Origin of the sequence: Acinetobacter sp. WCHAc060033 (genome assembly GCF_004209125.1) — a bacterium.
In the GTDB taxonomy this organism is placed as follows: Bacteria; Pseudomonadota; Gammaproteobacteria; order Pseudomonadales; family Moraxellaceae; genus Acinetobacter; species Acinetobacter wuhouensis.
The window spans coordinates 57,319-114,989 of sequence record NZ_SGSW01000004.1 but is presented as its reverse complement, the minus strand read 5'-3'; the positions used below and the strand labels follow the sequence as shown (position 1 = coordinate 114,989).

The 57,671-nt window shown below is 38.6% G+C and carries 49 protein-coding genes and 2 pseudogenes (2 of these 51 only partly in view); 27 read left to right on the top strand and 24 right to left on the bottom strand.

Features of this window, described 5'->3' with window-relative positions; all coding sequences use genetic code 11:
• From EXE10_RS02825 to EXE10_RS02815, 3 genes are all read right to left on the bottom strand, one after another.
• A protein-coding gene (locus EXE10_RS02825; RefSeq protein ID WP_416346094.1) for a hypothetical protein crosses the window boundary here: on the bottom strand, positions 1 to 564 show its 5' portion. It extends 570 nt beyond the left edge of the window; the window shows 564 of its 1,134 coding nt (coding positions 1–564); its start codon is at positions 562 to 564; the stop codon falls past the left edge of the window.
• A gap of 229 nt (positions 565 to 793) precedes the next feature.
• Entirely contained in the window at positions 794 to 2,992 is a 2,199-nt protein-coding gene (locus tag EXE10_RS02820; RefSeq protein ID WP_165382978.1) for a phosphocholine-specific phospholipase C, read from the bottom strand.
• Between the two features lie 806 nt (positions 2,993 to 3,798).
• Positions 3,799 to 4,500 carry a DsbA family oxidoreductase gene (locus EXE10_RS02815; protein ID WP_130112278.1) on the bottom strand — a complete coding sequence of 234 codons (702 nt, stop codon included), beginning with the start codon at positions 4,498 to 4,500 and terminating at the stop codon, positions 3,799 to 3,801.
• Positions 4,501 to 4,694: 194 nt separating this feature from the next.
• Here EXE10_RS02815 and EXE10_RS02810 point away from each other — a divergent pair, with 194 nt between their 5' ends.
• The 4 genes from EXE10_RS02810 to EXE10_RS02795 all read left to right on the top strand — a co-directional run bounded on the left by EXE10_RS02810 (position 4,695) and on the right by EXE10_RS02795 (position 8,245).
• The gene (locus EXE10_RS02810) at positions 4,695 to 5,456 is read left to right on the top strand and encodes a hypothetical protein (protein ID WP_130112277.1); all 762 of its coding nucleotides are present in this window, start codon (positions 4,695 to 4,697) and stop codon (positions 5,454 to 5,456) included.
• Between the two features lie 201 nt (positions 5,457 to 5,657).
• On the top strand, positions 5,658 to 6,179 hold the full coding sequence (locus EXE10_RS02805; RefSeq protein WP_130112276.1) for a hypothetical protein: 522 nt from the start codon (positions 5,658 to 5,660) through the stop codon (positions 6,177 to 6,179).
• Between the two features lie 435 nt (positions 6,180 to 6,614).
• A complete protein-coding gene (locus EXE10_RS02800) occupies positions 6,615 to 7,133 on the top strand; it encodes a Panacea domain-containing protein (RefSeq protein WP_130112275.1) in 519 nt (172 codons plus the stop codon).
• On the top strand, positions 7,130 to 8,245 hold the full coding sequence (locus tag EXE10_RS02795) for a hypothetical protein (RefSeq protein WP_130112274.1): 1,116 nt from the start codon (positions 7,130 to 7,132) through the stop codon (positions 8,243 to 8,245). The genes EXE10_RS02800 and EXE10_RS02795 overlap by 4 nt, the downstream gene beginning before the upstream one ends.
• Before the next feature lie 42 nt (positions 8,246 to 8,287).
• On the opposite strand, the gene fadA is transcribed toward EXE10_RS02795, so the two are convergent.
• Together fadA and fadB are read right to left on the bottom strand one after the other, a co-directional pair.
• Positions 8,288 to 9,460, bottom strand: a complete 1,173-nt coding sequence (fadA, locus tag EXE10_RS02790; RefSeq protein WP_087512598.1) for an acetyl-CoA C-acyltransferase FadA — start codon at positions 9,458 to 9,460, stop codon at positions 8,288 to 8,290.
• 12 nt (positions 9,461 to 9,472) lie between these two features.
• Positions 9,473 to 11,626, bottom strand: a complete 2,154-nt coding sequence (gene fadB, locus EXE10_RS02785; protein ID WP_130112273.1) for a fatty acid oxidation complex subunit alpha FadB — start codon at positions 11,624 to 11,626, stop codon at positions 9,473 to 9,475.
• 513 nt (positions 11,627 to 12,139) lie between these two features.
• Here fadB and lpxO point away from each other — a divergent pair.
• Together lpxO and EXE10_RS02775 are read left to right on the top strand one after the other, a co-directional pair.
• Complete coding sequence (lpxO, locus tag EXE10_RS02780; RefSeq protein ID WP_068973889.1) at positions 12,140 to 13,084, top strand: lipid A hydroxylase LpxO; 945 nt, start codon at positions 12,140 to 12,142, stop codon at positions 13,082 to 13,084.
• Between the two features lie 147 nt (positions 13,085 to 13,231).
• Positions 13,232 to 13,648, top strand: a complete 417-nt coding sequence (locus tag EXE10_RS02775) for a PH domain-containing protein (protein WP_130112272.1) — start codon at positions 13,232 to 13,234, stop codon at positions 13,646 to 13,648.
• Positions 13,649 to 13,684: 36 nt separating this feature from the next.
• On the opposite strand, the gene EXE10_RS02770 is transcribed toward EXE10_RS02775, so the two are convergent.
• Positions 13,685 to 14,728: an AAA family ATPase gene (locus EXE10_RS02770; protein WP_130112271.1), complete on the bottom strand. Its 1,044-nt coding sequence runs from the start codon at positions 14,726 to 14,728 to the stop codon at positions 13,685 to 13,687.
• A 195-nt stretch (positions 14,729 to 14,923) separates the two neighbouring features.
• Here EXE10_RS02770 and uvrC point away from each other — a divergent pair, with 195 nt between their 5' ends.
• The 4 genes from uvrC (at position 14,924) to EXE10_RS02750 (ending at position 19,769) form a co-directional block, all read left to right on the top strand.
• Positions 14,924 to 16,723 carry an excinuclease ABC subunit UvrC gene (uvrC, locus tag EXE10_RS02765; protein WP_130112270.1) on the top strand — a complete coding sequence of 600 codons (1,800 nt, stop codon included), beginning with the start codon at positions 14,924 to 14,926 and terminating at the stop codon, positions 16,721 to 16,723.
• Between the two features lie 159 nt (positions 16,724 to 16,882).
• Positions 16,883 to 17,677: a thioesterase family protein gene (locus EXE10_RS02760; RefSeq protein ID WP_130112269.1), complete on the top strand. Its 795-nt coding sequence runs from the start codon at positions 16,883 to 16,885 to the stop codon at positions 17,675 to 17,677.
• 135 nt (positions 17,678 to 17,812) lie between these two features.
• Positions 17,813 to 18,400, top strand: a complete 588-nt coding sequence (gene pgsA, locus EXE10_RS02755) for a CDP-diacylglycerol--glycerol-3-phosphate 3-phosphatidyltransferase (RefSeq protein ID WP_130112295.1) — start codon at positions 17,813 to 17,815, stop codon at positions 18,398 to 18,400.
• Between the two features lie 208 nt (positions 18,401 to 18,608).
• Positions 18,609 to 19,769: a hypothetical protein gene (locus EXE10_RS02750; protein WP_068973883.1), complete on the top strand. Its 1,161-nt coding sequence runs from the start codon at positions 18,609 to 18,611 to the stop codon at positions 19,767 to 19,769.
• A 70-nt stretch (positions 19,770 to 19,839) separates the two neighbouring features.
• Here EXE10_RS02750 and EXE10_RS02745 read toward each other — a convergent pair whose 3' ends face one another.
• The 4 genes from EXE10_RS02745 to EXE10_RS02730 all read right to left on the bottom strand — a co-directional run bounded on the left by EXE10_RS02745 (position 19,840) and on the right by EXE10_RS02730 (position 22,783).
• Positions 19,840 to 20,058: a hypothetical protein gene (locus EXE10_RS02745; RefSeq protein WP_068973882.1), complete on the bottom strand. Its 219-nt coding sequence runs from the start codon at positions 20,056 to 20,058 to the stop codon at positions 19,840 to 19,842.
• Positions 20,059 to 20,253: 195 nt separating this feature from the next.
• Positions 20,254 to 20,877, bottom strand: coding sequence for a hypothetical protein (locus EXE10_RS02740; RefSeq protein WP_130112294.1), 624 nt, complete (start codon positions 20,875 to 20,877; stop codon positions 20,254 to 20,256).
• Positions 20,878 to 20,919: 42 nt separating this feature from the next.
• Positions 20,920 to 21,327, bottom strand: coding sequence for a DNA polymerase III subunit chi (locus EXE10_RS02735; RefSeq protein ID WP_087552256.1), 408 nt, complete (start codon positions 21,325 to 21,327; stop codon positions 20,920 to 20,922).
• Positions 21,320 to 22,783, bottom strand: a complete 1,464-nt coding sequence (locus EXE10_RS02730; RefSeq protein WP_130112268.1) for a leucyl aminopeptidase — start codon at positions 22,781 to 22,783, stop codon at positions 21,320 to 21,322. The genes EXE10_RS02735 and EXE10_RS02730 overlap by 8 nt, the downstream gene beginning before the upstream one ends.
• A 143-nt stretch (positions 22,784 to 22,926) precedes the next feature.
• Between EXE10_RS02730 and lptF the strand changes: the two genes are divergently transcribed.
• The 4 genes from lptF to EXE10_RS02710 all read left to right on the top strand — a co-directional run bounded on the left by lptF (position 22,927) and on the right by EXE10_RS02710 (position 28,000).
• Positions 22,927 to 24,027: an LPS export ABC transporter permease LptF gene (lptF, locus tag EXE10_RS02725; RefSeq protein ID WP_130112267.1), complete on the top strand. Its 1,101-nt coding sequence runs from the start codon at positions 22,927 to 22,929 to the stop codon at positions 24,025 to 24,027.
• The gene (lptG, locus tag EXE10_RS02720; protein ID WP_087552258.1) at positions 24,027 to 25,097 is read left to right on the top strand and encodes an LPS export ABC transporter permease LptG; all 1,071 of its coding nucleotides are present in this window, start codon (positions 24,027 to 24,029) and stop codon (positions 25,095 to 25,097) included. The genes lptF and lptG overlap by 1 nt, the downstream gene beginning before the upstream one ends.
• A gap of 160 nt (positions 25,098 to 25,257) precedes the next feature.
• Entirely contained in the window at positions 25,258 to 26,805 is a 1,548-nt protein-coding gene (gene gpmI, locus EXE10_RS02715) for a 2,3-bisphosphoglycerate-independent phosphoglycerate mutase (RefSeq protein ID WP_130112266.1), read from the top strand.
• 25 nt (positions 26,806 to 26,830) lie between these two features.
• Complete coding sequence (locus tag EXE10_RS02710) at positions 26,831 to 28,000, top strand: S41 family peptidase (protein WP_087552260.1); 1,170 nt, start codon at positions 26,831 to 26,833, stop codon at positions 27,998 to 28,000.
• A gap of 59 nt (positions 28,001 to 28,059) precedes the next feature.
• Here EXE10_RS02710 and EXE10_RS02705 read toward each other — a convergent pair whose 3' ends face one another.
• Genes EXE10_RS02705 through EXE10_RS02695 form a run of 3 tightly spaced genes read right to left on the bottom strand, consistent with a single transcriptional unit; the run spans position 28,060 to position 31,747 of the window.
• A complete protein-coding gene (locus EXE10_RS02705) occupies positions 28,060 to 29,478 on the bottom strand; it encodes a sigma-54-dependent transcriptional regulator (protein WP_087552261.1) in 1,419 nt (472 codons plus the stop codon).
• A gap of 27 nt (positions 29,479 to 29,505) precedes the next feature.
• Complete coding sequence (locus EXE10_RS02700) at positions 29,506 to 31,074, bottom strand: sensor histidine kinase (RefSeq protein WP_087552262.1); 1,569 nt, start codon at positions 31,072 to 31,074, stop codon at positions 29,506 to 29,508.
• 37 nt (positions 31,075 to 31,111) lie between these two features.
• Positions 31,112 to 31,747 carry a response regulator gene (locus EXE10_RS02695; protein WP_068973873.1) on the bottom strand — a complete coding sequence of 212 codons (636 nt, stop codon included), beginning with the start codon at positions 31,745 to 31,747 and terminating at the stop codon, positions 31,112 to 31,114.
• Positions 31,748 to 31,980: 233 nt separating this feature from the next.
• On the opposite strand from EXE10_RS02695, the gene pbpG reads away from it, so the two are divergent.
• A complete protein-coding gene (gene pbpG / locus EXE10_RS02690) occupies positions 31,981 to 33,036 on the top strand; it encodes a D-alanyl-D-alanine endopeptidase PBP7/8 (RefSeq protein WP_068973872.1) in 1,056 nt (351 codons plus the stop codon).
• Between the two features lie 340 nt (positions 33,037 to 33,376).
• Here pbpG and thrC read toward each other — a convergent pair whose 3' ends face one another.
• The 4 genes from thrC to xerD all read right to left on the bottom strand — a co-directional run bounded on the left by thrC (position 33,377) and on the right by xerD (position 37,904).
• The gene (thrC, locus tag EXE10_RS02685) at positions 33,377 to 34,516 is read right to left on the bottom strand and encodes a threonine synthase (protein WP_130112265.1); all 1,140 of its coding nucleotides are present in this window, start codon (positions 34,514 to 34,516) and stop codon (positions 33,377 to 33,379) included.
• Between the two features lie 58 nt (positions 34,517 to 34,574).
• Positions 34,575 to 35,879: a homoserine dehydrogenase gene (locus tag EXE10_RS02680; RefSeq protein ID WP_130112264.1), complete on the bottom strand. Its 1,305-nt coding sequence runs from the start codon at positions 35,877 to 35,879 to the stop codon at positions 34,575 to 34,577.
• 146 nt (positions 35,880 to 36,025) lie between these two features.
• A complete protein-coding gene (locus EXE10_RS02675) occupies positions 36,026 to 36,838 on the bottom strand; it encodes a DsbC family protein (protein WP_130112263.1) in 813 nt (270 codons plus the stop codon).
• Between the two features lie 148 nt (positions 36,839 to 36,986).
• Positions 36,987 to 37,904 (bottom strand): site-specific tyrosine recombinase XerD, encoded by a 918-nt coding sequence (gene xerD / locus EXE10_RS02670; protein ID WP_130112262.1) that lies wholly within the window; start codon positions 37,902 to 37,904, stop codon positions 36,987 to 36,989.
• Between the two features lie 167 nt (positions 37,905 to 38,071).
• Between xerD and EXE10_RS02665 the strand changes: the two genes are divergently transcribed.
• The 3 genes from EXE10_RS02665 to EXE10_RS02655 are packed head-to-tail and all read left to right on the top strand — an operon-like array spanning position 38,072 to position 40,502.
• Positions 38,072 to 38,341 (top strand): FeoA family protein, encoded by a 270-nt coding sequence (locus EXE10_RS02665; RefSeq protein ID WP_162994989.1) that lies wholly within the window; start codon positions 38,072 to 38,074, stop codon positions 38,339 to 38,341.
• Entirely contained in the window at positions 38,338 to 40,200 is a 1,863-nt protein-coding gene (gene feoB / locus EXE10_RS02660; protein WP_130112261.1) for a ferrous iron transporter B, read from the top strand. The genes EXE10_RS02665 and feoB overlap by 4 nt, the downstream gene beginning before the upstream one ends.
• Positions 40,201 to 40,250: 50 nt before the next feature.
• Positions 40,251 to 40,502 (top strand): DUF6587 family protein, encoded by a 252-nt coding sequence (locus tag EXE10_RS02655; protein WP_068973866.1) that lies wholly within the window; start codon positions 40,251 to 40,253, stop codon positions 40,500 to 40,502.
• A gap of 316 nt (positions 40,503 to 40,818) precedes the next feature.
• Here EXE10_RS02655 and EXE10_RS02650 read toward each other — a convergent pair whose 3' ends face one another.
• The gene (locus EXE10_RS02650; RefSeq protein ID WP_130112260.1) at positions 40,819 to 42,621 is read right to left on the bottom strand and encodes an ABC transporter ATP-binding protein; all 1,803 of its coding nucleotides are present in this window, start codon (positions 42,619 to 42,621) and stop codon (positions 40,819 to 40,821) included.
• Positions 42,622 to 42,833: 212 nt separating this feature from the next.
• Here EXE10_RS02650 and EXE10_RS02645 point away from each other — a divergent pair.
• Positions 42,834 to 43,463 (top strand): annotated as a pseudogene (locus tag EXE10_RS02645) (alpha-ketoglutarate-dependent dioxygenase AlkB family protein).
• Positions 43,464 to 43,580: 117 nt separating this feature from the next.
• Here EXE10_RS02645 and EXE10_RS02640 read toward each other — a convergent pair.
• A pseudogene (locus EXE10_RS02640) lies at positions 43,581 to 44,171 on the bottom strand (NAD(P)H-dependent oxidoreductase); the annotation flags it as partial.
• A 314-nt stretch (positions 44,172 to 44,485) separates the two neighbouring features.
• On the bottom strand, positions 44,486 to 45,274 hold the full coding sequence (locus tag EXE10_RS02635) for an IclR family transcriptional regulator (protein ID WP_068973861.1): 789 nt from the start codon (positions 45,272 to 45,274) through the stop codon (positions 44,486 to 44,488).
• Between the two features lie 592 nt (positions 45,275 to 45,866).
• On the opposite strand from EXE10_RS02635, the gene EXE10_RS02630 reads away from it, so the two are divergent.
• The 3 genes from EXE10_RS02630 (at position 45,867) to EXE10_RS02620 (ending at position 49,247) form a co-directional block, all read left to right on the top strand.
• Positions 45,867 to 47,966, top strand: coding sequence for an FUSC family protein (locus EXE10_RS02630; protein WP_087552268.1), 2,100 nt, complete (start codon positions 45,867 to 45,869; stop codon positions 47,964 to 47,966).
• Between the two features lie 2 nt (positions 47,967 to 47,968).
• The gene (locus EXE10_RS02625; RefSeq protein WP_130112258.1) at positions 47,969 to 48,175 is read left to right on the top strand and encodes a DUF1656 domain-containing protein; all 207 of its coding nucleotides are present in this window, start codon (positions 47,969 to 47,971) and stop codon (positions 48,173 to 48,175) included.
• 61 nt (positions 48,176 to 48,236) lie between these two features.
• The gene (locus EXE10_RS02620) at positions 48,237 to 49,247 is read left to right on the top strand and encodes an HlyD family secretion protein (RefSeq protein WP_087552270.1); all 1,011 of its coding nucleotides are present in this window, start codon (positions 48,237 to 48,239) and stop codon (positions 49,245 to 49,247) included.
• A gap of 55 nt (positions 49,248 to 49,302) precedes the next feature.
• On the opposite strand, the gene EXE10_RS02615 is transcribed toward EXE10_RS02620, so the two are convergent.
• From EXE10_RS02615 to EXE10_RS02605, 3 genes are read right to left on the bottom strand one after another with little or no spacing between them, the layout of a single operon-like run.
• A complete protein-coding gene (locus EXE10_RS02615; RefSeq protein ID WP_087552271.1) occupies positions 49,303 to 50,016 on the bottom strand; it encodes an SDR family NAD(P)-dependent oxidoreductase in 714 nt (237 codons plus the stop codon).
• Positions 50,017 to 50,030: 14 nt separating this feature from the next.
• Entirely contained in the window at positions 50,031 to 50,504 is a 474-nt protein-coding gene (gene ruvX / locus EXE10_RS02610; protein ID WP_087552272.1) for a Holliday junction resolvase RuvX, read from the bottom strand.
• Positions 50,497 to 51,051: a YqgE/AlgH family protein gene (locus EXE10_RS02605; protein ID WP_068973855.1), complete on the bottom strand. Its 555-nt coding sequence runs from the start codon at positions 51,049 to 51,051 to the stop codon at positions 50,497 to 50,499. Before EXE10_RS02605 ends, ruvX begins: the two co-directional genes overlap by 8 nt.
• Before the next feature lie 430 nt (positions 51,052 to 51,481).
• Between EXE10_RS02605 and EXE10_RS02600 the strand changes: the two genes are divergently transcribed.
• Genes EXE10_RS02600 through EXE10_RS02585 form a run of 4 tightly spaced genes read left to right on the top strand, consistent with a single transcriptional unit; the run spans position 51,482 to position 54,867 of the window.
• Positions 51,482 to 52,783, top strand: coding sequence for a COG3014 family protein (locus EXE10_RS02600; RefSeq protein ID WP_228255409.1), 1,302 nt, complete (start codon positions 51,482 to 51,484; stop codon positions 52,781 to 52,783).
• A gap of 23 nt (positions 52,784 to 52,806) precedes the next feature.
• Complete coding sequence (locus tag EXE10_RS02595) at positions 52,807 to 53,211, top strand: DUF1425 domain-containing protein (protein WP_087552274.1); 405 nt, start codon at positions 52,807 to 52,809, stop codon at positions 53,209 to 53,211.
• Positions 53,212 to 53,223: 12 nt separating this feature from the next.
• Positions 53,224 to 53,820, top strand: a complete 597-nt coding sequence (gene lpoB, locus EXE10_RS02590) for a penicillin-binding protein activator LpoB (RefSeq protein ID WP_068973852.1) — start codon at positions 53,224 to 53,226, stop codon at positions 53,818 to 53,820.
• Between the two features lie 51 nt (positions 53,821 to 53,871).
• A complete protein-coding gene (locus EXE10_RS02585; RefSeq protein ID WP_228256769.1) occupies positions 53,872 to 54,867 on the top strand; it encodes a CsgG/HfaB family protein in 996 nt (331 codons plus the stop codon).
• Positions 54,868 to 54,978: 111 nt separating this feature from the next.
• On the opposite strand, the gene recN is transcribed toward EXE10_RS02585, so the two are convergent.
• Positions 54,979 to 56,640, bottom strand: coding sequence for a DNA repair protein RecN (gene recN / locus EXE10_RS02580; protein WP_130112257.1), 1,662 nt, complete (start codon positions 56,638 to 56,640; stop codon positions 54,979 to 54,981).
• A gap of 113 nt (positions 56,641 to 56,753) precedes the next feature.
• Between recN and EXE10_RS02575 the strand changes: the two genes are divergently transcribed.
• Positions 56,754 to 57,671 carry the 5' portion of a tetratricopeptide repeat protein gene (locus EXE10_RS02575; protein WP_130112256.1) on the top strand. It continues 393 nt past the right edge of the window, so 918 of the gene's 1,311 nt are visible here — the first part of the coding sequence; it begins with the start codon at positions 56,754 to 56,756; its stop codon lies off the right edge, out of view.

Here is a 57,671-nt window from a genome sequence, read left to right as displayed (position 1 = left end):
TGATTTATCGGGATTACGATCTGTCCCGCTTCCTGTAATTGCAATATTGTTTTCGATTTCATCGTCTAAAGAATCGTCACCGAATACCACACTGAGACGATTTTCTAAGGTCGGTAATTTAATTTTTCCTCGAATACGAGGACTAAAGTCATAGTTATCGTGCTTATTCCATCGGTTATCGAGTAATACTCTCAACGAAGCTGTAGCAGGCTTAGTTGGATCGGTTTCACCAAACCAACTGTCCATTTTATTGGCTGTGCGATCGACCCAGTTTCGAACACTCTTTTGTTTTTGGTCTGCCCATGTTTGATTTTCAGTTTCAGATGTTGGAGGCACGATAGCCAGATTTGATTGTTCTGGGAGAAAAGTAGGTGTTGAATCTACGAGCTGAGGAATATATTCCCAGATATTAAAATAGGGGTTTTTCGTTACAGTTGTAGACGTTTCTTGAAATTCGTCATTAGAATCAATTATTTCTGATTCTGCATAAGTTTGACCAAAGAGGCTACTGGTAATAATACTGAATGCAAAAATTGAAAGCTTAAACTTGATAGAATTCATCATTCATCAATAACCTATTTTTCTGTTTGGTATATAAAACTAATACTACATTCTAATAAAAAAATCAGCTTGATTTAAAGAAGTATTTTGTCAAAACAAATTGAAATCTTATGTAGAAATAGGTGTAGGTGATTGATAATGAAGTATACATCTCAGTATTCTGAAGCAAGCAACCGAATACTGAGATTGCTTGCTTTTAAAAGTGTGTCTAAAGGTTAAAAGCTGACAGACCTTAATTTAAAATATAGCCAAAAGCAGGATCACTTACACCATGCTGACCTGTTTCAACTCGCCCTGCAAAGCGACGATAAAAATTCATTGCTTCTTTGCAAGTGACTTCAAAATCATACCAATGCCCTGAGTCTTTCAATGACCATGACAGGATTTCTTCAGCATTTGGTTTGATTATTACAGTTTTAGCCTGTTGTGAGAAATAGGCTTTGTCTTTGACTGTTAGGGTGCAGTTTTGTGAACCTGTATTGTGCAATTTTAAATAGACATCCCCTTTTTCTAAATCATAGCAAACTTGGATTTCAGGCAGTATTTTTGCAGTCGTTAATTCTTGGAAATTACCTTTAAAATAGCGTAAGAATCCATTATGACTCAGTACCCAAAGATCATACTGATGATTGTTTAGTGACCAAATATCCTCAAGCTGTTTATTTGCTTCAACCACATAACGACGAGGAAATTGATCTAAGGCAAGTTTATCATAGACATGGAATACAGCCCCTTGCGTACCTGCATTGGCAAATTTAAGTGTTATATCGTTGGCTGAAGTTACAGCGCTGTTATGCAGTACATAAGGCAAAGCACGTGAAGGGCGACTTCCTGTTTCTTGTTTTGGTAGTTGTTGATTTGATGGTACTGGAATTTGCAATAAAGCACCTTGAGCGATTGCAATCGCATCAGCTTCTGCCTGTGTTTTCTTGCCATTTAAAACAGGTAACTCCAATTTATTAGGATTTTTAAAATCAAAAGCAGAGGTCAAATCTCCACAAATAGCGCGTCGGAAAGCGCTGATATTGGGTTCTTGAACATTGAAGCGTTTTTCTAAGAACTGAATCACTGATGTATGGTCAAAACTTTGAGAATTGACCCAGCCACCACGACTCCACGGTGAAATGATATACATCGGAACACGAATCCCAGGCCCAAAAGGTTGTCCATCACCGATAGACTTCCCATCTTTACGTGCTTCTAGTTTTGGCTGTTTGCTGAATCCTTCTGGGAATGGATAATTGCAATATTCATAAGCCATGTCTGCATCACTAAGGGTAGTTTTACCATAAGTTTTGCCGGTGTTGTGCTCATAATAAGGCGGGCATGGTGGCGCGACATGATCAAAATAACCATCATTTTCATCATAGTTAATGATCAGTACCGTTTTACTCCATACATCTGGATTTGAGGTTAATGCATCCAATAACTCTTGGACATACCAGCCACCTTGTACTGGTGATGACGGTGATGGATGTTCAGAATAAAGCGCTGTAGGCACGACCCATGAAACTTCAGGAAGTTGATTGTTCAATACATCCTTTTTAAGCGTATCAAATAGTCCTTGATTGGGGAGTGTATTGGCAATTCCTTTAAATAATGGATTATTCACATCATCAATCGCAGGGTCATAGGCAGGGCTGATGACTTTGCTGTCGCTAGAAACTTGACGTTCTTTAGGCGCTTTTTCGTTGGCTGCACGAAATTGGCGGAATGTGATGAGCTGATTACAACCAAAATTATCTGGCATATTTTGATAGACTCGCCATTTCACACCTGCTGCTTCTAAACGCTCGGCATAGGTTGTCCAAGTCAGCCCGACTGAAGAAGGGCCGATTGAACTCTGCTCATTATTCAGCATATTTACACCAGCAGGCTTAGGACCATTGCTTCCCGTGTAATAAAACAAGCGATTGGAATGTGTTCCTGTATGCATGGCACAATGGTTGTTATCACAGACTGTAAATGCTTCAGCGAGTGCATGTTGGAAAGTCAATTCTTTGGGTGAATAATAAGACATTGAATGGTCTTTTTTGATTTTTGGCCAACTGTCCATGCGACCACCATCCCATGCATCTTGAGAATCGATCCATGTATGCGGTGTGCTATTGAGACGTTGTGCATTGCCTTTAGCACTGTCTAATTCATACGGTAGTACTTCTTTGCCCAAGGCATTGAGCTGTTGCCAAACTGTACGATTATTGGCAAGTGGAATGGTAAAGCGATCACCAAATCCACGATAGCCTTTACGTGTACCATAATAACTATCAAAAGAGCGGTTTTCTAACATCAGCATGACCACATGTTTGACATCTTGGATCGTACCAGTTTGATTGTTGGCATCAATCGCTAAAGCTTTTTGAATCGAGTTTGGAAAGGCTGCCATCGCGCCTAAGCCCGTCAAACCTTGTAAAAAGTGACGTCGATTCATTTTTATTGTTTTCATGTTTTAATTTTCCTCGAATTATTTCTATTAAGGTGCACAATTCAGTTTAGGTGTATTGGGCTTGTTTTCTGATGAATCATCATCATTACAAGCACTGAGTCCAAAACTCATCATAATAAAAAATCCTAAGAGGATAATTTGGCGTGTTTTTTTTATAAAAGGAGGGCTGTTCATTGACAATTTGCTTCCATGAAGTTGAGTCAAGAACATAGGAAAGGCGAGTTGCAAAGATGTGACTGTGCTTTGACAGATTCATGAATTTCAAAACATCTTGAAATGTAAAAAAGCTAAGTTGTTTATTTTTAAAATAAAGAAATAGGTTGTGAAATTTTTATAAAAATATAGGAGAAATGTGATCACGTCATGCACAGATTGTGGATAACTTCGATCTTATCCACTCGGAATTTTTTAACAAATCAACAAAAAATCCTCCAAAATGGAGGATTCATTGTCTTAGAAACTAAGAAAATACAAACAACGTGGGATATACATCAAAAAATAAAAAGAAAACTACAGCGCGATAAATTTGTAAAAATACAATTTCTAAAAATATATTAATAGATCAAAAAAAGCTTGAACAGTTCTATTTACGCAACGCTCTATTGCAAAAATGACACAAAATAAATGAAAAAATGTCAGTAAAAATAAGTAAAAGAAATATAAAAAATTCTTTTAAAAATTGAGACCCAAACTTTTAAGTTGAATCTCAATAAAATTGTAATTGATCAAATTAGGTAAAATTCTTGCGAGCATTTCACCTGTTCGTGATTTGATTATTGTGTCATTCAGATTTATTTATTCGGCACTTCGCAAGATTCATCATTACACGTTGGAGCATCTGGTTGCTCAACTTCAACATCATTGGCTGATTCAAGGGCTTTTTGCATCACTTGAACAAAAACCTCACGTGGTTGCGCACCTGCCAAAGCCACACGTTGATCAAATACAAAGAATGGAACGCCAGTCACTTTGAGTTGATCATGCGCCACTTCTTCATCAAACTTCACAAAATCAGCAAATTCTTCAGAATTAAGTACATCATCCACTTCAACAGGATTTAAACCAATACGTGCAGCAACATCTTCAATTGTTTCACGTTCACCAATCGGTAAACCTTGCGTCATATAGCTATAGAAAAATGCTTCTTTGGCTTCTGAACCTAAACCTTTGCTTTGTGCAAGGTGAATAATACGATGCGCGTTAAAGGTATTGCCAGAATTGGCATTTTCCCAATTAAACTCAATGCCTTCTTCTTTTGCCATCGCTGCGATATTACGTTGCATTTCTTCAACTTCAGCAATGGTACGACCATATTTTTGTGCTAAACGTTCAGAGTTAGACACTTCTTGGCGTACAGGTGCTTCTGGATCAAGTTCAAAGCTGTGCCAATGTACTTCGAGTTCAACACCGACTTGTTCAGCAGCAGCTTCAAAACGTTTTTTACCGATATAGCAAAAAGGGCACACCACATCTGACCAAATATCTACACGCATGGGAAATCTCTAAAATCGAATAATGAACAATGATGGGGTTGTTGGAGAGAAATTTAAAGGGACTTTTTGAATAGAAAATGGATTTACTGTTGTGGAGTCATAGGTATTTATCGCTAATATGGATAAATAACATACAGTTTTTTATAATTTCATATATATTTTGAGATATGAACGATGATATGTGGAGTGAGAGAATGCGACGAACGTTGCTGATTGTGATAAGCCTTGTTTTGGTGATTCTCTTAGCCATCGGTGGCTTTCTTTACTATGACCATACTTCGATTAAAAATGAGGAAGCCAATCGCCAAGCATTCGATTTTGTGATGACAGAAAAAATGCGTCAACTTTCTGAGCAAGCTCAAGATCGCTCTAAATCGGTTCAGATTGATATTCAGGATGCACGTTTAAAAGGTGACTATAAAACGCTATCTGAGTTTTTATTGGCTTATTGGGTACGGAATGTCGATACTCGAAATGCTTATTTAAATCAATTGGCTGCTGCCAAATGGGATCAGTTTTTAGATGTAAATCGACTTGATCTAGATCGAAAGCAAAATTATGCAGAAACTACGCAAATGTTGAGCACGGTACGTCAAGCCATGCAACAGTATCAGCAAAATAATACACAAAATAAACAACAGGCATTGCAACAATTAAAGCAATTGGATTTGCGCAAAGATCTAAAACAACCTTTGTTGGATAAATTACAGCAAAATGCAAAAGTTGATCCTGAAAATGCTTTGATTTTAAATGAATTACAGATTTTAGCCAAAGCTGAAAAAATGTTTGAACTGTTAAAAACTCATGAATGGAAAAAGCAGGGCAATCAAATTCTGTTTAAAGAAGATGTACAAGTGAAACAGTTTAATCAGCTTTATCAGGATGTGTTAAAGCTCAATAGCCAAATCAACTCCAAGAAAGAGCAAAATGCGGAGGTTTTGGCAGATGAGTTATAAACTTTTAAATAAATAGGCTTTTTATGGTAAACATCTATGTATTTATCATCATTTGATAAATTAATGCTATGGGATTTACCGTTTATCTAAGTTTTGATGAATCAAAACGTGGTTTGCTGTAGCCTATTTTATACCCAATTTATTTTTACTCGATCATATTGTTATCCATGATATGACGATCCATTTTTACAGGTGAAATGTATGAACTTTATCAAAGCTTCGATACTTGTAACTACACTGAGTTCTATTTTTTTAACCAGTGTTCAAGCTGAAGAAGTCACAACTTTGCCAACCATTAAAGTGATGGCAGATGCTGAGTTGCGTGATGAAGAAGTCAAAATGGCACCTTTGCAAGAAGATAAAAATGTCCGTAAAGCTTTGCAGAAAAAAATAATTAAAAGTGAGCAAGATATTCAAAATTATGTGATTGGTGATAATGCCAATATAGTGAATGTTCAACCGAAAGCACCGCAGATAGATATGAGCGGTTTAAGCCCAATGATGCAGGAATATGTTTTGGCAGTTGCAACTGGATTACAGTCTTCTGACCCGACGTCTGGTTTGATGACAATGTTGCAACCTGTTTCGATGGGGCTTACACGTGATCAAGCGATTGAGGCTGTTAAAAATGGTTCGTTTAAATTGAATATAGATACAGATCGTTTGAATTTGATGATGGGTGATAATAAGTGGCAAAATAATTTGCCGACGAATAAGCGTTAAGCTGAATATGATGTTGAAAAGCCAATCAGATGATTGGCTTTTTTGTTGTATATTAATGCTTTCACTTAGTTTTTTATTATTATTCAGGGGGGATTTAAGAGTTTTTATGAAAGCTAATACATAGTAAAGTATAAAAAACATCTTAGTTCTATATTTAGAATATAATGTTAGAAAGTTGATTAAAAAGAATTTTTCAATATTATTGGTGCAAAAGTAAGTGAACCGTTGTAAAGTTAGAATTCTAAAATTTTTTAGTAATTTACAATGTTAAAACGAATTTGAAAACATACACTTTATTTTAAGCATTTAGAAATTTAAGAGACATTACTTGTCGTTTACTTTAAGAAGTTTGTATACAAGCTAATTTATATGATGATAATAGAGTTAATAAAATATTTTAAATTTTTTTGTTAAGAAACGAAGGAGGTCTATCTGATGAAAGCTTTAGATATGGCAAATTACATAGTATGGTATGCAAACTCAGAGCATACAGATTCGGATCTGACAAATCTCAAACTACAGAAAATTTTGTACTATGTAACCACAACATTATTCAAAAAAAATATTTTAGATAATTCTTTTAATGAAGTTATTGGGAAATGGAAATTAGGACCAGTATTTCCATCTGTTTATCATGAGTTCAAAAATTTTGGTGGAAGACCTATTACCTCGACAATACCAACTATTAAATACATAAACAATCCTCATGATGAATCAGATTTTGATTTTGAAATTGAGGAGTTTGACGGTGCTTATTTTGAAGTATGTCATGAACTTGAATGCTCAATTGCGCGAAAAGTTGTAGATGCTTTAATTCAAAAAGATGCTTTTGAATTGGTTAATATGACTCATAAAGAACCTGCTTGGTTTAATTATGAATCATTAATTAAAGAAGGCGATCGCACTCTAGAATACAATACGTCTGAACTTAAGGATGCTAGAAATATCATATGAGTTTAGAAAATTGTATTAAAGTTCATTTAGACCCCTCTGTAACTTTTGAAGATAATAAAGCTATTATTTTATTAGTTGCTGATTTTCTAAAATTAGTTGCTGCTTACATTGTTACAGATTCAGGGGAAACTTTTTATGATATCCCTTATGGGAGAATCACTGAGGTTGTATTTATTAATGATAGCCGAGTTAATAAAAGTGAGCTTAATGACCTTCAAGGTGCTGTAGAGAAAAAAATCAGAGAATATATCCTTAAAAAAGGAGTACCTGATGATATTTGCCATATTTTTGATTCATTCGAGCTAGAAGATAGAGATAATCAACTTCCTATACTTTGTATTAAGCATATTATTGGCTGCTATAGAAAGTTAGTAAGCCATATTGAACTGGCTCATATTCAAAAAATTTTCATATTAGAAAATGTACGAGTTGCAGAAGAGAAAGCCTATGCTATAAGTGAAAATCTTAATCAAGCAAATGAAACCATTACTGAAATGGTAGCTAATGTTGAATCTGCATATAACTTAGCAGAATCAGGTAGTCGAGATGCTCAACTAGCATTAAATGCTGCATTAGAAGCAAAAAATGAAGTTGAAAAAACAGCACATTTAGCATCGGATGGTAGTCGACGGGCACAAGAAGCTATTTCTTCTGCAGAAGAAATTAAAGTTGCTGTTGAAGATAATAATAAATTTGCTCAACAAGCATTAGATGAGGCTAAACAAGTAAAACAAGAGACAAATGACCTAACTATCCAATTCATAACAATTTTAGGTATTTTTGCAACTATCATTATTACTGTTTTTGGTGGGATTAGTGTTGTTAAGGCTGCTTCAGAGTTATTATCCTCAGGAAGGACTAGTATTATTCTAGTAAGTTTTACAGTTGGGGTATTAATGTGTTCTTTAATATCTTTAGTGATTCTTCTAACTAGCTGGATTAATAGTGTACAAAGTAAAGATTATAAGAAATTAGATGAGATTAGATGGGGCATACTGACAGGATTTTTCTTTATTACATTTTTCTTAGGTCTCCATATTCTTACAAGCGATAAATTTGATATTCAAGAAAAACCTGATACGTCTAAACAAAATACCATTAACTCTAATTAAAAAACCCCGCACTAAGCGGGGTTCTTTTCACGTATTTAAAACTTAAACACGTTCGATAATTGTTGCGATACCTTGACCAAGACCGATACACATGGTCGCAAGACCGATTTGCGTATCCTGCTGTTCCATAACGTTTAACAGAGTAGTCGTGATACGCGCACCAGAACAACCCAATGGGTGACCCAATGCAATCGCACCACCGTTCAAGTTAATGATGTCTTGCTTGTCATAGATGTTCAAACCTTTCATTACAGAAAGACCTTGAGCAGCAAACGCTTCATTTAACTCGATGGTTTGGATATCATTCATACTCAAACCAGCACGTTTAAGCGCTTTTTGAGTTGCAGGAACTGGACCATAACCCATGATCGCTGCATCACAGCCTGCAATCGCCATAGAGCGGATGACAGCACGAGGCTTAAGACCAAGCGCTTGAGCACGTTCAGCAGACATGAGCAACATTGCAGATGCACCATCAGACAAAGCTGAAGAAGTCGCAGCAGTTACTGTACCGCCTTTCGGATCAAATACAGGACGTAACGCTTTGAACGCTTCAAGGTTAGCATCGGCACGGATCACTTCATCGATATCGCAAAGTTGTTTGAAGCCATTTGCATCATGACCTTCAACACCAACGATTTCATTTTTGAAACGACCTTCCTGAGTTGCAGCCCATGCACGACGGTGAGATTCAACACCGAACGCATCTTGTTCATCACGAGAGATACCATTCATACGACCTAACATTTCAGCGGTTAAGCCCATCATGTTAGACGCTTTTGCATAGTGCTTAGATGCTTCAGGGTTTAGGTCGATGCCGTGCATCATACCGACGTGACCCATGTGCTCAACACCACCGATGATGAAAATATCACCTTGGTTGGTTGCAATTTGTGCCGCAGCAGTGTGGATCGACTGCATAGACGAACCGCAAAGACGGTTAACCGTTTGACCACCAACAGTTTTAGGAAGATCAGCTAACAGCACGATGTTACGAGCAATGTTCATACCTTGCTCTAAAGTCTGGTTCACACAGCCCCAGATCACATCTTCAACTTCATTGACATCAAACTGGTTACGAGCAACTAAAGCACGAACCAATTCAGCAGATAAGCTGTCAGCACGTACATTGCGGAACATACCGTTTTTGGTTTTACCCATTGCAGAACGTACGCCATCAACGATGACAACGTCACGCGGATTTAAAGTAGCCATTCACGTCGCTCCTTAACCGTAGAATTTTTTGTTGTTAGCAGCCATGTCACGCAACATTTGTGGCGCTTCATAAGCCTTACCTAAGTGTGCATATTTGTCACAAAGTGCAACGTATTCAGCAACACCTGTCTGGTCGATGTAACGGCATGGACCACCACGGAATGGAGGGAAACCTACACCCATGATCATTGCCATATCTGCTTCAGACGCAGTAGAAACGATGTTGTCTTCTAAGCAACGAACAGTTTCGTTACAGAACGTCAGCATCATACGGTCAATGATTTCCTGAGCATCAAACTCGTGCTTTTCAGTCGTTGCCATAGATGCAACAAGCTCGTATGCAGCTGGATCAACCACTTTGGCTTTTTTACCTTTACGATCAAGTTCATACTTGTAGAAACCAACGTCATTTTTCTGACCAAGACGTTTGTTTTCGTACATGATTTCGATCGCGCCTTTATAATCAGGCTTCATACGGTCAGGGAAACCTTCCGCCATCACTTCTGCGCCGTGTACACCTGTGTCGATACCAACAACGTCGATCAGGTATGCAGGACCCATAGGCCAGCCGAATTTTTCCATTACTTTATCAACTTGCTGGAAGTCAGCACCGTCTTTAAGTAACAGGTCAAATGCACCGAAGTAAGGGAACAATACACGGTTTACAAGGAAACCTGGGCAGTCATTTACAACGATTGGTGTTTTACCCATTTTCTGAGCAAGAACTACAGTCGTTGCAATCGCTTCTTCAGAAGTTTTTTCACCACGGATCACTTCTACCAATGGCATCATGTGAACTGGGTTAAAGAAGTGCATACCGACGAAGTTTTCAGGACGCTCTAATGCATTTGCAAGACGTGTGATTGAAATCGTAGACGTGTTTGATGCAATGATCGTATTCTCACGAACTTTTGCTTCAGTATCACGTAATACAGCTTCTTTGATTTTTGGATTTTCAGTCACAGCTTCAATCACGATGTCGACTTCTTTGAATTCGTCATAGCTTAAAGTTGGACGGATGCGAGCAAGGGTTTCACCCATTTTCGCAGGAGTCATGCGTTTGCGTTCAACCTGTTTGGTTAACAAGCCATTTGCTTCAGACATACCCAAAGCAAGTTGTGGATTACCAATATCTTTCATGATGATTGGTGTGCCTTTGCTTGCCGCCTGGTAAGCAATACCGCCACCCATGATACCCGCACCTAAAACAGCTGCTTGGTTAACAGGGTGCGCACCTTTTTCATGTTTCTTAGATGCTTTTTTCACAACCTGGTCATTGATGAATAAACCGATCAATGCACCTGCTTGTGGGGTAATCGCAGCTTTAGCAAATGCTTCAGCTTCAATTTTCAACGCAGCATCACGACCTTGGCTAACACCCGCTTGAAGTGAATCAAGAAGAAGTTTTGGCGCAGGGTATTGAGCAGGGTTTGCTTTGGCAAGAACCACGCCTTTAGACGAGTTAAACGCCATCATCTGTTCAAGCATGTCTAACTTAACAGGCTCTAATTTTTCCTGACGTTTTGCTTTCCAGTTCAGACGACCCGAGATTGCCTGTTTAACAAGGTCAATCGCAGCGTCCTGTAATTTGTCTGCAGCAACAACCGCATCTACAGCACCATCTTTCAGTGCAGCAGCAGGTTTTTTGTTTGCAGAAGTAGCAATCCACTCAACTGCATTGTCGATACCGATCACACGGCTTAAACGGACTGTACCACCGAAGCCAGGGATGATGCCCAGTTTAACTTCTGGCAGACCAACTGTTGCAGCTTCTGACATGACACGGTAGTCACACACCAAGCACATTTCAAAACCGCCGCCCAGCGCAATACCATTGATCGCTGCAACTTTAGGAACTTCTAAATCTTCAAATGAGTTGAAAATTTCATGAACAGGCATTGCCCATTCTACAATTGCGCTTTCGCCTTGTTTGAAATTGTCACCGAATTCAGTGATGTCTGCACCAACGATGAATGTTGATTTACCAGATGTAACGATTAAGCCTTTCACTTCGCTGTTATTTTTTACAGCTTCAATGGCAGCTTTAAAGTCTTCAATCGTTGCACGGTTGAATTTGTTAACCGACTCACCTTGTAAGTCAAAGCGGAATTCTGCGATTCCGTCCGAAAGCATTTGGACGGTAATGGCATTGCCAGCGTGGATCATGCCCTGATCTCCTTTTTTGGAGGACTTCTAAGTTGATGTTCTGAAGTGTGTGTGCAATTCCCGCACACATTTCGACTTCTCTAATCTTACGATAACTATATCTAAAAAGAACCTAACAAGTTGTATCAAGCCGTGACGCAAGGGTCATCAATTTTTTTGTTGCAAAAACTTGTTCTGGATTAAACAGTATGTGCATGAAATTCTAGAAATGAAGCAAAGCAAATGTTTAATTTAAGTTTTTTCATAAAATAAAGGAAATATTTAGGTTATTAAAAAGCATTTTAAGTATGAATAAAAAATAAGTTTTTAGTCATTTTGGTCAATTGATTGTATCAATCCAAAAGAACACAGCATTTTCAAGTGAGTTTTATATAAGGTGATTTCTTTTTACGATTGGCATTTTACGTACTATTTTTGTTAAGATTTACCATTGATAGTCTCATTGATTGAGATTTTCATTGCATTAGCAATCCTTTATTGCTCGATTACCCTTACTAATGAAATGAGTGCTGTATGATTAAATGGATCATATTGGCGATTTTTGTGATGTCTGCATTGTATATCCAAAATCGCGGTAAAGTGCGTCATTCGTTTTATCGTCAGTTCTTTGACCATTCTACGATACTCGCACCCATCAATTTCTTGATGTACATGTTTTCTAAAGTGCCGAATCAACCCTATATTGACACTCAACATTTTAAAGACTTAAAAGTGTTGGATGAAAACTGGGAAATGATTCGTGATGAAGCGAAAGCACTTTATGCCAAAGGTGGGATTAAAGCATCTAGTAGCTATGATGATCTGGGCTTTAACTCGTTTTTTAAAACAGGCTGGAAGCGTTTTTATCTGAAATGGTATGACTCAGCGCATCCTTCAGCGGCAGAACTTTGCCCAAAAACCACTGAATTGTTAAAAACATTACCGACCATTAAAGCTGCGATGTTTACTGAGCTTGCACCTGATAGTCGTTTAGTCCGTCACAGAGACCCTTATGCAGGTTCATTGCGTTATCACTTGGGTTTATTAACGCCAAATGATGATCGTTGTTTTATTGATGTGGATGGTCAGCGTTATTCATGGCGTGATGGTGAAAGTGTGGTATTTGATGAAACTTATATTCACTATGCTGAAAATACCACAGACCAAAACCGTATTATTTTCTTTGCCGATGTAGAACGACCATTAAAAGCTAAATTTATGGAACGTTTTAATCATTGGTTCGGTCGAAAGGTCATGACTGCGGCAAGTTCTCCGAATGAAGCAGGTGACCAAACTGGCGGTTTAAATAAGGTTTTTGGTTATGTTTACCAATTCCGTATTAAAGCCAAAGCATTGAAGCAGAAGAATCGTCAACTGTACTACTTCTTGAAGTGGTTCATCATGTTAGGTCTATTCTTCTTGATTTTTATTCGACCTTATATGTCACAAATCATGGCATTCTTTCAAAAGTTGTTTTGATTGTATTGAAATATCTAAACGCTCGAAAGGGCGTTTTTTTATGCCTTGAATTTGTGTATTCACACTAAGGAAAAATAAAGCAATAAATCCATGAAATAATTATGGGTTTTGGTTAGAATCATGTGAAATATACATGGGTTGATAGAGATGCAAACATTTCGAAGCAAAATTGATTGGTGGGTTTTTGGCTTTATTGTTGCGATGTCTGGTTTGCTCATTCAGCTTCTAGTCACCATGTATGCCAAAGGAACAATGCAGGAATATCCTGAGCATACTACCGTGTATATTTTGACTGTGATTTTGCTTTGGTTGCCGTTGTTGACGACACGTTATGTGATTAAAGATCGGACTTTAACGATTCATACTCTTATCTTTAAATGGGTGATTCAATTGGATGATATTCAAAAAGTCAGCCCAACAGATCATTTGGATGTATCGCCTGCATTGTCTTTGAAGCGGTTTAAAATAGAATATTTGAAAGATGGAAAGTCTAAACAAATATTGGTTTCACCGAGAAATCCACAAAAATTTTATGAGCTAGTAAATACGAATTATTCTAAATGATCAGTGAGAAAAAGTATTTCCTGAGTTTCCAAGCTTTTATAAAACGTGAAATTCAGCATTGTGGTAATCAATCCTGATGTCATTATTTTCAGGATGATTTAAAAAATAAATGGCTAAAACTGGCTCAAGTTCAGTCCTGATTTTCCGTGCTAAATGCCGTGCGCCAAAACGAATATCATGATCTTGATAAAAATAGGCTTTGGCAGCATTTGTTAAATGAACAGTTCGTTTTTGATGTAGTAAACGCTGATTAAGCTTTTCCAGTTCGATCTCAACCAATCGTGGTAAAGCATCTGATTGTACTGCTTGATAATGCAAAGTTCGATCAATCCGATTGAGAAATTCAGGATCAAATTTACGATACATGACTTTTTCAATAATGGTCTGTGTTGGTATGCGTTTGAGGCAGATGTCCTGTATTTTTTTTGGTAAAAACTGTATTTTCTCCAAATATTGCTGTGCTGCCTGTGCACCAATATTACTGGTCATAAAGATCATACAGTTTCTAAAATCTATGGTTTTTGTCCCTGCGGTTAAGGTCAGCTTTCCTGTTTCTAGAATATTCATCAAGCCACGAATTACTTCGGTAGAAGCTTTTTCTAACTCATCAAAAAGTACAATGCCTGGACGGGTATGTGAACCAGCAATTGCAGTTTCATCAAAGAGGCTATGACCTTCTTTTGAACCGACATAGCCAGGCGGTGCGCCTGTGATGGCTGCTGTATAATGCTCTTGTGCCAAAGTATTCATATCAATGCGACAAAAGGCATCGGCTTGTCCATAAATGGCTTCCGCAATTAATCGTACAGTTTCAGTTTTCCCTACACCAGTTGGGCCAAGCATCAGCGTGACCGAAAGCGGTTTATCGGGTGGAGAAAAATCAGCTTTAACCACATGCAACATTTTCGATATTTCATCTAATGCTTTTTCTTGCCCAATAATATGTTTACGCAAATGCTGCATCACTGTTTTAGGTTCAAAATGAAAACGTGATTTTCCTAGACTCCGATCTTTCTCAGATCTGCCATGCGTGGAAGTGGAAGGCTTTACGATATGGATTGCTGCATTTTCAATGCTCATTCAAATTGAACCTAACTTGATCAATGAATAAATTTATCACTTGAGCATAGCAAAAATTAAAGGGCTGACTAATAGCTTTTAGCAATGGGATAATCGGTGAACTCTTTGTTTCTACACGCTTAGTAAATAAATTGCTTGAAATTGGAATAAAAAGCATCACATCATGGGATGGAGTTGAAAAGAATTAGGGCAATAGTGAACGAAAACGCACGTGAAAATATCGAAAAGATTTTAGCCAATATGACTACATTGCCGGGTGTCTATCGCATGCTCGGTAAAGAGGGGGAATTGCTCTATGTTGGAAAAGCCAAAAATCTAAAAAATCGTGTGTCGAGTTATTTTGTTAAAACCATTGAACATCCTAAAACGCAGGCTTTGGTCGCTCGAATTTATGATATTGAAACTTTAGTTGTTCGTTCTGAAACTGAAGCCCTATTACTTGAACAAAACCTGATTAAACTGCATCGTCCGCCCTATAACATCATGCTGCGCGATGATAAATCCTATGTTTATATTTTCGTGTCAGCAGATAAACCTTATCCACGAATTGCATCGGGACGGGGTAAAGGTAAACATCAAGTCGGCAAGTTTTTTGGTCCTTATCCGAGTGCTTATAATGCACGAGATACGCTTTTAGTTTTGCAAAAATTATTTAATGTCCGTCAATGCGAAAATAGCTATTTTTCACAACGCAAACGCCCATGTCTGCAGTACCAAATCAAACGCTGTACTGCGCCATGTGTCGGTCTGATTTCACCTGAAGCCTATAACGAAGATGTACAAAACTCGATTCGCTTTTTAAATGGTGATACCAAAGAATTGAATCAAGAATTGATTCAAAAGATGGAACAGGCTGCTGAAAATTTAGAATTTGAAAAGGCGGTATTCTATCGTGATCGTATGGCTTTATTGCGTGATGTGCAGGCGCAACAGGCAATTTATAAAATTAAAGGCGAAGCCGATATTCTCGCGATTGCTTACCAAGCTGGGGTGACCTGTGTACAGATCATGCATGTACGCAACGGTAAAATGCTCGGTGGAAAAAGTTATTTTCCTGACATGTTAGGCGATGATTTGGGGCAAATGTTATCCGACTTTATGGCGAATTTCTATTTCCAAGTTGCAGATGAAGTGCCAAGTGAATTGATTGTGAATGTTGAAGTTTCTGATCGTAAAGAGTTGGAAGAAGCACTACATCAACAGTTCGAGAAGAAAATTCAAATCAAACATAGTGTCCGAGAAACCCGTGCGGAATGGCTCGAACTTGCAGAAATGAATGTTCAGCATGCGATTAAAGGTAAGTTAGCCAATCATTTAGAACTGAATGAGCGTTTTCATCAGCTTGAAGAATTCTGTGGTCGCCCAATCGACAGTATCGAATGCTTTGATATTTCCCATACGATGGGCGAAGCAACGATTGCTTCATGTGTGGTGTTTGATACAGGTGGCGCACGCAAGCGTGATTATCGACAATTCTCGATTGAAGATATTACTGGTGGAGATGACTATGCAGCGATGCGTCAAGCTTTGACTCGTCGCTATAAAAAAGCCATGTTGCCTGATTTATTACTCATTGATGGTGGTAAAGGGCAATTACACATGGCAATGGAAGTGATGCAAGAGTTGGGACTCGATGCCTTTATGGTCGGTGTATCGAAAGGTGAGGGACGTAAGCCTGGCTTAGAAACATTACATTTTACCGATGGTACAAAAATCCAGTTGCCTGAGGACAATAAAGCTTTGCATTTGATCCAACAAGTACGTGATGAAGCGCATCGTTTTGCTATTACGAAGCATCGTGCAAAACGTGATAAACGCCGTGGTGGTTCGGTTTTGGAGGCAATTCCAGGACTTGGGCCAAAGCGTCGTCGTGATTTACTCACCCATTTCGGGGGGATTCAAGGTGTACTCAAAGCTTCTGAACATGATTTGAAATTGGTACCTGGTTTGGGAGATGTCATGGCAAGAACCATTTATAAGGTTTTGCATGAATAATCCTTTTAATTACTAAATTAAGCCTATTGGTAAAACAGTCATACTTGTCGACCATAAGTCGCATTCGCCTAAATGCTCACTGACGCACCAGTCATTGATCATTTCCTTATCTTCAAAAATATGAAAAAGTAGTTTCAGAATATAAAATCAGGATTGATCATGTCATTGGAACAATTATTTCAACAAATTGAGCGACAGCAATGGATTGATATTCCACAAGGTTGGCTACAAGGACGGACGATTTTTGGTGGTCTAGTTGCAGGCATGTTGATTTACAAAGCAACCACGACGATCAATGATTCAGAGAAAAAACTGTTGAGCTGTAGTGTGACTTTTGTTGGGCCTGTAGACGAAGCACAGGTCAAATTGACGGCTGAAATTTTACGTGAAGGTAAGTCGGTCACGACGATTGAAGTACGACTTTGGCAAAATGATGCCGTACAAAGTATTTTGATTGCGAGTTTTGGCAGTCAACGTGAGTCGAAAATTAATGTTCCATTGGGAGTTCAACCCGTTGAGTTTCCACCAGTAGATCAACTGAATATTGTTCCAAAATATCTGCCATTTCCTGAATGTGTGAAAAATTTCCAATTGGCATGGACGGATGGACATTATCCAATGTCAGGCAGTAAAGAGCCTGACTTTAAGGGCTGTTGTCGCTTTGATCCAGAAGTGCATGCTAATCGTGAGATGAATTTGGCTGATTTAGTCACTTTAATGGATGTTTGGCCACCAGGTGTATTACCAATGTTTCGTAAACCTGCACCTGCAAGTTCATTAACATGGCATTTAACCTTTATTCATCCATTACAAAGTCAGCTTAATGATTGGTTTAAATATCACGTGATTACTGATTTTGCAGAACATGGTTATTCAGCTGAACACGCTTACTTGTGGGATGCGCAAAATCGTTTGATTGCAATCGCTCGGCAGACTGTGACTGTCTTTGCTTAGCAGGCTTTGCTTAACTGAGAGTTTGTATAGTCGACAGTTTCATGTGAATCGTATAAAGTAATAGCGAAATAGAGCATACTCTAAATTATCATTTGCCTGTTATTCGGGTAAATAGGGGACTCAGTGGCGGTATCTATGACTACAGGTCGTATCCTGAATATTCCAAATATCTTGACGCTCGCTCGTATTGCGTTAATTCCTGTGTTTTTAGCTGTTGCATATTGGCCACCTGCGATTGGTGTGGGTGGACATGAGGGGAGTATGACGCGTCATATTATCCTGACTGCGATTTTTGTCATTGCGGCGGTGACAGACTGGTTTGATGGTTATCTTGCGAGAACCTTGAATCAAACCTCTGCATTTGGGCGTTTTTTAGATCCAGTCGCAGATAAACTGATGGTTGCAGCTGCACTCATTGTACTGGTGCAATGGCAGCCGACGATTACGATGGCATTTGCTGCGATTGTGATTATTTCCCGTGAAATTACGGTATCTGCTTTACGTGAGTGGATGGCAGAGTTAGGTGCGCGTACCAATGTTGCGGTATCTACAGTGGGTAAATATAAAACTGCCTTTCAAATGATTGCGATTACAGTATTTTTATTAAACTGGCAACCTCTTGAATTATTGGCGTATGGCTTGCTCTACACTGCCGTGATTCTAACTTTATGGTCGATGTTTATTTACTTAAAAGCTGCGTGGCCGTATTTAAAACAGCCTTAATGTTTGAATTTAATAAAAATATTGAATATCTAAGCCTTTCCTAGTGAAAGGCTTTTTTATTGTCAAAAGCAATATCGTGCTTTTTGTAAGGTTAAATTTTGCGGAGTTTCTGATGAGTTATGCTATATTTCATACAGAAAAAATTAAGAATTAAGCTGTCACAGAAAGTTTAAAAGTATCCTGTTGCCAGCCACATCAAGGAATATTCATGTCTGCATTGCTGTATTTATCGAATAATAATGTGTATTTATTTGATGAGAATAAAACGATTACTGTCCCATTTCAGTCGATTGATCAATATAAAAAGAACTTAGTTGAAATTCAACAACGTAAAGATTGGAAAACCAAAGGCACAGGCGCTCAGTTTATGGGAATGCGCTCGCAAGAGGATGAAGCCGATTTAAATCATATTTTCCCTACAGATATGATTTTGACTTCTGATCAAAAATTGATTTATAGCGCCTGCTTACAAGATGGCGTTTCGATCAATATTAAGTCATTGGATAATCTGCAAGAAACAGAAGGCTTGATTTTACGTAAGAATGATTTTGTCGTCCAAGATATGGCGTATGATGAATCGAAGCGACGTTTAGCTTTGTCGGTTAACACAGACCACTATGAGCGCCACATTTGTATTTTACCTTTGGATGCCAATCGTACACAGTATTTAACTGAGGGAGAATGTCAGGATTCAAACCCATGTTTTGATCCGCGAGATACAATGCAGTTGTATTATGACTCTTGTGGTTTAGGCATCGGAGAGCATCGTATCGCGTTTAGCCCGAAAGAAATTTGTCATTTAGATATGGGGACTGGTGAGCTAGAAACCATCGCCTCCGATCCAAAGTTTGATTTCTTTAAACCGAAGATGGATGGTTTGGGAAATTTATATTTTATTAAGCGTCCTTATATGCGTGATGGCTATACCAATTCGCCAGTAACAACATTTAAAGACATTATATTTGCGCCGTTTAAAATTATTCGTGCCATTGTGGGTTGGTTAGATTTTTTCACCCAGCGCTATACAGGTGAATCGTTAAAAACTACGTCTGGAAATAACCCCGCCAAATCACAACAAAAGTCTGAAGAAGAGTTATTTGTTGAGGGGAACTTGATTAAGTCACAACAGAACTTAGAACGAAATCAGAAATTAGGCGAAAAATATCCAGGAACCATTCCAAATTCTTGGGAATTAATCAAAATGACACCATCTGGTGAAATGACAACCTTAAAAAAGGGTGTGATGAGTTTTGCCTTGAACGGTGATTCAATTTTCTATTCCAATGGTAAGTATTTGATTGAAATGGATGCCAATCTGAATGAAAAATCACTGGTCGAAGCGAAGTTAATTTCAAAAATTGTTTGTTGATCATTGCTCGATAAAAAAGCCCAACTAATCTTGAGTTGGGCTTTTTAATTTCAATCTAGGGCAGAGAATATCAGTTCTTAATGATGGTTAAAGACGTTTGTCCAAAATGTGGTTTGATATTTCCTACATCACCCAAAGAAAACGTACCTTTTTCCGATTCACGGCTGAGGAAGACAGACAGAGATTGGAAGTCTGCACGACTGATCAATAAATCTTGTATAGAGACCGTCCATTTTTCACCAGAACGGAGTTGAGCAATTCGGTTTGAAATTTGGTTGGGTAGATCCATTTTATTTATCCCGATAAATACGAGCTTGTGTCTTTATTGGGAGCAACATAAAGACCGAGTTCTCGTTAAATTGTTCAGTGAAGTTTCCCTCATGCAAGATGATCAACACCTTGCGATATGACCATCTTGTGACATTTATATTTCATTATCGTGACAAGCTAAAAAAGTATTTAGAAATAAAACAGATAAGCTTTTCTATTTTTCTGCTGAAAAATTTGAGTTTGCTAAAATATACTCAATTTCTTCTTTTGCTGCGATTTGCAGTTTATGACGAAAAGCTTCTACGGCTTGTTCAATCTGCGTTTCAGCTTCTAGTTCAAGACGTAAGCGCACACTTTCAAGTTCAGAGACAATTTGTGCATCATCAACACGGAATTGACCATTGGCATAGTCGATCGCAGGTGTATCAGGATTTTTGGTGTATTTGTCACTATATTCTAAAATTTCAGAATCAATTTGCTGACGTAAATTTTGTAGAGTCTGTTTTTGTTGTTCAAATTGTAATAACTCATCTTTGATCAATGCTGAATTATAAGCTTGTTGTTGCGCACGTTTTTCAGCCAATGATTTTTCTAAAGCCAGCTGTTTACGAAGTTGTGCTTCTTCTATCAATTGTGCTTTTAAGTCTGCATAAGCTTGTTCAATTTTCAGTTGAGCCACTTGCATTTGACGCTGATCATTATCCAACCAGTTAGGGATATCTGTTACAGGGCTTAAAAGATCACAGATGCGGTTGAGGTCATCTACAAAAGTTTGGCGTACAGCTTCAGGTGTATCTAACCAACGCTTTTTAAAATCTTGACCGACATTTAATGTCACCACGCATCTCCTTGAAATAAAAGCATACAGATTGAAAATAAATTAAAGTTTATAGGTTTGAGGTGCAATTCCCATCCGTCGATAGGCTTTAAATTTCTCTCGACCGAGTTGTTTTGCAGATTCATCATTTTCAATGATTTCTATAATGTGACTAAATTGTGTCGCAGGATCAAGTGCTTGATTGTTAAAATTAAACACAATCCATTCAGATGATTCAGGTAATTTTGAAGAAATACAAATCGGTGCGTCAGTTTGATCAATACCATGCGCTAAGAAACTGCTCGGATCAAAGCTCCATAAGCGTTCATCAAGTTGCTGTTGTGTAACGGTATCAGGGCAATGCAGCCAAATTTTAGCTGCATTTCGCAAAATTTTACGACATAAACGACAGGCACTTTCGACCTGTCGTTCAGGACTTTTTTCAAACAAATAAAAGCTAATTTTAGCCATTCTTTTGATCACGGTTGGTTTTCGCACGATTGGCAATGAATTGCATCAACAATGGCACTGGACGACCCGTCGCGCCTTTGTTTGCACCAGAGTTCCACGCCGTACCTGCGATGTCTAAATGCGCCCAACGGTAGTCTCGTGTGAAGCGTTGCAAGAAACACGCTGCTGTTACAGCCCCTGCTTTTGGCCCACCAATATTGGCAATGTCAGCAAAAGGAGAATCAAGTTGTTCTTGATAGTCTTCATAGACAGGCATGCGCCATACACGGTCAAATGCCGTATGACCAGCTTCAGTAATTTCAGCAGCCAATTCATCATCAGGGGTAAATAAGCCAGAAACAACTGAACCAAGTGCAACTACACATGCACCTGTCAGTGTCGCAATATCAATCACTAGGGCAGGATTGAAGCGTTTGATATAGGTCAGTGTATCGCAAAGGACTAAACGACCTTCGGCATCGGTATTTAAAATTTCAACCGTTTGCCCACTCATCGTAGTTACAATATCGCCTGGGCGAGTTGCATGACCTGAAGGCATATTTTCTGCCGCTGCAATTGCACCGACTACATGAATTGGTAATTTCGCTTCACACAGCGCACGAATTGTACCCAGTACAGATGCTGAACCACACATGTCAAACTTCATTTCATCCATGCCTAGACCTGGTTTCAATGAAATACCACCAGTATCAAATGTCACACCCTTACCAACAAGGACAATCGGTGCTTGGTCAATATCAGCTTTATATTCAAGGGTAATGACACGACCTGGGCGATCAGAACCTTTACTGACTGCTAAGAAAGCATTCATGCCTAAGTCGGCAAGTTGTTGCTCTTCAAGTACCGTTACTTTTAAAAGGTCTGGAAATTCTGCAGCCAAAGCACGCGCTTGTTCTGCTAAATATTCAGGGAAGCAAATATTGCCAGGGCAATTGCCTAAGTCGCGAGTATAGTTTTGACCATTTTGAACCGCTTCAATAAAGCTGAGTTGATCTGTTGTTAAGCTTGAAGAAGTTGCAATGAATTCAATGGTTTCTAAGTTAAATTCATTTTTCTTAGATTTGAATTCATCATAGCCATAGGCTGCTTGAGTGAGGCTTAATGCAAATAAGTAATGCAACTCTGTCGGAAGTGCAGAAATATCAATACTGATCTGTTTGAATTTTTTTTGTGATGCTTTGATAATTGTTTGTGCGATTTTTGCTAATTTCGCCACTTTCACTTCAGATGCTTTATCGATCCCGAGCAAAGTACATTGTGTAACTTGAGTGAGTTTAGCAATCAATGGTAAAGTTTCATTGAAACTCGCTTTGAATTGTGTAGCTTCAATTAATGTATCTAAATCACTGATTTTATATGCTTCTTGAGCTTGTTTGGTATTTTCAGAATCCACCAGAATATATAAGGACTGGCTAGATGTAGACGCTGAAAACGATGTATTGATCGTAAGTTTCATGTGTTGTCTTTGTGCCTTGTTTACATTTCAAATCATTAAACCATTGAACCACTTCAAATGGTAGAATTTCAATCTAGTTTTATAATTTTAACTTCGGGTAAACTAACAGCACTTCACGTTTAGCCCTTATTTGGAAGATTAATTTGATTATTCGACGTTACCTCGTCAAACAAGTTGTTTCGACTTCATTGGTCGTCGTTGCCTTATTGACACTCATTTTTATGGGCGGGCAGCTGATTAAGCAATTCGGTCGTGCGGCTATGGGGCGGATAGATCCAAGTATCCTATTTAGTATCATTGGCTTTCGTTTCCCTGAATTTCTTATTCTGATTCTTCCATTGGGTTTCTTTATTGGTTTGATGTTGGTTTTTGGTCGCCTATATGTTGACCATGAAATGGCGGTTTTAAACGGCAGTGGGATTAGTCGAATCCAACTGGCACGCTTACTTATCCCGCTTACTTTGGTGTATTTGATTGCACAAAGTGTTTTGATGGTGTGGATGGCACCCGCAGGACTTCGCCAATATGAACAATTGATGTCGACGCAAGCGGTCAAAACAGGGTTTGATTCCGTACGACCCCGTGAGTTTATTTCAGCAGGGATGTATACCATCTATGCAGGTTCTTTGTCTGAAGATCGTAAAAATCTAAAAGATGTATTCGTTTATAAACGTGCTGAAAAAACTGGAAAACCTGACGAAATTATCCTTGCCAAAGAAGCGACCCGTATTGAAATTGCCAATGATGCTGCCAGTGTGGTCGACTTGGTTCAAGGGCATCGTTATGAAATTTATCCGGGTTCTGCCAAATACTCCCAAGCAGAATTCCAAACGTGGCGTTTACGTATCGAAAGTGACAAAGAAGCCAAGTACGATAGTGGTGATGTTGAAGCACTTTCATTCAACAAGTTATTGGATGCTAAAGATGATCCTGTGATTCAAAGTGAGTTGGGGTGGCGAATATTTGTACCTTTTTCGATGGTTGTTGCACTCATGTTGGCAACAGCATTATGTGAAGTGACGCCACGACAAGGTCGTTATTTAAAGCTTTTCCCAGCCTTATTAATTTTTGCAAGCTTAATCGCAGTGTTAATGGCAGTCCGAACACGAATCACCAAAGATGAAATCGGGATGTGGGCATATCCAGCTGTATTGCTAATTTATGCGGTTTTTGCCGCCTTATTCGCGCGTAAGCAGAAATTAGCCCCTAAGATTAAAAAACAGATTCAGCGAGTGAGATCATAATGTTAGCACGTAGAATTGTCGCCAAGCATGTGACTAAAACCACGATGCTCGCTATGTTGGGTGCAACAGCGATTTTATCTGGCTTACAAATATTATTTACCTATCTCGGTGAGCTCAGTAGTTTAAAAGAAGGCTATAGCGCGTGGAATGCATTGCAATATGTTTTGTGGGGATCACCAAAGTATCTCTATGAAATTTTGCCTATTTCAGCGTTGATTGGTGCAATTCTCGGGCTTGGTTCGATGGCATCCAATAGTGAATTGATCGTCATGCGCGCATCAGGGATTAGCCTTTGGCGTATTGTTGGTTGGGTGATGCGTTCGTCACTGGTCTTGGTTATCCTATCTTTTGCTTTGAGTGAGTTTATTGTCCCTTATACCAGTGAACAAGCGAAAAGCATCAAAAATCATCGCAGTGCGGCAAAATTAGGTGAAGTGAATGGTTACTGGACACGAGAAGGGCAACGCTTTATTTACATCAATTACGCCAACTCACAAGGTGCATTAAAGCAAGTTCAAGTTTTGGATTTTGATGATCAATATCGTTTGAAATCAGTGCTAGATGCTGAAAAAGGGCAGTTTCTTAAAAATGGTCAATGGGACTTACACGACAGTGCTCAGATGAACATTTTAGAAAATGGTCAGTCTCAACTTGCCAACCAAAATCAACAAACTTTAGCGTTGGCACTACAACCTAAATATGTGCATATGGTGACGATTGACCCTGAAGACTTAGCACCAAGCCAGTTGCTAAGTTTTATGAAATATATGCATGAATATAGCCAAGTACCAAAAACCTATCTTTTAGCGTTTTGGAAAAATGTCGGTTCACCGTTTGCCTTACTGGGGCTAGTTTTGATTGCTTGCTCATTTATTTTTGGGCCATTGCGTCAACAGTCGATGGGCTTTCGCTTAGTGATCGCATTGTTTGTGGGCTTAGGTTTCTATTACATCCAGGACTTTTTAGGCTATGCAAGTTTGGTCTATGCGCCTTCTCCTGCTTGGTTTGTATTCCTGCCGATCGTACTGATGTTTGGTGTGGGGAGTTATTTACTTTATCGCGCCCGATAGCCTGTAAATTAGAGAATTGAATCAAGTTTTAGTCGAAAAGCATTTAGATTAGAAATTCTGATGATGGGGATAAATTATTGCCATCGTCGAAACATAGAGTCTGCCGTAAAAAAACGGTAAGATATGATGATTAATTTGTAAACAGAAAAGAGTGTAAATCATGACGGATGCAACTGCTGGCAAAATCCCTCACGTTCTAGTGATTATGGACGGTGTGGGTCATCGTGAAGCGGTCGAGGATAATGCATTTTTAGCAGCAAAAACGCCAAATCTAACCATGATGCAAGACAAGCATCCGCATAGTTTAATTTCTGGCTCTGGTGAAGACGTTGGTCTACCTGATGGGCAAATGGGGAACTCAGAAGTGGGTCACATGAATCTCGGTGCAGGTCGTGTGTTGTATCAAGACTTTACCCGCATCACCAAAGATATCCGTGATGGTGCTTTTTTTGAACATGAAGTTTTGGTTGATGCTGTAGAAAAAGCAAAAGCTGCCAATGGTGCAGTGCATATCATGGGTTTATTGTCACAAGGTGGCGTACATTCTCATGAAGATCATATTGTTGCGATGTGTGAATTGGCACTCAAACGTGGTGCAAAAGTGTATTTACATGCTTTCCTTGATGGTCGTGATACGCCACCACGTAGCGCGAAATCTTCTTTAGAAAAGCTGGATGCTTTATTTGCTCAATATCCAAATCAAGGTCGTATTGCGACCATGATTGGTCGTTACTTTGCGATGGATCGTGACAACCGTTGGGATCGTGTAGAGCAAGCCTATCGTTTGATGACTGAAGGTGAAGCTGTACGTGTGGTGAATTCTGCGGTTGAAGGCTTGGAACAAGCCTATGAAGCCAATGAAAATGATGAGTTTGTCAAAGCAACGCGTGTTGGTGAGATTGCTAAAGTTGCTGATGGCGACAGCATTGTGTTTATGAATTTCCGTGCTGACCGTGCCCGTGAAATTACCAAAGCATTTGTGGAAAAAGACTTTGCCAATTTTGAGCGTAAAGTTGTGCCAAATCTGTCTAAATTTGTGATGTTAACACGTTATCAAGCAACCATTGATGCACCTGTGGCGTATATGCCTGAAGAGCTTAAAAACTCAATTGGTGAATATTTATCTTCGCTTGGTAAAACCCAATTGCGTATTGCTGAAACTGAAAAATATGCGCATGTGACGTTCTTCTTCAGTGGTGGTCGTGAAGATGAATATCCAGGTGAAAAACGTATTTTGATTCCATCACCAAAAGTCGCAACCTATGATTTACAACCTGAAATGAGTGCGCCTGAAGTGACTGATCAATTGGTTGCTGCGGTGAATTCAGGTGAATATGATTTACTTGTGGTGAACTATGCTAATGGTGATATGGTTGGGCATACGGGCGTATTTGATGCTGCGGTGAAAGCAGTTGAAGCTGTTGACCTGAGCCTTGGGCGTTTGTATGAAGCAGTGATGGCAAAACATGGTCATATGTTGATTACTGCTGATCATGGTAATGTAGAACAAATGCAAGACTATGTCAGTGGTCAAGTCCATACTCAACATACCACTGAACTCGTGCCATTTATTTATGTAGGTCCAACATCAGCAACGATTGCAGAAGGTGGTGTATTGGCAGATGTGGCGCCAACATTGCTCCATCTTATGAATATCCCTGCACCGAAAGAAATGCAAGGTCGCAATTTGATTACCTTGAAATCGTAGTAATTATTTAAAATTAGGTGAGTGAATGGCTCGAGCTTGGACATATATTGCTGTATTAGCAGGATTATTGACCTGTGGAAGTCATTCTCTTTGGGCGGCAGAAAATGCTGCCCCACTTGACTTTGATGATGTAGAACAGAGCATTGCCGAAGTTCCAATCGAATCGATTGAACAGTTTGTGCAGATTTATGGCATTGTCAAAGATAATTATGTACAAGAAAAACCAGATGATGTTTTATTCCTACAAGCAATCAAAGGCTTAGTCGGTGGTTTAGATCGTTATTCACGTTATTTAAGCCCTGAAGAATATAAACAGTTGATGCAATATACGGAAAGTGATCTTGCAACAGCCGATTTTGAACTCAGTTTTGACAGCCATTTCCATCAATGGAAAATCAAGAATTTGAGAGACAATTTAGATTCAAACAAGTTGGGTTTGAAGAATGGTTTTACAGTATTTAAAATTGAAAACCAAGAATTAAAGAATTTAAATGCTACACAAGTACAAGATTTATTACATGGTTCAATTGGTTCTACATTTCAATTGCAACTCAACGAGAAAAGCCCAGCGATCTCAATTGTGCGAAATCGAAAACTTGAAGTTGCAGATATTGAACCAATCATGTTGCACAACCAAGTTCTAGTACTAAAAGTAAAAGTATTTCAACAAGATACTGCTAATGAAATTAAGCGTTTAATTGAAGAATATGGTACGCAACGAGTTAAAGCAGTACTTTTGGATTTGCGAAACAATCCTGGTGGTTTGCTTTCAGCCGCTGTTGAAACAGCAGATTTATTTTTAAGCCAAGGGACGATTGTTTCAACAAAAAGTCGTTCCGAAGGAAATCAACAATTCCAAGCTTTACCGGGGGATGAATTTATCCATACCAAACTCGGTGTTTTGATCAATGGTCGTTCTGCTTCTGCGGCAGAAGTGTTTACAGCTGCCATGAAAGAGCATCAACGTGCATGGGTGGTTGGTGAAAAAAGTTATGGCAAAGGCGTAGTACAAAAACTTTTCCCATTGCCAAATGGTGCGGCACTTCAAATGACCGTCTCGCATTATTATACGCCGAACGGCAATATGATTGATGGGCAGGGTATTCGCCCTAATTTGGAATATGCATGGACATTGGATCAAAAAGAAGATACGTATTTAAACAATGTTGCGGAGTTACTTCTAAAACATCGTTGATCATTTCGAATTTAAAAAGCTGAGAATGTTCTCAGCTTTTTTCACTTCAAAACTTGAGATTATTCATCATCGTCATCTGTATCTAATCCAAACTTTTTCAGACGATAGCGTAAAGAACGAAAGGTCATACCGAGTTTTTTAGCAGCTAAAGTTCGGTTCCAATGGGTTTGATTCAAAGCGGAGAGCAAGACTTCTTTTTCTACCTTTTCCAAATATTGTTCTAAACCTTCTTCAGGAATTGGTTGATTTTTATCAGCCAGTTCAACAGGAGCAGTTTTTGTAACGATGGGGTCAAATGATTCAGGTTTTATCTGTCCGCGTGGTGGGGCTGCTTGTAAATGTTGAGTATCGATATATTCTTCATCACTCATAGTGATAGCTTTTTCAATAATGTTGCGTAATTCACGAACATTGCCTGAATAGTATTGCACCAAAAGAAAAGATTTCGCTTCTTCAGTTAAGTGTTTTGTTGAGATCTTCCATTCAGTACAAATTTGCTGAATAAAATAACTCGCTAGAATGAGAATGTCGCGGTCACGGTCACGCAATGGTGGGAGTAAGATGTCCATGACATGAATTCTGAAAAATAAATCATGACGGAATTTACCTTGTTCAACCAAAGCCTCAATGTCTTGATGACTGGCACTGATAATACGAAAATCTACTTCAATTTCTGAATCACTGCCCAATGGACGAATTTTTTTCTCTTGAACTGCACGGAGTAATTTAGCTTGCATGGCTAAAGAAAGTTCAGCAATTTCATCTAAGAATAAAGTTCCACCATTGGCCGCTTGAATCAGCCCTTGTTTGTCCGAGATTGCGCCAGAAAAGCACCCTTTTTTATGACCAAACAGCTCACTTTCCATCAACTCTTCAGAAATTGCACCGCAATTGATGGCGATGAATGGACTATCGCTACGATTGCTGAGTTGATGAATTAGATTCGCAACGACTTCTTTACCTGTTCCAGATTCACCTGTGATAAAAACAGGCGCTTGTGAACGTGCTACTTTTTTTATGGTTTCTCTAAGCTTACGAATGACTTGTGAATCGCCGATCAGCATTGATTCTTCAAGCGGAATATCTGTAACAACTTCTGGTAACTGTGGGACGTGTAGTGCTTTTTGTAATAGCTGTTGTAAGTGAGTTTGGTTAATCGGTTTACTAACAAAGTCAAAAGCACCTGCTTTTAACGATGCAATGGCAATTTCCATATTGCCATAAGCTGTAAGTACTGCAATAGGGGTGTTAGGATAATGTTGTGAAACATGTTTAACCAGTTCTAAACCACTTCCATCAGGGAGGTTTAAATCTGTAATACAGGCATCGTATTTATATTCACTAAAGAAGTATTTGGCTTGTTGTAAATGATGTGCCATATGGGTTTTGATCCCCATACGTGACAGGCTCATTTGCATGAGCATACATAAATCTTGTTCATCATCGACCAATAAAACTAGTGGTTGTCGTGCAGTCATAACCCCAATATTTCCCCAAAAAACAATTTAATCTATGAGCGGGCATTCAATCCGGAAACATGCCCCTTGTTGTTTTTGCTCTATATACATTAATTTCGCTTGATTTGCTTCGCAGATCGTTTGCGATAGGTATAATCCTAAACCAGTTCCAGTAATTTCGGTACTATAAAATGGTGTAAATAATTTAGAAATATTTTGTTCTGTGACGCCATCCCCATAATCAATCACATCGATACAGACGTGAGATTGAGTATGGTATGCCTGTATTAAAATGAATTCAGCATGCTCATCATTATGACGTAACGCATTTCGAATCAAATTAATCAAAACTTGCCGTAGTTGCAGATCGTCAAAGTAAACACGAGTTTCAGCTTCGATTTCGACTTTAATTTTCTCTTGAGCATCATTTAAGTCGCTTGCTAATAAGTCATGGATAAATTCAGATAGATTTATTCTTCTGGCATCGACCTTTTTATTTTTTGCCATATCCAATGTATCTTTAATGATGGCATTGATACGTACCGCTTGTTTGCTAATCATCTGATGAAGCAGTGTTTGTTGCTCAGGATCACTACCTAAATAGAGCTCATTGGCTTGGACGATTGCCGCCAAGGGATTACGAATTTCATGTGCAATACTGGCAGAAAGTTGCCCGAGTGAGGCAAGTTTGAGTTGTTGTACTTTTTGATTGATGCGTTGAGCATCTTCGAGGACTAAAAGCGTGAGGGCTTGATGAGGAACAACCAGTTTTTGAATACGAATATCGACTGTATAGGTAGATTGATGTGATTCAAACTGGAAACGTTCTTCATCACGAATCATTGCGTCTTTTAAGATTTCATATAAATCAGATTGAAACTCCGATAAATAATATTGTTCGTAGGCATAAAGTGGTGAAATACCCAAAAGTTGACAAGCTGCTGGATTGCTCACGACGATTTTGAATTTATCATCGATCACAACATAGCCTACTTCGATTTGTTCTAAAATATAGCGGTTAATGTTTTGTAATTTAAATAATTCTAAGGATTGGTAAGTATTAAGCGACTCTAAAACCTGAAAGCGTTTAATGGCGATTTGCCCGATGCCATAAACAATAAAAAATAGAAATGCCAATAAAGCACTATTACTAATATTATTTAAATTAGAAAAATCAAAAAAACTACCGAGAAACTGCTGATAAATAATTGCAATCACGGAGATGAGCGTAATAAATAAGGCTTGATTTTTACTGAGCAAAAAATTTGCAGAGAAGATGGTAATCACAAATAAAATACTAATCGAAAGATTAGGGCCGCTTAATGCAAAAACCAGAAGACTCAGAAAAGGAACATCGATGATAAAAAAGCCGATGAATTGCTTACTGATTCCATGTGGAAAGAATCTGAGAAGCATCATTTGTAAGGCTGAGATAACAGTAAATGCTGCAATCGAATAAAAATATAAACTTGGATAAAGGTAATGAGTTTGCTGATTTTCCAGTGAAATTAAAAAAATAACAATCAGGCAGAATGCGATGACCACACGGTAGACTGAATACAGTGAGCCTAGTCGGTAAATGGTTTGATAAATCGGGACAGATACCTTAGGCGCCATAGGTGTACTCAGTTACGTATTTTGTATTTCTTGTCAGTTATGGTTTGATCAAACCATAACGAATTGCGAGGTGGGTTAATTTAACGTCGCTATCAATTCCGAGTTTTTCAAAGATACGATAACGATAAGTATTGACTGTTTTGACACTCACGAAAAGTTTGTCTGAAATTTCTTGTGCGCTGACACAATTCACAACCATCATGGCAACTTGCATTTCACGTTCAGACAGTGCATCAAAAGGTGAGGTTTGTGTATCTGAAAGATATGAACTGGCTAGTTGTTCAGCAATATCCGCACTGAAGTATTTACCACCTTGCATGACCTTTTTAATCGCTCGAACCATTTCCGTAATGGGTGCACCTTTGGTGATATAGCCACGTGCGCCTGCCTTTAAGAGCAAGGAGGGGTAAGGTTCCTCAGCCAAACCACTGACTGCTAGAACTTTGGTATCTGGTGCAGTTTGTAATAAACGGCGGGTTGTTTCAACACCACCGATTCCGGGCATATTTACATCTAATAAAACGACGTTAGGATGTTGTTGTCTAACGATGGTGATGGCTTCTTCGCCTGATTCTGCTTGCCCAATGACTTGAATATCGATTTGATCTTCTAACATTCTGCAGATGCCTGTTCTTACTAATTCATGGTCATCTACCACTAAAACAGTAATCACTTACACCTCCTTTTCATTCTAAATATCAATATTTTTGTTACATAAAGCAAAAAATACTTGCAAAGACATAACAAAATTGGCAATGCTATTCCTAATATCCATTCAATATTTATGCACAATACATTGTGATTGAAATATTTGTTTTAATATAGTCACGATTGAGTGTAAATGTAAGTCATATTTGAGGTAATTAGCAAGTTTGTGAATACCTCCCAAAGGATGAGTAAGTTATCGTGAAAAAATCAAAAAAAACGTTAATGCATGTGCTGAGTTTGTCAGTGCTACTCAGTATGAGTTCAACTGGTTTTGCTGAAATCATTATGAATTCAACGGGAGGAAGCGGACAAGCGAGTGTGAGTTGGTCGTCTTCAGATGCTAGTCAGTTACTGAATGGGGATTCTGTTGATGATGATGGTGAAGATATTTCACCTAAAGGTTCAACAACTTATACCACAACTTTGCGCACTTCAAATACAGCACCTGTAACTTTGAATAATAGATCTGCACAGATTTATGATACCAATAACTATAGCAGTCAGCCATCTGTCAATGCTCGTGCTGCTTTGGTGATGGATGCAAATACAGGTGAAGTGCTATACAGTAAAAATACCAATATGGCATTACCTATTGCTTCGATTACCAAGCTTATGACAGCGGTGATTACGGCAGATGCTCGTTTGAATATGTCTGAAGACATCACATTGCAACAAATTGATTTTGCTGGTGCTGGGGGGAAGAACTCAAGTTCTACACTAAAAGCAGGTGACACGATGAATCGTGCAGAAATGCTTTTGGTGGCTTTGATGAAATCTGAGAATCCTGCGGCGGCGGCTTTAGCACGTACTTATCCAGGTGGTCGACAGGCTTTTATTGCTGCAATGAATAGTAAAGCACGTCAATTGGGCATGAACTCAACACACTATGTCGAGTCTACTGGTTTAGATCCTCGTAATATATCTTCTGCGCGCGATCTTGGGATTTTAGTCAGTGCATCATCCCAATATGGCTTAATTCGTCAATTCTCGACTACAGCGCATTATGACTTCAATTTAGGTTACCGTGTATTGAAATCAAACAATACTAATGCACTGGTGCGTAATGGTGGTTGGAATATTAATATTTCAAAAACAGGTTATATTAACGAAGCAGGGCGCTGTGTTGTGATGCATACGACAGTGAATAGTCGTCCAGCTGTAGTGGTGTTATTGGGTGCAAGTACGTCTCAAGCACGTACTAACGATGCAACCAATCTTTTAAACTGGGTGAGCCATTTACCAAAACGTATTTAAGTTATTTTTTAAGTATGATTTTATTTTAAAGTTAACTTTTTAGTGAATCGCCTCTTAAGTTTAAAGGGGCGTTTTTTTATGTATTAAGTTTTGTATTGATAAGTTTTATATTTAAATTCGAGCGATAAAAAAACCTGCAATTGGTAATGCAAGCCTGTTAAGAATTCTTTAAATCCTCCCCAACCCTCCTTTTTCAAAGGAGGGAGCTTTCCATTACTAAAATTGTTTTAGTTCCGGTAAGTTCCCCTCTTTTTTAAAGAGGGGTTAGGGGAGATTTTTAAATATTTTATTTAACGGATCAACATTACTGCACTTGGCAGGTTTTTGAATGATTTAAATCTTACATATTTGAAAGAATAGAATCACGAACTTGATTGAGTTCAGCATCGATCGACAACATAACAGCATCTGCACATTGTTTGATTGCAGTATCAGGGTCTTTCAAGCCGTTACCTGTTACGGTACATACGATCACAGAACCTTCAGCAATTTTACCTGCTTTAATATCACGGATTGCACCACCAATAGATGCAGCAGAAGCAGGTTCAACAAATACGCCTTCATACATCGAAAGCATACGTTGTGCTTCTAAAATTTCAGCATCAGTCAATTCATCAAACCAACCGTTTGAATCACGAACAACAGCTTTGGCATGGTTAAAGCTTTGTGGATTACCGATACGGATTGCAGTTGCAACAGTTTCAGGATTTTCTACAGGACCACCACGTAAGAATGGTGCAGCACCAGAAGCTTGGTAACCGACCATGATTGGGCGACCCGCTGGTTTTTGACCCGTGAAAGCATCCGCTTCTGCATCATAAACCACTTGGTCTTTTTCAAAGCTGAAATTTTCAGTTAAAGCTTCGGTATAGCCCATCCAGTGTGCAGTGATGTTACCTGCGTTACCCACAGGCAAGCAGTGATAATCAGGTGCACGACCCAAAGCATCTACGATTTCGTAAGCAATGGTTTTCTGACCTTGCAAACGGTAAGGGTTGATTGAGTTTACAATCGTTACAGGTGCTTGATCAGCCACTTCTTTGACAAGACGCATACCATCATCGAAGTTACCATGAATTTGTAAAGTCACAGCGCCGTACATCATTGACTGCGCCATTTTACCCATGGCAATTTTGCCTTCTGGGATTAAAACAAACGCTTTGATGCCTGCACGTGCAGCATAAGCCGCAGCAGCAGCAGAAGTATTCCCTGTAGATGCACAGATAATCGCTTTTGAGCCTTCTTCAACTGCTTTTGTTACAGCCATGGTCATACCACGGTCTTTAAATGAACCAGTTGGGTTTAAACCTTCGTACTTCACATAAATTTCAACGTTTTCACCAATAAGACGTGGAATATTGTCTAATTTAATGAGCGGGGTATTCCCTTCATTTAAAGAAATAGCACGTGTAGTTTTAGATACTGGTAAGCGGTCACGATAGCGATCAACAAGTCCTGTATAGCGATTGGCAGTAGACATGATGGTGTTCCAAATTTATGAGTGGAGCTGGTGAGGAGTTCATCACTCCCCAACCCGATTAGTTATCAAGCAATTCTAAACGAATTCGTACGATTTCGCCATGAATAGTCGGTAAAGCTTGAATTTGAGAAAGTACGTTATTCATCACTGATTCTTGGATTGGATCAGTCAAAATCACAATCGGAATCAAATCTTTTAGACGTGGCTGTTGCATGATGGCATCAATACCGATACCCGCACGGCTTAAAATCGTTGTTACATCTGCAAGTACGCCAGTCTGGTCTTCGGCATTGATACGGATATAGTAGCCAGTGGTCATTTCTTCGCTAGGCAAAATTGGCAAATCTGACAGTGCTTCAAACGCCAATTGTGGAATCGTACCAGAACCATCTTCGGTATAAATGATGTCACGAACAATATCCACCACATCAGCAACGACAGCAGAAGCAGTAGGACCCGCGCCGGCACCTGCGCCATAGTACAATGTTGGACCAACAGCATTGGCTTGTACGAGGACAGCATTTTTCACACCATTAACATTGGCAATGAGTTCTTCAGCAGGAATTAAAGTTGGATGTACACGTAATTCGATGCCTTTCGCAGAACGACGCGCGATACCCAAGTGTTTGATGTTATAGCCAAGTTCTTCAGCATATTTGACATCTTGAGCAGTCACTTTGGTAATACCTTCGGTATACACTTTGTCAAATTGCAGTGGAATACCAAATGCACATGAAGCAAGAATCGTGAGCTTATGTGCAGCATCAATCCCTTCAACATCAAAGGTTGGATCAGCTTCGGCATAGCCAAGTTCTTGCGCTTCTTTGAGGACATCGTCAAAAGCACGACCTTTTTCACTCATTTCTGTGAGGATAAAGTTACCTGTACCGTTGATGATTCCAGCAAGCCATTCGATTTTATTGGCAGCCAAACCTTCACGGATGACCTTGATAATTGGAATGCCGCCCGCAACCGCAGCTTCATAAGCGATCTGTACATGATGATCATCAGCAGCTTTGAACAGTTCATTACCATGTTCAGCAAGTAGTGCTTTGTTGGCAGTCACGACTTGTTTGCCATGTTTAATGGCTTCCATAATCACTTCATAAGCTGGGTGAATCCCACCCATGACTTCTACAACGACATCAACATCAGGCTGACGAACAATATCAAGAAGATCGGCGCTTTGTTTCACGCTGTCTGGTAAATTTAAATCAGGACGTGGACGACGAGTACCCACATGGGTAATTTGAATTTCACGACCGGTGCGACGTCTAATTTCAGCAGCGTTTTCTTGTAGTAGTTTAAGGGCACCACCGCCTACGGTTCCAAGACCGAGTATTGCCAGACGAACTGGTTTCACGTCACACTCCAATTATGCATATAAATTTTAATAAGCTTAGATCATAGCTAAAAAATGCGCCAGACTCTAGAGCCTGACGCATCTTTATGTTCAGCAGAAAACAATAATTATTTATATATAAATTATTGTAAATTTACTGATAAAAATTATTTATTTAAACGGCTTTCAATTTCATCTGCAGTCATATATGCACCAATATGTTCACCCTCTGCATTGTAAATTGCAGGTGTACCATTCACGCCCATTTTCAAGCCAAGTTCATACTGGGCACGCACAGGATTTTGACATGTTGCAGGTGGAAGTTGCGCGCCTGTAATCGCCTGATCAAATGCGGTTTGACGATTTGGGCTACACCAAACACTTTCCATCGCAGGCATAAATTGTTCACCACGTGGCCATGCAATATAACGAACTTCGATGCCTTTGGCATTAATCTCAGGAATATGTTCATGTAATTTATGACAATATGGACAACTTGCATCAGTAAAGACGTAGATCACGTGTTTGGTTTTGCCTTTAGCGGGGTAGATCAATAAATCTTCAGTTTTTAATTGTGATAAATGCTTTTTATTTTCAGCAGCTTGTAGTGAATCACCAATGCTACTGAGTTCTTTACCGCCTAAACGGATGACATCACCTTGGATTAAGAATTTCCCATCAGCCGTTGCATAAACTGATGACATACCTTCCATGCTGATCCAATACAGATTTGGCATCTCAGTAGGCTTTGCATCTAAAATCTTGGCTTTAACACCCGCTTTCTGAAAATTGGCTTGTAAGGTTTGAATGAGTTTTTGCTTGGTATCACGATCAGTTAAATTTGAAGCTTCACCAGTGGCAGGCGCAGTTGCAGTCAAGGTGTCATCTTTTTTAGAGTCTTGGTTTTTTGAGCAAGCACTCACGGAGATAGAGCCTGCAATGAGGCAAGCGAGCATCAATTTTGAACGATTTAATAGCATAAAATAACTCTTTGTGTTTTTTTACGTGGTTTTAACAAACCCGTTTTGAGGAAAATAGCATAGCAAAATTTTTATTGTTGTACGTTAAAACTTGATTAAGGGATGTAAATTGACGATATACAACCCTATTTTCATATTTTATAAAATACTAAGCCCTTGGATGATATTTTTCATGTAGTTGTTGCATACGAACTTGAGCGACATGGGTGTAAATCTGTGTTGTTGATAGATCACTATGTCCCAATAACATCTGCACCACACGTAAATCTGCACCATGGTTTAATAAATGAGTGGCAAAGGCGTGGCGCATGGTATGTGGTGAAAGTTCTGCTTGAATCCCTGCCTGTAGCGCATAGCGCTTAATCGCATACCAAAAATTTTGCCGACTCATGATGCCACCATGCTGAGTAAGGAAAAGATAATCAGTCACTGATTTATAGAGCTGTGGACGAGATTCTACTAAATATTTTTCAACCCATTCACACGCAACCTCACCTAAAGGAACCAGTCGCTCTTTATTGCCTTTCCCTGTGATTCTTAAATAACCTTGTTTGAGGTTAATCAAATCCAGTCTGAGATTTAACAATTCAGAAACACGTAAGCCACATGCATAAAGTACTTCAAACATAGCTCGGTCACGTAAACCGAGCGCGGTGCTGACATCGGGCGCTTGGATTAGTGCTTCTACATCTTGTTCAGATAAATCTTTAGGCAATGCACGTCCAAGTTTTGGCGTTTTATGGGCTGCAACAGGATTGTCCAAACGGATTTTTTGTTCACGTAAAAATTTAAAAAAAGCTCTAAGTGCGGACAATGAACGAGCAATCGAACGCGGGCTTTTACCTTGTTTAGTCAATTCAATCAAAACGTCTGAAATATCGTCATGCGTCCAATCGGGCAGGTAGGCTGTTACACATTCACTACATTGAATTAAGTCGGATAAATAGGCATTTCTTGTATGCGGACTGACCGTTTGCGCAATTAAGTAGTCACGAAATCCCTGTAAAAAGCTTAAATTTTCAGGAATGGTTACCGCAGTGGGGGTACGTGGTTTCTTATTGAGCATAGCTTTGGTCAAGAGAATTAGAGATTTATTGTGGAAATGTAGACTAAAAAAAAAGATAAGTCGAACGCTGTTTGGAAATGAGAATTGGAATCAAACCTTATTTGGTAATTATTCTCATTTGTATGTATAATAAACTGAATATCGTATTAATTTCAGGGTTAATCGCAGTGCGTTTGTCAGACTTAAAAGTAAAGCAAACTGCCATTATCAGCAAGGTCAATCGTACCGTTTCTGATAATGTCAATCAGCCAGATTTAGTGGCGAGTCGTTTGGAAACACTAGGTTTTGTGCCTGGCACGCAAGTACAAGTGATCACGAAAGGTATTTTCGGTGGAGATCCTATTTTAATTCAAATCGGTTTTACTCGTTTTGCTTTACGTAAGGTTGAAGCAGCACGTATTGAAATTCAAGAAGTTGTGCAAGGAGCGGCTGTATGAGCGAAACATTAAGAGTCGCTTTGGTCGGGAATCCGAACTGCGGTAAAACTTCACTTTTCAACCATTTAACAGGAACACGTCAAAAAGTTGCTAACTATGCAGGTGTGACGGTTGAACGAAAAGTGGGTGCATTTACTTTACCTTCTTCACGTGCTGTACGTGTACTCGATTTGCCAGGAACGTATAGTTTAAATGCGACCAGTCCTGATGAAGAAATTACCCGTGATGTGATTTTAGGTAAAATTGCAGATGAGCAAGAACAAGATGCTTTTCTGTGTGTGGTTGATGCAACCAACTTAAAATTGCACTTGGGTTTAGTTCTTGAAGTGATTGAACAAGGCAAGCCGATTCTACTTGTACTCAACATGATGGATGAAGCACGTCGTCGTGGCATGCAAATCAATACTGAAAAACTGTCACAACGTTTAGGCATCCCAGTGGTTGAAACAGTTGCCGTGCGTAATGCGGGTATTGAAAACCTCATGGCAGCTTTGGATCAAGAAAAATTCCGTACACCTGATGTGGCACTGAGTGATGTGATCTTGACGGGTTCAAATCATGACAAAGTCGATCAAATCCTAAGAGATGTGGTGATTTTTGTTGATCATGAAGATAAGCGTACGGATTTTCTTGATAAAATTTTCTTGCATCCTGTATTAGGCTTAGCAAGTTTAGCATTGATGATGTTTGTGGTATTCCAAGCGGTGTTTGCTTGGGCAGAACCGATCATGACTTTGATTGAAGATGGATTTGCTTGGTTAGGTGAGTTTGTCGGTCAATTTATTTCTGCACCCTTACTGAATAGTCTTGTTGTTGACGGTGTGATTGCAGGGGCGGGTGGTGTTGTGGTGTTCTTGCCACAGATTTTGATCTTATTCTTCTTCATTCTCGTTTTAGAAGAATCAGGTTATCTACCTCGTGCAGCATTCCTCTTAGATAAGCTGATGTTTAAAGCAGGCTTAAGTGGTCGTTCATTTATTCCTTTGCTTTCAAGTTTTGCTTGCGCCGTACCGGGGATTATGGCGACACGTAGTATTAGTGATCCACGAGATCGTTTAACCACGATTTTTGTTGCACCTTTGATGACGTGTTCAGCGCGTTTACCTGTGTATGCATTGTTAATTGCGGCCTTTATTCCGTCACAAACGGTTTGGGGGATTTTCAATTTACAAGGCTTGGTACTTTTCGCACTTTATATGTCAGGGATCGTGAGTGCCTTGATCGTGGCAACCGTGTTGAAGTTCTTCCAAAAGGATAAGTCTGAACATGCGTTGTTAATGGAGCTTCCAAGCTATCGTATTCCTGATGTGAAAAGCGTGTGGATTGGTTTGCTTGACCGTGCCAAGATCTTCTTAAAGCGTGTGGGTGGCATCATCTTCGCTTTATCTATTTTGCTCTGGTTCTTGTGTACTTTCCCACAACCACCTGAAGGTGGAACTTTACCTGCAATCGACTATTCATTTGCAGGGATGTTAGGACATTTGATGCAACCAATTTTTGCACCACTTGGCTTTAACTGGCAGATTTGTATTGCATTGATTCCTGCAATGGCAGCACGTGAAGTCTTAGTGGCATCATTGGGTGTGGTCTATGCGTTGTCTGCAACAGATGAAGATGCAGTGACACAAGGTTTATCACAATTGATCAGCCAAGGTGATTTGAGTTGGTCATTGGCGACAGGTTTATCATTATTGGTTTGGTTTATCTATGCACCGCATTGTTTGGCGACTCTTGCAACAGTGAAACGTGAAACAGGTTCATGGAAAACAGTGGCAGGTATGACAGCTTATCTATTTGGCTTGGCTTATTTGATGGCGTTCTTTACTTATCAAATTGCATCACATTACTTTGGCGCTTAGATTTTATCGTATCGCGTTCAAAGTCTTGGACAATCAGCGAGGAGTTTGAAATGGTTGAATTATTGATTATTACAGCATTGGTGATTTGGAGTGCAATCTTCGTATTTAAGAAAGTATTTCCCAAGTCAGCGTATTCGGTGTTTTCTAAGCTTGCTCAATTTTGCCGATCAAAAGGTTGGAATGGGTTAGCAAAATGGATTCAACCTGCCATGGTTGCAGGCTGTGGCGGTGGTTGCGGTTGTTCAACCAGTGACGCACCTACACAAAAGAAAGTTGAAGTCCAAGCGGTAAAGTGGAAATAACAAGGTCATTTATAAATTTCAAATGAAAAGCCATTCTGACAATAGAATGGCTTTTTTATTTCTAATAGAGTCCTTGTGAAAGTTAATTTTGACAAGATCTGAATTAATATTGAATGTTCCCTCTTCTTTCAGGATGAAAAACATTGTTTTGTAAGAGGGAGAGGTTTTTATTTAAAAGCCCTCATCCTCTTGGGAGGTTACCTCCTCATCCCAAAGGGAGAAGGGACTCCCAATATTGTTTTGGATATGTTGTGACTCTAAAATCTGAGCATTTCTGACTTACGCAAGAGGTCTAAAATAATAGATACGTAAACAATCAGCTATGTGTTTCTTCCTCTGCATCATCTTCAAAAGTTTTGGCAATTTTTTCAATATTTAAGCTCTTCGCCATCGCATCAAAAATCTCTTTATACGTTCCTTCTTGATGATAAAGTTGATGATGTTCGCCATGTTCTACAATGTGTCCATCTTTCATTACATAGGTATAATCCGCATCAATAATTTGCGACAAACTATGTGAAATCATAATCACGGTACGCCCTTGTTTGATCTCATCCAAACTCTGTTTGATTTGTTCCGTCGCAATCGCGTCTAAACTTGCAGTTGGCTCATCTAAAAAGATAATCGGAGGATTCTTCAAGAACATACGTGCGAGCGCAATGCGTTGTTGTTGTCCGCCCGATAATAAAAGTGCATCGGCTTCATAAGCATGTGGAAGCTTTAAAATTTGCTCATGAATAGATGCTTTTTTTGCAGCTTGAATCACTTCTTCGTTACTGGCATCAGTTTTACCATAACGAATATTTTCTAAAATAGAACCTTGGAAAATATGATTTTTCTGTAGCACTAAGCCAATATTTTCACGTAAATAATGCGTATCAATTTGTTCGAGATCAATGCCATCAAGCTTGATGTAACCCGAGTTTGGTGAATAGAACTTATCGAGTAAACTGATCAGCGTTGATTTTCCTGCACCAGACAGCCCAACCAATGCTGTGATTTTATTCGGTTGAATGGTCATATTGATGCCATGTAGAGCTTGATGACCATTTGGATAGGTAAAATTAACATTTTCCAGTTCAAATTTGCCATGTAAGGCAGGCTTGTTTGAACCACTTTTTTCTATTTCATTATCGGCTTCTAAAATATTAAAGAAGCTTTCTGAATAGATCATCGCTGAGTTAATTTCATCATAAATTCGATGTAGCGAGCGAATTGGCGCAGACACGTTATTAAATAACAACACATGATACATGATCATCCCGATACTCATTTTACCAGCAAGGACAAAATAAGCGGTGAGAATGATGATCAGGACAACACCCACTTGCTCAATAAAGGTTTTTAAACCATCAAAGATGTAACTGGTTTTACGTGTCTGCATCTGATTTTCAGTCAGAGACTTTTGTAAATTCAGTTGTTTGGTTGATTCTACAGCTTCTTTGTTAAATGATTTAATCACCGTAATCGAGTTGATAATACTCAGAATTCCTTGATTCTTTTTTTCAAAATTATCGCGCAGAGCACGACGTTTACCTGAGAGTTTTTGTGATTGCTTATAGGTCAGCCAGAAGTAGATTGGAACAATAATTGTGGCGACCAAACCGACCCAAAAATTGGCATAGTACATTAACCCAAGCGCAATAATTGCACTGGTAAATAACGGTAAAATATCAATAAAAAAGATTTGCACCAATCGTGTCAAAGAACTCACACCACGATCAATACGGGTTTGTAATTTACCTGCTTGGTTGTTTTGTTGATCAAAAAAAGCTAAACGATAAGTAATAAATTTTTCAATAATGCCTTGTGATAAATCTTGTGAAATTAAAATTCTGAGTCGTTCACCAAAGGATTTTTGTCCAAACTGTACAATGGCATTGATGATTTCTTTACCCAATAATACGGCTGTAATGGTGATGAGAATATGCCAACCTTGCGTTAAACCTTGTCCTGTTTGGAGCAATTCATTGATACTGTCTACGGCATATTTCAGTGTCAGCGCATTGACCTGCGCGGTGAGAGAACCGATTAAAGTCAATACGAGTGTGATGATGACGAGCCATCGGTATGGTCGTACAAATGGACGTAATTTTTGAAAGAGTTGCCATAAATTCATAGACAGTTGTTTTTATTGGGAAGCTTAATTGCAGTCTACGGCTGAATTTTTTTTGTCACAAGTCTGTGAATTGTTTTGAATTGTCACAAATGGGAATGTACATAGATTTTTTCATTTTGTTGCGAATATATTTAGATTCATCATTGTTTCAATGCGCGAAATCCATCATGTTAGGTGTCCGATTAAAATCATTGTGATTGGTATTTGAAGCCATGAATCTGGAACTTTTTGAGCCACAGCAAAATGATAATTTGCTACCCAGTGATGGGGTCGTGAAAGACTATGGCTTAATTTTAGATGATGGGCAAAGCCAAAAGTATTTAAACTATTTTCTTCAGCATTTGGCTTGGCAACAGGATGAAGTCTATTTGCATGGTCAATATTTTCAAACTGAACGAAAAGTGGTTTGATACGGTGATGAGAATTATCAATATCATTATTCAGGAATGGCGAAACAGGCACATGTGTGGAATCCTGCATTATTCAGATTAAAACAGCATATCGAAAGGTTGACAGGGCATTCTTATAATTCTTGTTTGGCAAATTTGTATGAAAATGGCACGCAAGGTGTCGGTTAGCATAGTGATGATGAACCATCATTGGTTTCACCTGAGCATGAGGTGGTGATTACTTCTTTGAGTTTGGGTGCAACTCGAAAGTTTAGTTTTAAGCATAAATGGAAAGCTGAAAAAGTCGATTTGTTATTGCAAAGTGGTCAGTTGATTGTGATGCAAGGGCAGACGCAGCGTTATTGGAAGCATATGTTGGCGAAATCCACACGAATTTTTGAGCCTCGTGTGAATTTAACTTTTCGTTATTTTTATTCAAATACATCGAAATAGAGAGTTAGCAATTTTCATAAGATTCATTGTGACGGAGTCTTATAGGTTTTGTTCATATATTAGGACTAACCACTGCGTCTTGCGCTTTGTTAAAGCAATGCTTTAATTTGCTCAGGTTCGAGCGTCATTTGAAATATAAGGGACATGATAGGCAACAAAAGGTGGAAGTACTTCAAAGCCAGCATACGCTAAAGTTCCACGTTGAATGGGTAAAAGCAGGTCTTTAATCGAACCATGAATCGCATGATCTCCAAACATGTGTTCACGTCCACCGAGGGTAAAACTGAGCATGGCTTTTTTACCGACCATCCCACCATGATTATAAAAACGTTTGCCACCATAGAAAATGCCTGAAACAAAGACGCGATCAATCCAGCCTTTTAACATTGCAGGCATAGATGTCCAATACATTGGAAAATTGAGAATCACCAAATCAGCACGTTGGACTTTTTCGACTTCTGCTTGAATATCTGCTGACAGAGTTTGTTCTTTTGATGCATGACGTTGTTCTAAAGCATAGTTTAAATATTCAGGATTGCCACGACTATGAAAGTCTGCTTTGGATGCCACAGGATTAAAATCCATTTCATAAAGATCAGATACTTCAACGTGGTGACCTAAGTCTTTTAAGACTTGAATTGCATGATCTTTTAGCGCTGTGGTAAATGATTGCGGTTCAGGATGTGCGTGTACAATGAGGATATTCATAATTTTCTCTAATTCCATCTCAACTTTTTGTTGTTCAATTTTTACAGTGTTTTTTGATTATTCATAAATCAGTATGCTTCGCCAATTACCTTAAGCATTATTTTTATGGCTGAAAAGTACATTCAATTGTAAAAGTATTGGAGATAAAAAAGCCCATGCAAATGGTGGCATAGGCTTTCTTACTCTGAGGAAACATTGTTTTCGTAAAAACAATGCTTATATCATGGAATACTGAAGAACATAATCATATTATGAGAATATTTGAACTTAATCAAGTGGTAAAAATATTACAAAATATTAAATTATCAATGTGTTTAAGGTTGCAGTTCAGTCAGTTGGTCATTTGCAGATAAGGCTTGATAACGTTTTTCAATCTGTGATGCTGAATCTTGAAGTGTTTCGATCAGCTTTTGGAGGTTTAAAAATTCAAAACGGTTTTTTGAAGCAAGTACGGTCAATGCCATCGGTGCTTCTTTACTTGAAAATTTGATTGGAATAGAAAGCCCAGAAACATTAGGATCTAATTCTCCTTGTGAAAAATAGTAACCTTGTTTCTTGATTTTCTTCATTTTATTGACAAAGGTTTCTTCGTTTTCAGCAAAGCCAGCTTCTGCCAATTGTGTTGCAAATTGAGTGTAATATTCATGAATTTTCTGCTTTGGCAGATGTGCCATGATGACTTTAGGTGAAGAACCCATAAACACAGGGCGAGGGCAGCCACGACCATACGAGAGTAGGGTTTCATCACGGTACACTTCATGATGTATGTCGATACAATAGTCATCATTCAAATGGGTCAGCAAACAGCATAACTCTGTGCGGTTTGAAATTTCCTGCATAAAAGGCTTACTGATTTGAACCAAAGGATCAGTTGTTCTGGAAATATAATCCATAACTGCAATTTTAGGTCCAAGTGTGTAATCACCTGAAGTGCCATTTAAGCGTTGCAAAATATCGGCTGAAACTAATTCTTTCAGATAGCGATAGCTGGTTGGTTTTGATAAGCCAAGTTCTTCACAAATCACATCAACATTAATTACAGGGCGAGACACCGAAAATAAATCCAATACGGTGAGAATTTTGCCAAAACTTGAAAGTGCCATTGATGACCTACTCAATTAGTGAGAATCAAAAAATAAAAAATTAATGTTACGTTATAACAAATTGTCCGGAAAAAAACAGCCAAATTTGCATTGTAAATGCAAATGATTCTACATTTTTCAATTTGGTGTGGTTTTTGAGAAAATTACACCATAGGGTGATGCTTATTTGAAATATATTATATTAAATTATCAAAATAAGATATTGATATTGACTTTTAGGTGGTTTTTTGAAAAAATTAGCAATATGAATATCCAATGATGAAAGTTAAACTTTGAGAAAAGCTTAGAATTTCAGCATAAATTGAGTCATTCTCTACTCAAACGTTGTATTTGAACAAAAACATTCAATAAGAAGTCTATTGAATGTTCATATTATTGTTCGCTTATTCACATATTTAAATTTTTTACAAACTTCACTGTTTATTGATTTAGATGGTGCAGTTTTTTGGTCGCTCTAAAAAACCAAAATGTGATGTATGCAACTAAAATTGTAATAATGACGCTGTATCTTTCAGAGATTTTAAGTCGAAGGACAGCCGTTAAAAATTGCAATGGAGAAGCCAAATAAAATTTAAGTTATAGCGAGCGCAAAATGTTACTGATCAAACCACTATTGGCTTTTAGACCCAATAAATTGGATTGGATTTTTGCGAGCAAAACTTTTATTGCGGGGATGTTGGCTCTTTATATAGCCTTTGAATTGAACCTCAGTTATCCGATTTGGGCGATTGGTACCGTATTTGTCACAGCAAACCCTTATTCAGGTATGTTGGCTTCAAAAAGTATCTATCGTCTTTTAGGTACATTATTTGGGGCGATTTTTGCACTCGCCGTCACATCACATTTGATCAATACACCATGGCTATTCGTTTTTGTACTGGCAACTTGGGTGGGGATTTGTCTCTACCTGTCACTCATAGATCGTTCACCTCGAAGTTATGTGGTGATGTTGGCAGGATACACGGCAGTTATTATTTGTTTTAACTCAATTTATTACATTGAGACAGTTTCTATTTTTGATATGGCAGTTGGGCGCTTTTTAGAAATTTCTCTGGGCGTGGTCTGTGGTTCTGTAGTGTCTGCAACGATCTTTCCGATGCATATTGGACCTGTGGTGCAAATGCGAGTGTCGAAAACTTTAGCAGATACCAAACAAGCGTTTGACTCAATTTTATCTGACCCTAAACATTTGGATAATTACACGCAACTCTTAGCCAATATCACACGAGATACTTCGGATATTCATACCATGGCAGAGCATTTGAGTTATGAAAAATCAAAATTTAAAGGCATGACCAAACCACTACAAGAGTTATTACATCAAATGACGATGTTGGTTGCCAATCTGGTTGCAATGTCTGAACGCATGAAACAGCTTGATCAAATTGATTTAAATTATCGTCCATATCTCCGTGAATTCCATCAATGCATCGATCAGTTTTTAGATCAGCAAAAAAACTTAGAAGATCATGAGTTAAAGCATTTACCAGAGAACTTTGATTCAGATTTTCAAAATATTGCGCTACATGCAACATCTGAACAGCAGGTCATTCTAGGCAGTCTGAAAATGGATATTCGCCATTTTATTCAAAATGTTCGTGCCGTACAGTTAATTTGGCAACGAATCCAAAAAGGCGATAGCACATTACCTGAATCGATTGCACCGTTGACCACAGCCTATCCAAGTTTACATCGTGATTATGGTGTCGCAGTACGTGGTGGTTTATCTGCATTTCTTACCACACTTATAGCGTGCTCATTTTGGATACTGAGTGGTTGGAAAATGGGTTTTATGATGGCTGAAATGGCAGCGATCAGTGCATGTATTTTGACCTTTTTAGATGATCCAGTGCCTGCATTAAAAATGTTTATTCGCGCCAGTATTTACGCTGCATTTTTTGTCTTTATTTATGCGTATGGGATTTTTCCACATATCACAGCATTTTGGCAATTAGCACTGGTTTTGGCGCCATTCATCATGTTCTGTGTGATGTTGTACCTACATCCACCTTTACATGGTTTGGGCTTGCCTTTGATTATGAGCACGATCATGGGTTTAAATCTTCAAAATCGCTATGCCATGGATCAAGTGACATTCTTTGATGCATCTATTGGTACGGTGATTGGTCCTGTGATTGCGGTGTGCATGGTACAAATGGTGCGTGCAATGTCACCAGAAATGACTGTGCAACGGATGCTCGCTCTACATTATAAAGCGATGCGTGAAGCCATTCTTATGCCTTATGGCACAGGTTTTAGAATACATTTGCGCAGTATTCTGGATCGTATTGGTGTGCTGAATACCAAGATGATTCAGTCAGAACATCTCAAAGTGGAAATTAATAAGGCATTGATTGAATCTAGTGCTGCGATTGATTTAACCCGTTTACAAGAGCTGATGAAAAAACTGCCTGCGGATTCTATTACTGCGCTGTCTATTGCCAAATTACAAAGTCTACTGAGTCAGTGGTTTAGTGAGCGTGAAAGCTATCAAGTTGATGATGCTTTGCAACATCAATTGATTCAACAGTTTTCTCAAGTTGTTGCAGATGCGCAAGCTGTGGGGGATGAGGATATTCGCCATCGTATTGAAATTTCAGTCAATAACATTCGCAATAGCATTTGTCATCTTCCTGTTGTAGATACTCAAGCCACAGAACTACAAACGACAACAACTTTAATTGGAGCATAAATATGGGTGAGTTAAACATTTATGGCATTTATGTTCCGATATTTTTGATACAAGCCGTGATCGCTTTTGTGATTTGGAAATTTGTTTGTATCGGTACAGACCGTTTGATTGAGAAAGATTTAATCGCGTTGCCTAGTATTTTTAATATCAGCTTATATCTGATTATTTTATGGATTTTGCATTGGTTGGTGATTCAAATCACCACTTAAGTGTTGTGATCGGTTGCTAGGTGTTGTGTTGTTTTAAAAGTTTAATGATTGGACAAGTGAAATGAATAAGTTTGATGTGCGTAAAGTAATACGCCCAGTCTCTTTGGCTGTGGTGGTCATCATCGCGATCTTTTGTGGACTACATATTTGGAATTATTACAATGCTGAACCATGGACACGAGATGGTCGTGTACGTGGTGATGTGATTCAAGTGTCCTCAGATATTGCGGGGTTGGTCACTGAGGTGATGGTTCAAGATAACCAAACTGTGAAAAAAGGGCAGACTTTATTTAAAATTGATTTGGCACGCCAAACTTTGGATGTTGAACAAGCCAAGTCAGACTTAGCAAAAGCACAATCAGGATTGGCGGAAGCGGAAGCTGGGCTTGCAGAAGCCAGAGCGAATATTGTCAAATCCAAAGCTAATATTAATCTTGCAGATAAAAATGCCAGTCGCTATTCAAACTTGATGGATGGTGCAATCTCTAAACAAGAGCAAGATCAAATGTTTGCAACACGTGATCAATCACATGCTGAACATCAACAACTTGAAGCAGCTGTGCAACAAGCCGAAGCCAATATTAAACAGCAAAAAGCCTTAATAGAAGCTGCCAACAGTAGCGTACATTTGGCACAGCTCAATATGCAACGTTCTGAGGTGGTTGCTCCAGCGGATGGGACGTTGTCTAATTTTGATTTACGCGCAGGGAATTATGTCAAAGTTGGACAAGCTGTAGCTGCTTTATTAGATCGTAAACAACTGTATGTCGTGGGTTATTTTGAAGAAACTAAACTCAATAAAATTCATTTAGGTGATCCAGCAACGATTCAGTTGATGGGTGATTCTGAGAAATACAAAGGGCATGTTCAAGGGATTGCTTCAGGTGTTGAAGACCGTGAACGGACGACTTCTTCAGGCTTATTGGCGAATGTGAATCCTACATTCAGTTGGGTTCGTTTGGCGCAACGTGTCCCTGTGAAAATTGTTTTAGATGATGTTCCACATGATTCATTAGCATTTGTCGCAGGGCGTACCGTGACTGTACATATTTTGGAAAAACCGAAAAAGTAGTAGCTTCAAACTGATTCAGATCATTCAACTTTTGACCCACCGTGAGGTGGGTTTTTTATAGGTTTGAGTCAGCCATTGCAGGCATATCAATTTCTTTTACACAGCTCGCTTTGCTGGTCGATAAAATAAATTTGATTGCTAAAATCACATCTTGTAAGGGAATGAATTGATGATCGCTTTGTTGTAATACTTCATCGACAGGTGTATGTATATCAAACTCAGTGGCTAAATAGCCTAGATTTAGGATGCTAATGCCGATCTGGTCTTTGCGTAGGGTATCTCTGAGCGCGTGTACAATGCCTCTTAATGCAAATTTACTCGCTGAAAATACAACCTCCTTTCCTGAGTGGTTATCGAGTCCCCATGTTGAGCCAATTAATATAATTTTAGCATTTGGGGAAAGACGTAAATTCTCAAGTAAGGATTGAATTGTCAAAATACAGGATTGTATATTGGTATGAATTAGATTGGATATTTCTAAATCAGAACATTGTTCAAAGTCATAATCAGCATCAAAAGCTTTTTCTTCCCAAATGCCAACATTGTAAATTAGATAATCAACACTTTGTTTTTGAATTTGATTTTTAACACAATCTCTTGCTTGCTCAGGCTTAGAGAGGTCTGTAGAAATCCAATGGAAGTGAGGAAGATCGCAAGCAGGTTTTGAGCGAGAAATTCCAAAAACCTGATCTTGTATTTGAGGGACTGTCTGTAGAATAGCTTGTCCTAAGCCTTTACTGACACCATAAATTACAAAGGTTTTTGACATTTTGAATACTCTGCTTAAGGCGTTAAGCCTTCAGGATAACGATACCAACTTTCGATAAATAAAGCGGCAGCAATACTATCCGCAGATATTTTTTTCCCACGACCTTGTGCTTGATAATGCTCCAACTCATCACGTGCTTCACGGGTGGTAAGACGCTCATCGACCATGAAGGTTTCAATATTGGTTTGATGACGAATACGACGTGCAAATTTACGCGCACGGGTCGATAATTCAGATTCAGAATCATCCATATTTAGCGGTAAACCGACTAAAAATAAATTTGGTTGATGCTGTTTTACAATTTTTAAAAGTTCATCCCAATTTGGAATCCCATCTTTCATCGGGAAAAGTGCAAGCGGTGTAGCACTTTCAATCAGTGAAGAACCCACCGCCATTCCCATTTTTTGTGTACCAAAATCAAAAGCCATAATTAATTTTGGAGGCGTATTTTGTGAGGAAGCTTGTTGCGGTGGATTTAAATCAGGCATGTCCAATCTCAGAAGATAACCAAGTACGATCAATGCCTATTTTACGATATGCAGCATCCCAACGGTCGGTATAAGGTAAATTAAATACCAAATCCATATCAGAATCACAGACTAACCAATCACCGCGAGAAATTTCACCTTCAAGTTGGTTTTTCGTCCAACTGGCATAGCCCAACGCGATTTGATAGCGTCCTACACCTTCATTATGGGCAATTGCATCTAAAATATCTTTACTTGTGGTGATACACAGATTTTCCCCAACAGCAATCGACGAATGCCAAGTCGGTTGACCTGTATGTAACACAAAGCCTGCTTCAGGACGTAAAGGGCCACCTTGCAACACTTCATGTGGATGAACATTATCTGCTTCTATTTCAAGATCATTTAAAAGTTCTTTGACTTGAATCCCCGAAGGTCGGTTGATAATAATGCCTTGAGCACCCTCTTCATCGTGTCGAGCGATATAAATGACTGTATTGGCAAAAAAATCATCTGCCATTTCAGGTGGTGCAATTAGACAACGATGTGAAAGATATTGTTTGCTCAATATGCAACTCCTTTAATCCATTCAAATTAAGTTTTTAATTTTTTAAGAATATTCATGTCTATATAAATAGCATACTTCAAAGAAATAGTTTGATGATTCTTACAAAGGTGTGAAAAATATGCCATATTAAAACTCAATGTGTTTAAAAAACAATCAAACAAACCATTGAATAAAAATAATAATTTGCTTGCTATTTAATCTAAATTAAATGAATACGGTTAAAAAATATGATTCACTGATCATTCGATGTAATTTTGTTTAGTATATGTTGAAGATCTAGTTTTTATATAATTTTAATATTCAAGATGAATATTGAAACTATTGTTATTGATTTGTAATATCTCGCGCATACTTTATTAATAATCATAATATTATGGAATTTTCATTCACGAAAAATATTGGGGTCGCTTGTCTATCATTGGCTTTATCCATGAGTGTTCAAGCAGGGGTTTTTAGTACATATGAAGAAGATGGGGCACTTTTTAGAAGTGATCTGAATAGTCAGATCTCAGCACCGACTTTAGCCAAATTTGATAAAAATCTATCTTCTAAAGACGCCGTGTTGTACAACTTAGAAAAAGCACGTCTATTGCAAGTGAATCATCAGTATGAAGAAAGTGCAGAAGTCTATAAAAAAGCCTTTGAATTACTAGAAAAGCAAAATAATCGTGCCAAAGTCAGTGTTTCTCGCCTTGGTTTTAAAGCGCTTTCGATGCTGAGTAACGATTCAATCGTACCTTATGATGTACCCCCTTATGAGCAAGTTCTTGCACATATTTCTCAAGCGAAAAACTATATCTTTTTAAAAGATTCAGAAGCTGCAAGTGTTGAAATGCGAATTGCACAACGTATCCAGCGTGAAATTGAAATTGATCATGAAAAAGAGTTAGAGAAGAAGTCTGCAAAAGCCAGTAAGAATGAACCGAGTAATCCCGCTTTAGAAAATGTCGATGAAGCTTTCGCAGGACTAAATACGATTGCTGGGAAAATCAAAAATACTTACCAAAATGCTTATGCATTTTATATGGCTGCCAATCTTTGGGAAGCCGTTGGAGAATCCAATGATGCGTTGGTTGATTATAAAAAAGCTTATGAATTGCAACCAGATACAAACTTAGCCAAAGATGTACAACGTTTAGATCGTAGTCCAGCTCGTGGTAAAGGTGCTGTGCCAGTTATTGTATTTATCGAACAAGGAATTGTACCTAAAAAAATTGAAAACAAACTGGCTTTACCGATGCCAAACGGCATCATGAATATTGCATTTGCAACTTATGAACCAAGTACCTATGTCAATCCTGAAAGTCTAAATATCAAACTGGGCAATAAAGCACAACGCAGCTTTGTATTGAATGATATTGGCGCACTTGCAGTAAAAGATTTAAAAGAAAAAATGGTGGGAACGGTCACCAGTCAAATTCTGCGTGCAACGACTAAATATGCAGCTCAACAACAATTGGGACAGCAACTCGGCTCTCTAGGACAGTTGGCTGGCAACTTGATGAATATTGCTACAGAACGTGCAGATTTACGTGCATGGTCAACCTTACCGAGTAATACCCAAATCGCGCGCTTTGATGTCGCACCAGGAAAGCACAATCTACAGATTTTTGGAAAACGTGCTAACAGTGAGCCTGTGAGTTTGGATGTGGCAGCGAATCAAACTGTATTTGTTTATGTCAATGATGTGAATGAGCGTATCACGACCAGTATCAGTACCATCAGTTATTAATTTTTTAAATTAGAGAAAATGCAATGAAAACATTATTAAAGCTCAGTTTATTGGGTGTGCTTTCCGCAACAGTTGTGGGTTGTACAGCGCCAAATGCACTGTCAACAAAGACTGCAGCAGATGGTACATATGCAGTTAAAACCGTGAGCAATAGTCCTTGGTTAAACACCAAAGTTTCAGCTGAGCGTATCTCAATGGCTTATGCAGGGGATTTGAAAAAAGTTTCTTTAGGCATTAAGGGTGATTGGTTTGTGACCAAAGAATTTTTATACAAAATTGTTTGGGTCGATGCAAATAACATGGAAATTAGCCCAGAAAGTTCAATCTGGAAACCAATTCAATTGGCAGGTCGTGAAACGAAAACGGTTCAATCTGTTGCACCAAATCCATCGGCTGTTGATGTCATTGTTTATTTAAAAGGTAATTAAGGAAATAGATCCATGAATATGAAATTAGTTTTGGCTTCGGTTGCCACTGTAGTTGCATTAACGGGTTGTGCAAGCACTCAGGTGAATTATGGTGATGCGCAGTCTGTTGAAACATTAAACAAAGATTTTGGTTCTACAGATCTACAAATGATTGCCGACAAAATGGTGACAGATATGTTGTCATTCCCTGTGGTTGTGCAATTGACACAAAATCGTCGCCCAGTGATGTTTGTAGATAAAATTCGCAACAAAACTCAAGAGCATATCGACACTGAATCAATCACTGATACGATTCAAAATAAATTGATCAATTCAGGTAAATTCCGTTTTGTCGATATGACTGCTGCCAATGCGATGGCAGATCAATTGAACTATCAAAAAAATAGTGGTTTAGTGAATCAAGCGACTTCTGTAAAAGCAGGCGGTCATATCGGTGCTGAATACATGCTTAACGGTAACCTTTCAAGTATCGTGAAAAATGTTGGTGGTAAGAGCGATGTTTATTATAAATTCACTTTAAAACTACAAAACGTTCAAACGGGTATCGTTGAATGGACCAGTGAAAAAGAAATTCGTAAATCAGCAAAACGTTCAGCATTTGGCTTATAAAATCATTTTAGCGACTGTCTGAGGCAGTCGCTTTTTTTCTTGAAGATGAGAATGATGAAAAAAATATTACTTGCCGCAATTTTAGCAGGAGTGTGCAGTAGCAGCGCATTTGCAGCCCTAAAGGAAGTGGTTAAAGAAGCAACTGGAAGCGGTGCAACACAGCATCAAGCTATTTCAGAAGCACTTTTAATTGCTGTACAGTCTGTTAATGGTGCAACGGTTGCGCCACGTGCTGATATTGAAGAAACAGTTGAAATGTCTGTGAGCAATAATCAGTGGAAATATTCAGGTAAAGTTTCACCTGTATTTAGTGTGGATAATACTGGATCAGGTTCGGTAACAAAATTCCAAGTATTGAGTGTAACGGGCTCAAAAAATAACTATCGTGCTAAAGTTCGCGCGCATGTAGTTCAATTCCAGTCTACGGTTCAAGATCAACATTTGCGTCGTATCGCAGTATTGCCATTCCAATTTGCAGAGAAAAATAACCGTTCCTCAGCAACAGATTCAGCTGGTGAATTTAGTGTAGAACTAGCCGATGTGTTAGGCAATTATCTTGCACAATCAGGTCAATTGAGTTTGGTTGATCGCCATTATCTAGAAGAAATGATGTATGAAAATGCATTCTTACAATGGGATGGTGCGCCACAAGAAATGGCACGTATTGGTCAAAAAGTAGGTGCAGACTATTTATTGGTTGGGCGTATTAATAATTTGTCTGCTGCAAATTCAGATCGAATGTATGGTTTGAATAAAGGTGCTGAACAAATCCGTTTAACTTGGCGTGTAATCGAAGCGAATACGAGTAAAGTTGTGGCTTCAGGAACATTCAATCGCGCTTTGAACAATAGTTCTTTTCAAAATATGTTGAATAACAATTTAGATGAGAATAGTGCTGAAAAAGTTGCACAAGGACTGAGTCAAGAAGTATTGGCAGGATTGAAGTTACAGCCTTCGGCAGGTACTTATGGCAATCAAGGTACAAGTTTTACCCCGACTTACGATATGACACCAGGATCGAGTGAAAAACCGATTAAGTGGGATTAATCGAGATTGATTATTCTGAAAAAACCAGCCATTTCGATGACTGGTTTTTTTGCCTCTATTTTTGATGAATTGCGCTAAAAGAATTTTCAAGTTTAAGCAAATAAGGACTTATTAAGCATGTTGAAACTTAAGTTGTCGTAACTGTTTGGCATGTTGCAAAGTCGTTTCACTAATTTCAATACCACCCGTCATTCGTGCCAATTCAAAAATACGTTGATCTTCTTCAAGTTCAACAATGGTACTGCTTGCAGGATCAGTTTGTAATTTTTTCACCAGTAAATGCTGATCGGATTGTGCTGCAACTTGGGCTTGATGGGTAATACATAAGATCTGTACATGTTGCCCCAAACTACCCAAGAGTCGACCGACAATTTCAGCGGTCCCACCACTGATCCCGACATCGATTTCATCAAATACCAACACTTCAGCATCGGTTTTTTCAGCATTCATCACTTGCATGACGAGGGCAATACGTGACAATTCACCACCTGATGCAACACGTGCCAAAGGTTGTGGTGGGATGCCTTTATTGGCTGTGAATAATAGCTGAATAAAACTAAGTCCTTCGGCAGATACTTGCTCTAAAGGTTCAAACTTAAATTCAAAATGTGCTTCAGGCAGTGCCAATTGTTTGACTTGTTCCGTTAATTGTTTGGCTAATGGTTCAGCGGCATCACGACGAATTTGATCAAGGTATTGTGCTTTCTCGATAAAGGCTTGATGCGATTGTTCAACTTGTTCAGCTAAAGCTTCAGGATCTTCAAGTTGATGAAGCTGTGAAAGTTCAGCTTGCCAAGTTTCATACTGTTGTTTTAACTCGTCAGGTTGAATACGGTATTTTCGGGCTAAACGATGAAAAACTTCAAGTTGAGTATTCAACTCATCCATGCGTTCAGGATCAAAACTTTGACGGTCAATAAATTGACGTAAATTTGCAGTCGCATCATCAATTTCACTTTGCGCATTGATCAGAGAATTATAAATCTCAGACAGTTGCTCACTACGTCCTGCATGTGATTCTAAACGACGAATAATCGAAGAGATTTCTTGGCCAATATTCTGCTCAGATTCATCAAGTACATTGATGCTATAACTACAGTCTTGCATGATGTGTTCATGGTGACTGAGGCGGTCAAACTCTTGTTCTATTTCTTTATAGTCGATCTGTACAAGTTCTTCGAGTTCTTCGATTTGTAGTTCTAAGGTGCCTATGCGCTGTAAGCGATTGGCTTGAGCATCAATCGCGGCTTGATGGGTACGAATATTTTTTTGCCATGTACTATAAGCATTGCGAACATCTTGGGCAGGTTGGTAAAAATTACTATAGCGATCAATCCAATGCTTTGGATAAGGTGGTTCTAAAAGTTGTTGTTGACTGTGTTGGCTATAAAGTTGAACCAATAAACGTCCAACTTCTTTTAATTCAGACAGACTGCTTGGGCGACCATTAATCCATGCCTTACTGCGACCTGTAGCAAATATAACTCGTCTTAAATGGATTTCACCAGATTCGTCATCTAACTCATGGGTTTTTAACCATTCAGCTTCTGGACTATGTTCTTGGTAACTAAATACAGCGGTAATATCCGCTTTTTCTGAGCCATAACGGACATAGTTCGTGTCAGTACGTTCTCCTAAGCAGGCAGACAACGCATCTAATAATAATGATTTACCTGCACCTGTTTCGCCTGTGAGTACATTGAAGCCCTGATTAATATCGATGGCAAGGTTATCGGCTAAAGCAAAATTGATTAGATTTAAGTGTGTCAGCATAAACGCATCCAAGCTGCGAACGATTAGGTTCTAAGATAGTCAAGTTTTGTTTTTGTCACAAGTCAGAAAATATTCTAATATGAGGTATTTTATACATTCTAAATAATTTTAATATGAAAATGAAACTACCTTTGCCTAAGCCTCCAAATAATATGCACAAACAAATGAGTACGGCAGAGTTAAATAAAAAATTAGATCTTGCCTCTAAAGCATTTAGATCAGCACTAGCGCGAAACAACTTTGAAGAAGCATACCAAAAGATTCTTCCAGCACATCAAATTTTGCCGCAACATCCAAGTATTTTGATGGATTTAGCATATACAGAATTAAGATTGCACAAATTTGATTTAGCATATGATCATTATAAAAAAGCAATTAAATATAGTGGTGCTAAAGTTGACCCCAATATTTATGATGGTTTAGCAGAAGTATGCCATTTTTTAAATAAAAAAGATGAGCTTGTCCAATATGGGCGATTGGCTTTAGAAACTAAAAAAAATATGGTGAGCAATGAGCCAATCCTGAAACACATCCAAACACCGCCTGAAGCATTTAATCCACATCAGCCAAAAGAAAATATCATTGCATTTTCATTGTTTGGAAATTTGGCACGTTATTGTGAAACTTCCATTATTAATGTGGATTTGGTTAAAGAGATTTATCCTGAGTGGACGTACCGTTTTTATGTCAATGACACGGTAACGGATCTGGTCAAACAGCGACTCAGAGAGAAAGGTGCAGAAGTTGTTGAAGTGACACAAGCTCAAAATCAATTGTCTGGGCTGTTTTGGCGCTTTTTTGTGATGGATGATCCGACCGTTAAGCGCTTTTTGATTCGTGATGCTGATTCACTGGTATCGTATCGTGAAAAAGCCGCTGTAGATGCGTGGTTGAAGAGTGATAAATGGTTTCATACCATGCATGATTCATATTCACATACTGAGCTAATTCTTGCAGGGATGTGGGGCGGCTGTTATGGCATGTTTGAGAATATTGAACAGTTGATTCGTGATTTTATTGTTACTGGGCGC

Excerpts from the sequence above, each read along its gene's own strand:
- EXE10_RS02820 (WP_165382978.1), bottom strand. The coding sequence starts at position 2,992 with ATGAATCGACGTCACTTTTTACAAGGTTTGACGGGCTTAGGCGCGATG.
- EXE10_RS02815 (WP_130112278.1), bottom strand. The coding sequence starts at position 4,500 with ATGCGTGTAGATATTTGGTCAGATGTGGTGTGCCCTTTTTGCTATATC.
- EXE10_RS02810 (WP_130112277.1), top strand. The coding sequence starts at position 4,695 with ATGCGACGAACGTTGCTGATTGTGATAAGCCTTGTTTTGGTGATTCTC.
- EXE10_RS02805 (WP_130112276.1), top strand. The coding sequence starts at position 5,658 with ATGAACTTTATCAAAGCTTCGATACTTGTAACTACACTGAGTTCTATT.
- EXE10_RS02800 (WP_130112275.1), top strand. The coding sequence starts at position 6,615 with ATGAAAGCTTTAGATATGGCAAATTACATAGTATGGTATGCAAACTCA.
- EXE10_RS02795 (WP_130112274.1), top strand. The coding sequence starts at position 7,130 with ATGAGTTTAGAAAATTGTATTAAAGTTCATTTAGACCCCTCTGTAACT.
- fadA (WP_087512598.1), bottom strand. The coding sequence starts at position 9,460 with ATGGCTACTTTAAATCCGCGTGACGTTGTCATCGTTGATGGCGTACGT.
- fadB (WP_130112273.1), bottom strand. The coding sequence starts at position 11,626 with ATGATCCACGCTGGCAATGCCATTACCGTCCAAATGCTTTCGGACGGA.
- lpxO (WP_068973889.1), top strand. The coding sequence starts at position 12,140 with ATGATTAAATGGATCATATTGGCGATTTTTGTGATGTCTGCATTGTAT.
- EXE10_RS02775 (WP_130112272.1), top strand. The coding sequence starts at position 13,232 with ATGCAAACATTTCGAAGCAAAATTGATTGGTGGGTTTTTGGCTTTATT.
- EXE10_RS02770 (WP_130112271.1), bottom strand. The coding sequence starts at position 14,728 with ATGAGCATTGAAAATGCAGCAATCCATATCGTAAAGCCTTCCACTTCC.
- EXE10_RS02760 (WP_130112269.1), top strand. The coding sequence starts at position 16,883 with ATGTCATTGGAACAATTATTTCAACAAATTGAGCGACAGCAATGGATT.
- pgsA (WP_130112295.1), top strand. The coding sequence starts at position 17,813 with ATGACTACAGGTCGTATCCTGAATATTCCAAATATCTTGACGCTCGCT.
- EXE10_RS02750 (WP_068973883.1), top strand. The coding sequence starts at position 18,609 with ATGTCTGCATTGCTGTATTTATCGAATAATAATGTGTATTTATTTGAT.
- EXE10_RS02745 (WP_068973882.1), bottom strand. The coding sequence starts at position 20,058 with ATGGATCTACCCAACCAAATTTCAAACCGAATTGCTCAACTCCGTTCT.
- EXE10_RS02735 (WP_087552256.1), bottom strand. The coding sequence starts at position 21,327 with ATGGCTAAAATTAGCTTTTATTTGTTTGAAAAAAGTCCTGAACGACAG.
- EXE10_RS02730 (WP_130112268.1), bottom strand. The coding sequence starts at position 22,783 with ATGAAACTTACGATCAATACATCGTTTTCAGCGTCTACATCTAGCCAG.
- lptG (WP_087552258.1), top strand. The coding sequence starts at position 24,027 with ATGTTAGCACGTAGAATTGTCGCCAAGCATGTGACTAAAACCACGATG.
- gpmI (WP_130112266.1), top strand. The coding sequence starts at position 25,258 with ATGACGGATGCAACTGCTGGCAAAATCCCTCACGTTCTAGTGATTATG.
- EXE10_RS02710 (WP_087552260.1), top strand. The coding sequence starts at position 26,831 with ATGGCTCGAGCTTGGACATATATTGCTGTATTAGCAGGATTATTGACC.
- EXE10_RS02705 (WP_087552261.1), bottom strand. The coding sequence starts at position 29,478 with ATGACTGCACGACAACCACTAGTTTTATTGGTCGATGATGAACAAGAT.
- EXE10_RS02700 (WP_087552262.1), bottom strand. The coding sequence starts at position 31,074 with ATGGCGCCTAAGGTATCTGTCCCGATTTATCAAACCATTTACCGACTA.
- thrC (WP_130112265.1), bottom strand. The coding sequence starts at position 34,516 with ATGTCTACTGCCAATCGCTATACAGGACTTGTTGATCGCTATCGTGAC.
- EXE10_RS02675 (WP_130112263.1), bottom strand. The coding sequence starts at position 36,838 with ATGCTATTAAATCGTTCAAAATTGATGCTCGCTTGCCTCATTGCAGGC.
- xerD (WP_130112262.1), bottom strand. The coding sequence starts at position 37,904 with ATGCTCAATAAGAAACCACGTACCCCCACTGCGGTAACCATTCCTGAA.
- feoB (WP_130112261.1), top strand. The coding sequence starts at position 38,338 with ATGAGCGAAACATTAAGAGTCGCTTTGGTCGGGAATCCGAACTGCGGT.
- EXE10_RS02655 (WP_068973866.1), top strand. The coding sequence starts at position 40,251 with ATGGTTGAATTATTGATTATTACAGCATTGGTGATTTGGAGTGCAATC.
- EXE10_RS02650 (WP_130112260.1), bottom strand. The coding sequence starts at position 42,621 with ATGAATTTATGGCAACTCTTTCAAAAATTACGTCCATTTGTACGACCA.
- EXE10_RS02635 (WP_068973861.1), bottom strand. The coding sequence starts at position 45,274 with ATGGCACTTTCAAGTTTTGGCAAAATTCTCACCGTATTGGATTTATTT.
- EXE10_RS02630 (WP_087552268.1), top strand. The coding sequence starts at position 45,867 with ATGTTACTGATCAAACCACTATTGGCTTTTAGACCCAATAAATTGGAT.
- EXE10_RS02625 (WP_130112258.1), top strand. The coding sequence starts at position 47,969 with ATGGGTGAGTTAAACATTTATGGCATTTATGTTCCGATATTTTTGATA.
- EXE10_RS02620 (WP_087552270.1), top strand. The coding sequence starts at position 48,237 with ATGAATAAGTTTGATGTGCGTAAAGTAATACGCCCAGTCTCTTTGGCT.
- EXE10_RS02615 (WP_087552271.1), bottom strand. The coding sequence starts at position 50,016 with ATGTCAAAAACCTTTGTAATTTATGGTGTCAGTAAAGGCTTAGGACAA.
- ruvX (WP_087552272.1), bottom strand. The coding sequence starts at position 50,504 with ATGCCTGATTTAAATCCACCGCAACAAGCTTCCTCACAAAATACGCCT.
- EXE10_RS02600 (WP_228255409.1), top strand. The coding sequence starts at position 51,482 with ATGAGTGTTCAAGCAGGGGTTTTTAGTACATATGAAGAAGATGGGGCA.
- EXE10_RS02595 (WP_087552274.1), top strand. The coding sequence starts at position 52,807 with ATGAAAACATTATTAAAGCTCAGTTTATTGGGTGTGCTTTCCGCAACA.
- lpoB (WP_068973852.1), top strand. The coding sequence starts at position 53,224 with ATGAATATGAAATTAGTTTTGGCTTCGGTTGCCACTGTAGTTGCATTA.
- EXE10_RS02585 (WP_228256769.1), top strand. The coding sequence starts at position 53,872 with ATGATGAAAAAAATATTACTTGCCGCAATTTTAGCAGGAGTGTGCAGT.
- recN (WP_130112257.1), bottom strand. The coding sequence starts at position 56,640 with ATGCTGACACACTTAAATCTAATCAATTTTGCTTTAGCCGATAACCTT.